We start from the raw sequence: 57,671 nt of genomic DNA, 5'->3' as shown, positions 1-57,671 counted from the left end.
AGTTCGTCGACGCGATCGGGCCGACCTTCGCCGATGTGATCGTGATCGTCAACCACTTCGACCTCGCCGAGCTCACCGAGAAGCTGGAGCGCGCCCTGGGCTGAGCCCGGCCTTCTGCTGTGCGCCGCGGGGTGCCCCGCTGCGGGGTGCGGTGCCGCGGGGTTTAGTGCTGCTCTGCGGGGTGCGGCGCCGCGGGGTGCCGTGCCTCGGCGTCTCGCCCGGTGAGGTGACGCGAATCGGCCAACGTGCCAGCGCCGCGGCGCGCGAGGTTGGCCGATTCACGTCAGGTCGCAGGGTCGCGTGGCAAAGCGACGCGGTTCGGCCAAAGCGACGTGGCGCGCCGCGTCAGTATGGCCGAACCCCGTCGGGTCGCTGATCCAGGCGACCGACGGGTGCTCAGCTAACCGCGCCCGCGCCCGCGATCAGCGCAGCAGCTCGCGCACCCCCGCGTCGAGGGCAGCGACCACGGAGTCGGCCGCGGCGCGACGCTCGGCCGCATCACCCGTCGTGCTCCACGCGTCGATGTAGACCTTGAGCTTGGGTTCGGTGCCGCTCGGACGCACGATGACTCGCGACCCGTCGTGTGATTCGTCGCCGGCCAGCCAGAAGCGGAGGATGTCGCCGGGCGGGAACTGCTCGAAACCGTGGGCGAAGTCGTCGAGCCGGTCGACCGGATACCCGCCGATCGTCGTCGGGGGCGTGGCTCGGAGCGCAGAGGTGATGCGGGGGATCTCGGCGAGGTCGCTGACGCGCAACGACACCTGGGACGACGCGAATGCGCCGAAGGTGGCGTCGAAGGCGCGGAGATGCTCCGCGAGGCTCGACCCGGAGGCGTGCAGCTCGGTCGCGAGGGCGAGGATGTCGAGCGCCGCCGAAATGCCGTCTTTGTCGCGGACCTTCGCCGGATCGACGAGGTAGCCGAGGGCCTCTTCGTAACCGTAGATGAGCCCGTCGACGCGCGAGACCCATTTGAAGCCCGTCAGGGTATCGACTGACTCGAGGCCGTATGCGGCGGCTACTGTACGAAGAGCGGGGGAGGAGACGATCGACGCGGCCAGCGCACCGGACGAATCACCTGCTGACTTGGCGCGTTCGGCCGCACGCCACCCCAGGATCGCTCCGACCTCGTTGCCGGTGAGACGACGCCAGCCGTCGCCGGACGGGTCAGGGATGGCGACGGCAAGCCGGTCGGCGTCGGGGTCGTTGGCGAGGATCAGGTCGGCCCCGACACGATCGGCGATGGCGTACGAGAGGTCGAGGGCACCGGGCTCTTCGGGGTTCGGGAAGGCGACCGTGGGGAAGGCCGCATCGGGTGCAACCTGCTCAGCGACGGGAATGGGCTCGGGGAAGCCCGCGGTGGCGATCGTGCGGCGAGCCACCTCCCACCCCACGCCGTGCATGGCGGTGTAGACGACTCGAGGCGCCGCAGCAGCCACGGTAAGCGAAGCCGAGCGCCCGGCGACGGCTGCGGTGAGCCTGACGTAGTCGGCGACGATGTCGTCGCCCGCGATTGCGTAGTCGTCAGAACGAGGCAGGTCGAGCACGGAGCCGGTGGCCGCCCGCTCGATCGCGGAGGCGATCTCGGCGTCGACTGGGCTGACGATCTGCGAGCCCTGATCGGCTCCGCCGAGGTAGACCTTGTAGCCGTTGTCGCGCGGCGGGTTGTGGCTGGCGGTGACCATCACGCCGGCCGAGACGTCGAGGTGGCGAACGGCGAAGGCCAGCACGGGGGTGGGGAGTGCCCGCGGGAGGAGGATCGCGCGCACGCCGGCGGCGGTCATGATCTCGGCGGTGTCGCGGGCGAAGACGTCGCTGTTGGTGCGGCCGTCGTAGCCGATCACGATGCTGGGGGAGGCAGAAGCGGGATCCGACGCTGCCCGGTCGACGAGGAAGGCCGCAAACCCGGCGGCGGCCTGAGCGACGAGCACGCGGTTCATCCGCTTGGAGCCGGCTCCGAGTTCGCCTCGCAGGCCTGCCGTGCCGAACTCGAGCCGACCATCGAATCTGTCGGCCAGGTCGGCGTGGGCTTCCGCAGCCACTTCGGCGTTGTCGCCGTCGAATCGAGCGAGCAACTCAGACAGCTCGGCGCGCGTCTCGGCGTCGGGGTCTTGTGCCAACCAGGCTGCTGCGGTGGCGCGAAGAGTATTCGCGTCGCTCACAGGGCCGCCACCACCCGCGCAAGCAGCTGGCTGATCGCACCCTCGGCGTCTTTGCCGGCCTGAAGCACCTCTTCATGGGCGAGCGGCGTCTTCTGGATGCCGGCCGCGAGGTTGGTGATCAGCGAGAATCCGAGGATCTCCATGCCGGCCTGACGTGCCGCGATGGCCTCGAGGCTCGTGGACATGCCGACGATGTGGCCGCCAATTGCCTTGGCCATCTGCACCTCGGCCGGCGTCTCGTAGTGCGGGCCTCGGAACTGCGTGTAGACGCCTTCGTCGAGGCTGGGGTCGACGGAGCGTGCCACGTCTCGGAGTCGCTTCGAATAGAGGTCGGTGAGGTCAATGAACGTGGCGCCCTCAAGCGGCGAGTCGGCCGTGAGGTTGATGTGGTCGCTGATGAGCACGGGCTGCCCGGGCTTCCAGGTCTCGCGGATGCCCCCGGCCCCATTGGTCAGAACCATGATCTTCGCGCCTGTCGCGGCGGCGGTGCGCACGCTGTGGACGACGCGTCGCACGCCGTGGCCTTCGTAGTAGTGCGTGCGCGCACCGATGATCAGCGCGTGACGGCCGTCGGCCAAGCGGATGCTGCGCAGCGACCCGGAGTGGCCGACGACGGCCGAGGCACCGAATCCGGTGATCTCGGTCGCGGGAATTTCGGCCACGGTCTCGCCGATCAGCTCGGCGGCGCGACCCCAGCCGCTCCCGAGCGTGAGTGCGATGTCGTGACTCGCCACGCCCGTGGCCTCCGCGATCTCGGCGGCGGCCGTGGCTGCGACCTCGAACGGGTCGGTCGACGGATCGTCGAGGGGGTTCGCGGGGATGCCGAGTGAGGGGCTGGAGGTCGAAGACATGCGAACAACTCTAGGGGCGACGGAGGGCGGTCGGGGGCACTCTCCACAGGGTGGCGCGAGAGCGCAGGATCCGGGCGGCCTCTGCCGGATCCTGCGTCTTCGTCTCCACAGGCAAGGATCCGGCCCCACCTCTGCACAGATGGCCGTCGCCCGCGCCCCGGCCGCTGCCGACCCGCCACCCTCGTGGGATGGACACGCTAGAGAATTCCCTCCGCCGGGTCGGCGGTGTGAGCCAGGGGCGCACTCTGCTCGCCGAGGGGGTGACCGCGAGGCAGCTTCGAGTCGCTGTGAAAGAGGGGCGAGTGCTCCGTGCTCGACGCGGTGTGTACGCCTTATCCGGCATACATCCTGATCGTCTCATCGCGGCTCGGCTAGGGGCGCGTCTCGGCGGGCTTAGTGCGGCATCGAGTTTCGGCCTCTGGGACGGCTGGGATTCGCGGCTGCATCTTGTCGTGCCTCCGAATGCAGGCGGTGTTCCGCAACCAGAGAAGGGGAAAAATCACAGACGGATAGATGGGCGGGAGGTTGTTATCCACTGGAGCGACGACCGTCGAGGGAGCTCTCTGTGGCGGGTCTCCGTGGGGCGGTGCTTGGCGCAGATCCTTCGATGGCACGACATCGAAACTGCGGTGGCTAGCATCGAAAGCGCCTTGACGGCGAAGATGCTGACTGTGGATCACCTGCCTCGGCTGGCTGCCGGGCTCACACCGCCTGTCGCGAGGATGGTTCTCGGCCTGAGGCCGGGTGCCCAATCAGGGCTCGAGACGATCGTCAGACTGCGTTCGGAGTCCCTGGGCTTCGTGGTGGAAGCACAGGCCTCGGTGACGCGTGTCGGCCACGTCGACCTTCGCATCGTCGGAACCCGCGTGGTCATCGAACTCGACGGGTACGCCTATCACTCCGGCCACGCCGAGTTCACCGAAGACCGTCGTCGAGACGCCGAAGCGGCCTCGCAGGGGCTAGTCGTGCTCCGCTTCACAGCCGACCACATTCGTCACCGCTGGGCGTGGGCCGAGCGCGTGGTAGTCGACACCGTGGCTAGCGTCGGTTGAGAAGGATTTTGGAGGGGGCGGTCCTTTGCAAAGGAACGAATGCGGGCCTCGTTCCCGCCCGAACTGTCGCTGCTAACCGTATTTCCTTTGCAGAGGAACGGGCATCCTTTCGAAAGGAGCCAAGCAGGCAGCGAGCCAAGCAGGCAGCGAGCCAAGCAGGCAGCGAGCCCAGCAGGCAGCGAGCCCAGCTAGTCGCCGATCGACAGCAGCACGTGCCCCGCCGACACGGTGGTGCCGACAGCCGCATCGATGCCCGAGATGACGCCATCGCGGTGGGCCGCGACGGGCTGCTCCATCTTCATGGCCTCGAGCACGAGCACGAGGTCGCCCTTGACGACGGACTGGCCTTCGGTGACAGCGAGCTTCACGACGGTGGCCTGCATCGGAGCCACGACGGCGTTGCCGGTGGCAGCCGAGCCGGCGCCGCGGCCGGCACTGCGACCCGAGCGCGATCCACGCGGGGCCGGAGCGGAGGCACCGGTGCTGCCGGCACCGGAGCGCGAGCCGAGAGTCGCCGGGAGCGTCACCTCGATGCGCTTGCCACCGACCTCGACCACGACGGTGGAGCGGGCCGGGGCGACGGAGGGCGCGGAGGCCTCACCCGACCACGGCTCGATCGTGTTGTCGAATTCGGTTTCGATCCAGCGGGTGTAGATCGAGAACGGGGTGCCGGGCTCGGGCGCGAACGCGGGGTCGTCCACGATCACGCGGTGGAACGGAAGCACGGTGGGGAGACCGGCGACCTCGAACTCTGCGAGTGCGCGGCGCGAGCGCTCGAGAGCGTCTTCGCGCGACGAACCCGTGACGATGAGTTTGGCGAGCAGCGAGTCGAACGATCCGGAGATCTCGTCGCCCGCCTGCACGCCGGAGTCGACGCGAACGCCGGGGCCGCTGGGTGCCTTGAAGACGTGCACCGGGCCGGGTGCGGGCATGAAGCCGCGACCGGCGTCTTCGCCGTTGATGCGGAATTCGAAGGAGTGGCCGCGCGGCTCGGGGTCGGCGTAGTCGAGCGTGCCGCCCTCGGCGAGACGGAACTGCTCGCGCACCAGGTCGATGCCGGTGACCTCCTCCGAGACGGGGTGCTCGACCTGAAGGCGCGTGTTCACCTCAAGGAACGAGACGGTGCCGTCTTGGCCGATCAAGAACTCGCAGGTACCGGCGCCGACGTAGCCGACCTCGCGCAGGATCGCCTTCGAGGCGGTGTAGAGCGCGGTGAGCTGGTCAGGGGAGAGGAACGGTGCGGGTGCCTCTTCGACGAGCTTCTGGTGACGACGCTGGAGCGAGCAGTCGCGGGTCGAGACGACGACGACGTTGCCCTCGGCATCGGCGAGGCACTGGGTTTCGACGTGGCGGGGCTTGTCGAGGTACTTCTCGACGAAGCACTCGCCGCGACCGAAGGCGGCGACGGCCTCGCGCACGGCCGAGTCGTACAGCTCGGGGATCTCTTCGCGGGTGCGAGCGACCTTGAGGCCGCGACCGCCGCCGCCGAAGGCCGCCTTGATCGCGACGGGAAGGCCGTGGGTGTCGACGAAGTCGAGCACCTCGTCGGAGCCGGTGACGGGGTTGAGTGTGCCGGGGGCGAGCGGCGCGCCGACCTTCTCGGCGATGTGACGCGCCGAGACCTTGTCGCCGAGTTTCTCGATCGCGTCGGGCGACGGGCCGATCCACACGAGGCCGGCGTCGGTGACAGCTCGGGCGAAGTCGGCGTTCTCGGCCAGGAACCCATAGCCCGGGTGGACGGCGTCGGCCCCCGAGCGGCGGGCGATCGACAGGATCTTGTCGATGACCAGGTACGTGTCGGCACTCGTGGTGCCGTCGAGCGAGTAGGCCTCGTCGGCGAGGCGGGCGTGGAGGGCGTCTCGGTCTTGGTCGGCGTAGACCGCGACGGACGCGATGGAGCTGTCTCGCGCGGCGCGGATGACCCGGACTGCGATCTCTCCACGGTTGGCAATGAGCACCTTGGTAATTCGCGGCATAAATCCCAAGCCTACGGCCCCGGGAGGTCGCTCCTTTGGTCGCCCCGCACAAAAAGCTCGATTGCGAACGGGCCGGATCCTACAATTTTGCGACGACCGGAGACCTCAGGATCCGGCGGCGGCGCCGCTCAGGCCACCCTGAACGGCGTTCCACAGCTCGGGCCACTCGATGCCGAAGTGGTCGCGGAGGAGCTTTCGCAGCACCGGGATCGACAGGCCGACGACCGCGCTCGGCGTGCCCTCGATGTCGGTGATGAACGCCGAGGCCAGGCCGTCGATCGTGAATGCGCCGGCGACCTCGAGCGGCTCTCCGGACGCGATGTAGTGAGCGATCTCGGAGTCGGAGAGGTCGTCGGCGAAGGTGAGGTGGGCTGCGGCGGCGGCGGAGTGGCCGGCGTGCGGGCGCCCGCCGCGGTGGTCGATGAGGTGATGCCCGGAGTGGAGAGTGCCCCGGCCGACGCGGGCCATCTGGCGCCAGCGATCGGTTGCGACGAGGGGGTCGTGCGGCTTGCCGTAGACGGCGCCCTCGATCTCGAACGCCGAGTCGCCGCCGAGGATGAATCCGTCGATATCGGCGCCGTCGACCTGCGCCCCGATCACCGCCTCCGCTTTCGCGCGGGCCAGGAGCGTGACGGTCTCGACGGCGGTCAGCGGCCGGCCGAGGGTGGCCTCCTCGTGCGCCACCGCCTCGTCTTCGTCGACGCCGGGCGAGATGAGGAGGGGTTCGATTCCGGCAGCCCGCAGCAGGGCGAGGCGGGCGGGCGAGGTGCTGGCGAGATAGAGGCGCACGGGCATGCGTCAAGAGTGTCAGACCCATACGTCAGACTTGCTCCATGGGTGAAATGCTTGGAAAAGACGTCGAGCTCGACGTGACCGGAATCGCACACGGCGGAATCTCCGTCGCGCGCCTCGACGGTCGGGTCGTCTTCGTGACCGATGCGATCCCGGGCGAGCGGGTGCGTGCGCGCATCACCGAAGACCGCAAGAAGTCGTTCTGGCGAGCCGACACCGTCGAGGTGCTCGACGCGTCGCCGCACCGCCAGGAGCACGTTTGGGGCGCCGCCTCGGTCGATCGCGACCCGTCGCAGCGTGCAGGCGGGGCCGAGTTCGGGCACATCGCCCTCGCCCACCAGCGCGAACTCAAGCGACAGGTGCTGACCGACGCTCTCTCGCGCATGGCGGGCATCGACTCCGACGTCGTCGTCGAGGGCGTTCCGGGCGACGATGAGGTCGGTGGAACGCGCTGGCGCACCCGCGTGCGGCTCCACGTCGACGAGTCCGGCCGCCCCGGGCCGTACGCGCAGCGCTCCCACACCGTCATCGCCGTCGACGACCTGCCGCTCGCCACCGCGGCCGTCGAAGAGGCCGCGCCCCTCGAGCAGCGCTTTGTGGGAGAGGAGCACGTCGATGTGCTCTCGCCGAGCGAGGGCGGGGCCCGTCTGATCATCGGAAAGCAGGCGCGCACCACCGTGGTGGAGCGCGTCGGCGAGCGCGAGTTCCGGCTCGACGACGGCGGGTTCTGGCAGGTGCACCACGGGGCCGCCCAGACCCTTACCGCGGCGGTACAAGATCTGATCGACCCGGCCCTGATGGATCCTCGGGCGATGAACCTCGACCTCTACGGCGGGGTCGGCCTTCTCGCCGCGGCCGTCGGCGATCGATTCGGCCAGGCTCTTCGCATCACCAGCGTCGAGAGCGACTCGCGAGCCACCGACCATGCGGCAGAAAATCTGCATGAGTGGATCGGTGCATCGGCCGTCACCGGTCGGGTGGAGCGCTGGATCCGGGAGCTCACCTCGACCGCGAACCAGGGCGACCGCGAGCGGTTGCGTCAGGCGACCGTCGTGCTCGACCCGCCCCGATCGGGGGCTGGGAAGGACGTCGTGGGCCGGATAACCTCAGCGAGTCCCGCTCAGGTCGTCTACGTCGCCTGTGACCCCGTCGCCCTGGCGCGAGACATCGCCCTCTTCCAGGAGGGCGGTTACCACCTCGACGGCATTCGTGCCTTCGACCTGTTCCCCCACACGCACCACCTTGAAACCGTGGTGCGCCTGACCCGGTGAGTGACACCCAGCCCGATAGAATCCGAGTGTGACGCTCGGTATCAGGGACCGAGCGCCCATCGAACGAAGGATTCTCGTGCCCGAAATCTTGCCCGAACCGACTGCATCCGGTACTCCGAAAACCACGGCCCCGGTGCGCGTCGCCATCGTCGACGACCACGAGTCGGTCCGGCTGGGTATCCAGGCGGCCTGCCAGAACGAGGGCTTCGACGTCATCCTCACCGCCGCGGGCGTGCAGGAATTCGTCGACAACCTCGCGGGCCGCGAGGTCGACGTCGTGGTGCTCGACCTCTCGCTCGGCGACGGCTCGACCGTGACCGAGAACGTCAAGCGCGTGCAGGCCACCGGCTCCGCCGTCCTCGTGCACAGCATCGCCGACCGTGTAGCGTCCGTCCGTGAGGCGCTGGCCGCCGGGGCGGCCGGCGTCATTCCGAAGTCGTCCGCGACGAAGACCGTGATGGCCGCGGTCGCGACCGTTGCTCGCGGTGACGTGTTGAACAACCTCGAGTGGGCCAGCGCAATCGACGCCGACCGCGACTTCGCCAAGGCGCAGCTCGGGCGACGCGAACGCGAGATCCTTCACCTGTACGCGTCGGGTCTGCCGCTCAAGCTCGCCGCTCAGCAGCTCGGCATCGGCTACTCGACCGCCCGTGAATACCTCGACCGGATCCGTGTGAAGTACGTCGAGGTCGGGCGCCCCGCGCCGACCAAGGTCGACCTGCTTCGCCGCGCGGTCGAGGACGGCATTCTGCCAGGCCTCGATGCGGATGGCGGAGATGGCCGCTGACGGAGCCTCCTCCGCACCGACCTTCCGGCCGAGGTCAACTCGCAACCCGATCAGCGGTCCGCTGCTCGACAAAATCTTCGCGCGCCTCCTCGCCGCTCTCGGCCTCGTTTACGGGGCCCTCGCAATTCCCTATCTGCTCGATCAGCAGTCGAGTATGCAGCCCGCCTGGGCATGGATCATCTCGATCGCCCTCCTCGGTGGAATCGTCGCCGTCGGAGTCACGAGCGTCTCGATGCGGGGCCTCGAGACAGCCGCCGCGTTCCTGGCCATCTCGTTTCTGGTCGCGCTGCTTACCTGGCCGCTGGCGGTTGACGATCCGGCTCGGGTGCTCGACGAATCGCCGTGGCTCTACTACCTCATCACGGTCGCGACGGCGGCTGCCGCCATCGCGTTCACCCCCTGGGTGGCGACGGTCTATCTGCTGCTCACACCGCTCGTCTATGGGCTGGTCGAGCTCACGCCGTCGGGCGGGGGCCTCACGCCGTTCTGGGCGGCCATCGATTCGATCTACTCGATCATTCTCGGCGGCGCCGTGCTCATTCTCATCACGCTTCTGCGGCAGGCCTCCGTCGCGGTCGACCGAGCGCAGAACATGGCCGTCAGCCGCTATTCGGGGGCCATTCGCGAGCACGCGATCGAGCTCGAGCGCGTCCAGGTCGACGCGATTGTGCACGACAGCGTGCTCACGACATTCATCTCGGCGGCACGGTCATTCTCGCCCGATGAGAAGGCCCTGGCCACGACGATGGCTCGCAACGCCATGTCGCACCTCACGACGGCCGCGAGCGTGACACCCTTCGATGAGTCGTCGACGAGCCTCACCTCGATGCGGGAGCGCCTCGAAGTGCTCGTCTCGAACCTCGGGGCCGAGGTCGAGGTCCGGTCGAAGGCGCTCGACGACCACGCCATTCCGGCGGCGGCCGCCGAGGCCATGTACTCGGCGGCGGTCCAGGCGGTGGTCAACAGCGTGCAGCACGCGGGCACGGTCGGCGTCTCTCGGTGGGTCTCCCTGCTCTGGACGGCCGAGCGCGTCTGCGTCGAGGTCGGCGACACCGGGTCCGGCTTCAACCCCGCCGCTGTTCCCGGTGAGCGCCTCGGGGTGCGCGTCTCGATCACCGAGCGGCTGGCGAACGCCGGCGGGTCGGCCGTCATTCAGACCGCCGCGGGCGAGGGAACGATCATCCGCCTCTCCTGGCCCCGCTCCGACGATTCCGAGCAGTCGGCCGCTTCGCCCTCCGCACCCGCACCACTCAGCCCCGAGGAGCCCTCGTGAACGTCAAACTGCCCCGCTGGCTCCCCATCGGCCTCGCTGCCGTCTTCTCCGTCTATCACCTCCTTCTGGCGACGGTCTCGCTCGGTATTCCGAGAAACGCCGCGCCCGTCATCGTCTGCATGGCCCTCTACGCCGTCGCCACGGCGCTTGCGCTCATTCCGGTCAAGAAGCAGGGGCTCACGATGCCCGTGTGGATGGCCAGCGTCTGCCTCGCCGTCGCGGTGATCGTGCCCCTGGTCGTCGCTTCGCAACTCGATCCGAACCACCCGGGTGGCACCGGCTACGCCACCTGGTACGTGGCTGCAGTGGGCACGCTCATGGTTATCGTCTCCACCCGGCGCCGGCACGGTTTCGCATGGGCGGGAGTCGCTTTCCTCGCGGTTCACACTGTCGTGTGGAGCGGCAACCTCTCCGATCTCGCCGCATTCGGCGTCGTCGGCAGTGTCAGCTGGGTGGGCATCTCGCACGCGCTGCAGGCCACCCTCGCTCGTGCGGGTCGCGACACCCGCGAGTTCATCCGCGCCGAGCAGGAGGCCGCCGACTGGCAGGCCGCTCAAGAGGCGCACGTCAACGAGCGACAGTTCCGCCTCCTGCAGACCGGCCGGACCGCCAGGCCCATGCTCCAGCGCATCGTGGCCACCGGCGGCGACCTGACGCCCGAGGAGCGCCAGGAGTGCCTGAACCTCGAGGGCGCAATTCGCGACGAGATCCGCGGGCGCAGGCTCCTCTCCGACGATGTCCGCCACGAGGTCATGGCGGCCCGGCGCCGAGGCACGATCGTCAGCCTGCTCGACGAGGGCGGCATCGACGACGTCGAAGACGGCGAGCTGGCGCGCGTCCATGCGGAGCTCGCGTCAGCGATTCGAGACGCGGCGGCCGACCGCCTGATCATCCGCACCGTGGCTCCAGGGAGTGAGTACGCGGTCACGGTGGTCGGGCTGAGCTCCGAAGACCTCGAATCGAGCGCTCTCGGCTCCTCGAACGCCGGCGATGACGACGACGACGATGACGACGAAGACGAAGTGAGCCTGTGGCTGCAGATCCGCCGGTCGTCGGTCGAGGTGGAGCGCGCCGACGCGTAGAAGGCTGACGCGGCGGGAGCGGCCGAGGCTGCAGCGGAAAAGCAGAAGGGCCGGATACCCAGTCCGGCCCTTCCTGTATTCCCGAATTCAGAGCGACAACCCGAATGGCGCCCTGACTCGCCCCCGAACGAAGATCGGCCCGCTTACCCTAGTGAGCCGATGTCCGGTGGTGTCTCTCAAAGGAGACACCTTGGCACTAGTAATACTGCGCCCTGCGTCTCCTGAGCAAAAGTCGTCATTTAGGGGGACAGCAGGCGGGCCCTCGACGGGATAAACACACCGACATGCCCCCCATTCGGGGGAAGTTGTGACGTCTCACACCCGATACACGAGCATTTCGGGGGACGGACGGGGCCCGTCGGGGTGCACGCTGGGTCAGGCGCTGTGCCGGTTCCACTGCCCGGCGCCGACGCGGAGCGGCGCCCGCAGGGGCCGCTGGCTCTCGGCCCAGGCACTCGACGCCCGAGGCAGACGCCGGGCCGAGCTCTCGTCGCGCGCGGCGGCCTCAAGAGCCGCCAGCACGGCGGTGACCGCGGCCAACTCTTCTGCAGAGGGGTTGCCGGATACGACCTGGATCGTAGGATCCTGCGGTCCGTCTGCCAGCGAACCGTTCACAGCGGGATGTTCCCGTGCTTCTTGGTCGGCTGAGAAGCCCGCTTCGTGCGCAGCGCCCGAAGCGCCTTGATCACTGCGGTGCGGGTCGACGACGGCTCGATGATGCCGTCGAGCTCGCCGCGCTCAGCCGCGAGGAACGGCGACGCCACGTTGTACGTGTAGTCGTTCGCGAGCTTCGTGCGCACGGCCGAGACGTCTTCACCGGCCTCGGTCGCCCGCTTGATCTCGGAGCGGTAGAGGATGTTGACGGCGCCCTGACCGCCCATGACGGCGATCTCGGCCGTCGGCCAGGCGAGGTTGATGTCGGCGCCGAGCTGCTTCGACCCCATGACGATGTACGCCCCGCCGTACGCCTTGCGCGTGATGACGGTGACGAGGGGCACGGTGGCCTCGGCATAGGCATAGAGGAGCTTGGCGCCGCGGCGGATGATGCCGGTCCACTCCTGGTCGGTGCCCGGCAGGAACCCGGGGGTGTCGACGAGGGTGAGGATCGGGATCGAGAACGCATCGCAGAACCGCACGAAGCGGGCCGCCTTCTCGCCGGCGTCGATGTTGAGTGTGCCGGCCATGACGTTCGGCTGGTTGGCGATGATGCCGACGGAGCGACCTTCGACGCGGCCCAGGCCGACAACGATGTTCGGTGCGAACAGCGGCTGGACCTCGAGGAACTCGCCATCGTCGACGACGTGCTCGATGACAGTGAGGATGTCGTACGGCTGGTTCGCGGAGTCGGGAATCAGGGTGTCGAGTGCGGCGTCGGAGTCGGTGGTCTCCATCTCGGGAGCGACCTCGTAGACCGGAGGGTCGGTGAGGTTGTTGTCGGGCAGGAAGCCGAGCAGCGTCGCCACGTAGTCGAGCGCGTCGTCTTCGTCGGCGGCGAGGTAGTGCGAGACGCCCGAGATCGTGTTGTGCGTGAGGGCGCCGCCGAGCTCTTCGAAGCCGACGTCTTCTCCGGTGACGGTCTTGATCACGTCGGGGCCGGTGACGAACATCTGGCTGGTCTTGTCGACCATGACGACGAAGTCGGTGAGAGCGGGGGAGTACACGGCACCACCCGCGGCCGGGCCCATGATGATCGAGATCTGGGGGATCACGCCGGAGGCGGCCGTGTTGAGCTTGAAGATCTCGCCGTACTTGCCGAGTGCGACCACGCCCTCCTGGATGCGGGCTCCGCCGGAATCGAGGATGCCGATGATCGGCACGCCGGTCTTGAGGGCGAGCTCCATCACCTTGATGATCTTCTCGCCGGCGACCTCGCCGAGCGATCCGCCGAAGGTCGTGAAGTCTTGGGAGTAGATCGCTACCTGACGGCCATTGATCGTGCCGGTGCCGGTGACGACAGAGTCGCCGTAGGGCCGCTTCGCATCCATGCCGAAGGCCGTGGTGCGGTGCCGCACGAACTCGTCGAGCTCGACGAACGAGCCGGAGTCGAGGAGCCCGTCGATGCGCTCGCGGGCGGTCTTCTTACCGCGGGCGTGCTGCTTCTCGATCGCGGTCTCTTCGGGCGCCGTCACTGCCTCGTGGAAGCGCTTCTTGAGATCGGCGACCTTGCCGGCGGTGGTGGCGTGGTTGGTCTGCGGGGTCTCTGGGGTCACGGCGACAACTCTATCTTCCAGTCGCGACTCGGGCTGGAGCGCCGGGCCTGCACCCCCGGAGCTCCCGGCGCGCTCCTTGGAGCGCCGGGCGCATGCGCCCCGGAGTGCCCTCATCCAGGTGGTGCTGAGAGGATTCGCCCTATGAGCGACTCTGAGCAGTTCCCGATCACGAGCGGGCTGATATCCGAATTCGACTACCGCCAGACGACCGGGTCGACCAACGTCGACCTCGTCGAGGTGGCATCCGAGCGAGGTGACTTCGCGGTCGTCGCGTCGCTCGACCAGACCGCCGGGCGCGGCCGGCTCGATCGTCAGTGGTCGTCGCCCGCGGGTGAGTCGCTGGCCGCGAGCGTGCTGCTGCGCACCCGCACCGCGTCGGGCCATCCGCTTCCGATCGACTCGTGGGGGTGGTACCCGCTGATCGGCGGGGCCGCCCTGCGGCAGGCGGTCGCCGACCTTCTCCCCGAGGCTCACGTCACGCTCAAATGGCCGAACGACGTGCAGGTGTCGGGGCGCAAGATCTCCGGGATCCTGGCCGACCTCGTCACGGTCGACGGTGTGTTCGACTCGGTCGTACTCGGCACCGGCATCAACCTGACCATTCCCGCCGATTGCCTCCCGACCCCGACGTCGACGTCGCTCGTCGTGGAGGGGGCGAACGGCAGCGCTCTGCACCTCGCCGACGCGGTGTTCGGCGCCTACCTCATCCACCTCCGGCGTCTCGTCGGGCTACTCGCCGAAGGAGAGCCCGACGGCATCGAGGCGGTGCGGCAGGAGGTCACCGCGGCCTGCGACACGCTCGGGCGCCCCGTCCGGGTCGAACTGCCCGACGGGATCCTTCTCGAGGGCGTCGCCGAGGGGCTCGACGGTGCCGGCCGACTCGTCGTCCTTTCGAATGATTCGCACGATCCTCTGACGATCGCCGCCGGCGACGTGACCCACCTGCGGTATGAATGACGCATGACCTCCCCTGACCAGCGCCCGGCCGAGCCCTTCGGCGAGCCCGCGCGCGAGGAGGTCATAGCGAGGCTGCGACCGCACGCTCGCGTACTGTTCTGGCCGTCGCTCGTGCTGATCGTCGTGTCGGGGCTCGGCGGCTGGTTCAACGGTCGCCTGCCGGAGCGCTGGCAGAACGACGCCGTACTGATCGCGGCGCTCGCGCTCATCCTGCTTCTCTTCGTCATCCCTCTGCTCGCCTGGCTCGGTCGGCACTACACGATCACGACGAGGCGCATCATCATCCGGCGCGGGCTCTTCGTGCGCACCCGCCAGGAGCTCATGCACACCCGCGGCTACGACCTCACGGTTCGCAAGAACAGCGCGCAGAGCCTGTTCGGATCGGGCGATGTGCTGATCAACTCTGGGCTCGACCGGCCCGTCGTGCTCTGGGACGTCCCCACGGCCGACCTCGTGCAGTCGACCCTGCACGATCTAATGGAAGAAAACATCTCGGCGGTGGCGAGGCTGCGGCAGCAAGAGCAGTCGCACGCACCCGACGGATCGACCCTGTGGAACGGCGACGAGCGTCACGGCTGACTTCCGTTAGGGTCGTGCACGTGAAGATCTCAGTCATCGGTTGCGGTTATCTCGGGGCAGTCCACGCGGCCTGCATGGCCGAGCTCGGTCACGACGTCGTCGGCATCGACGTCGACGAACACAAAGTCGCCGAGCTCCAAGCCGGTCGGGCCCCGTTCTTCGAGCCGGGCCTTCCTGAAGTCCTCGGCCGGGCACTCGCCTCCGGGCGCCTGCGGTTCACTACCGACATGTCGGCCGCGGCCGAGGCGACCGTCCACTTCGTCGCCGTCGGCACGCCTCAGACCAAGGGCAGCTACAACGCCGACCTCACCTACGTCAACGCCGCCGTCGATGGTCTGCTGCCGTTCCTTTCGGCGGGCGACCTGGTGGTCGGCAAATCGACGGTGCCTGTCGGAACGGCCGCTCGTCTCGCAGCCGTCGTCGAGGCTGCAGCCGTCGAGGCTGCGGGTGCTCCTCAGGGCGAACGGTCCAGCGCGACTCTCGCCTGGAACCCCGAGTTCTTGCGCGAAGGCTTCGCCGTTCAAGACACCGTCGCCCCCGACCGCTTCGTCTACGGCGTGCCCGCGGGCGAGGCGGGCGAGAAGGCCACCGCCGTGCTCGACGAGGTCTACGCCACGGCGCTCGCCACCGGCACCCCGCGCATCGTCACCGACTACGCCACGGCCGAGCTGGTCAAGGTGTCGGCGAACGCGTTCCTCGCGACCAAGATCTCGTTCATCAACGCCATGGCCGAGGTTGCCGAGGCCACCGGTGCCGACGTGACGCAACTCGCCGACGCGATCGGCCACGATGCCCGCATCGGCCGCAAGTTCTTGAACGCGGGGCTCGGCTTCGGCGGTGGCTGCCTGCCCAAAGACATCCGGGCTTTCCGCGCGCGCGGAGACGAGCTCGGTCTGCACGACACCCTGTCGTTCCTCGGAGAGGTCGATGCCATCAACCTGCGCCGTCGTGAGCGCGTGGTGACGCTGACTCGCGAGCTCGTCGGTGACCTCGCCGGCGCCAGAATCGGTGTGCTCGGGCTCGCGTTCAAGCCGAACTCCGACGACGTGCGCGACTCGCCGGCCCTCGACGTGGTGAAGAAACTCGTCGACGCTGGCGCCATCGTCACGGCGTACGACCCCGAGGCGAACGACACCGCCCTCCGCAGCCTGCCGACGCTGACGGTCGCCTCGACGGCCGCCGAAGCCATCGCGAGTGTCGACGCAGTGCTCGTGCTGACCGAGTGGACCGAGTTCCGCGAGCTCGACCCGAGCATCGTCGCCGGCGCAGTGGCCAAGAAGAACGTGGTCGACGGCCGCAACTGCCTCGATCCCGTCGCCTGGCGCGCGGCCGGCTTCGAGGTCCGCGGTCTGGGGCGCCCCTGATGGCGCTCCGCGTCGGAGTGATCGGCGGAGGCCAGCTGGCGCGCATGATGGTGCCACCGGCGGTGCACCTGGGCCTCGAGATCTCGGTTCTCGCCGAGACCGAGGGGTCGAGCGCCCGCCTTGCGGCGACGCAGGTCGGCGACTACCACGACGTCGAGACCGTGCTGGCGTTCGCTCGCGGTGTCGATGCGATCACGTTCGATCATGAGCATGTGCCGCAGACCGTTCTGCGCGCTCTCGTCGATGCCGGCGTCGAGGTCCATCCGTCACCCGAGGCCCTCTTCGTCGCGCAAGACAAACTCGTCATGCGCGAGCGGCTGAGCGCCCTCGGTCTTCCCGTACCCGACTGGGCTCGACTCGAGACCGCTGCCGACCTCGATGCCTTTCTCGCCGAGCACGGCGGCCGCGTGGTCGTCAAGACGGCTCGCGGCGGCTACGACGGCAAGGGCGTTCGCGTCGTGTCGTCGTCGCAGGAGGTCGCCGACTGGTTCGACGGTCTCACCGACCCCGCGACCGGTGGGGCCCTCCTCGCCGAAGAGCTCGTCGAGTTTCGCCGTGAGCTCGCGCAGTCGGTGGCGCGGCGCCCGAGCGGTGAGATCGTCGCCTGGCCAGTGGTCGAGTCGATCCAGCGGGACGGCGTCTGCGCCGAGGTGCTCGCACCAGCACCGCGGTCGGCCGGTCGCATCGCCGACATCGCCGAAGACATCGCCCGGAGGGTCGCGACCGAGCTCGGAGTGACGGGCGTTCTCGCTGTCGAATTGTTCGAGACGATCGACGACCGGATCCTGATCAATGAGCTCGCGATGCGCCCGCACAACACCGGCCACTGGTCGATCGACGGGTCGACGACGAGCCAGTTCGAGCAGCACCTCCGAGCAGTGCTCGACCTGCCGCTCGGCGACACCGGCACCCACGCCGATTGGAGCGTCATGGTCAATGTGCTCGGCGGGCCGTCCGACGGCACGATGGCCGACCGGTTGCCAGCGCTGATGGCCGATCAGCCGGGCGCGAAGGTGCACGACTACGGCAAAGAGCCCCGGCCGGGCCGCAAGGTGGGGCACGTCACCGTGCTGGGCGACGACCTCGACGATGTGGTGTACCGGGCACGTGCTGCAGCGCAGTTTTTCGCAGGCTGAGGCGTGATTTCGGCTAAACCCTCACGAACGGCGTAGACATGCCGCCTAGGGTGAGGGTTTGTGCCGGCCCTGCGGGTGTGTGCCGGCGGGGCGGGCCTGTGCCGGTCGCGCGGGTCTGTGCCGGACGTGAAGTCTGTGCCGATCGTGAGGGTCTGTGATCCTGGCTAGGCTCGTAGCGTGACCGACACCAGCTCTGCACCCACCGCCAACTCCGCCACACCGCTCGTCGCCCTCGTCATGGGCTCCGACTCCGATTGGGCGACGATGAAATCGGCGGCCGACATCCTGACCGAGTTCGGCATCGCGCACGAGGTCGAGGTCGTCTCCGCTCACCGCACGCCCGACAAGATGATCGCGTTCGGCAGAGCGGCGGCCGGCCGGGGCGTCCGCGTCATCATCGCCGGTGCCGGAGGGGCAGCGCACCTGCCCGGAATGCTCGCGTCGGTGACCACGCTCCCCGTGATCGGCGTGCCCGTCGCACTCGCGAAGCTCGACGGACTCGACTCGCTACTGTCGATTGTGCAGATGCCCGCCGGTATTCCGGTTGCCACGGTGTCGATCGGTGGGGCAGCAAACGCCGGGCTGCTGGCAGCAAGGATCCTCGGGTCGTCCGACCCGGCGGTCTCAGCACACCTCGCCGACTACGCGAGCAGTCTCGCCGAGCTCGTCGAGGAGAAGAACGCGAAGCTCAAGCTCTCGCTGTAAGCGACAGCGACAGCGACAGCGACAGCGACATCAACAGCACTAGCGACAGCGGTACGCGGCAACCCCGCGCACCTTCTACAGGTCGGCGTGCAGCTGCCAGACCTTCTCGGCCGAGTCGCGCCAGCTGAAGGCACGCGCGCGGTCGAGCCCGGCCACTCCGAGTCGGGTGGCCAGCTCGAGGTCGTTGACGACCTGGAACATCGCCTGCGCGAGCCGCTCCGGGTAGCCCGTGGCGTCGTCGCGGGGCACGGTGATGCCGGCCCCCGCTGCGACCTCGACGAGCGCGGGGGCGTCGGAGTGCACCACGGGGGTGCCGAAGCTGAACGCCTCGATCACCGGCAGCCCGAAGCCCTCGGCGACCGACGGGAACACGAAGACGCTGGCGCGCTGCAAGAGCACCGACAGGGCTTCGTCAGAGACCCGGCCGAGGATCCGCACGCGCCCCTCGGGCAGACCGAGCCGGGCAACCACGTCGTCGATGTGCACGTCGCCCCAGCCCTCGGGGCCGACGATCAGCAGCGGCACATCGGGGGCGTCGGGGTGAGCCATCGCCTGAAGGAGAGGCTCGAGGCCCTTGCGGGGTTCGAGGGTGCCGACGCTGAGCACGTAGCGTTCGGGCAGGTCGAGCTCGTCGGCGATGCGGGCGGCGATCGCCTCGTCGGGGGCATCGAGTTCGGTCGAGACGGCGCCGCCGATCACTCGGATCCGGTCGCCGAAGGGGAAGATCTCGTTGAGCTCGGCGGCGACGGCGTGGGTCGGCACGACGACCGCGTCGGCGAACCGGTAGGCGCGCTTGGTCATGGCCCGATGCCAGCGGACGCCCTGGGCGGTGAGGGTCGACGGGTGGGTCCACGGCACGGTGTCGTGGATCGTCACGGCGGTCTGGGTGGCCGCGTCGAGCGAGCGGTCGTGCTTGTAGAGCGGGGTCATCAGGCTGGTGCCGTGCACCATGCCGCGGCCCGGAAAGCCGATCACACCGGTCTGCCAGGCGACCGAGAGCTCGCGGCGGCCGAGCACGGAGCGGTAGAGACCGGCCAGCCCGGGAAGCTTGTCTTCGAGGCGGTCGTACGCCTCCTGCGGGTGAGCGGCGACGACGCCCTCGACGTCGCAGCCCCGCGGGGCGACCTGGATCAGCTGGCGCGTGAGCTCTTCGGTGTAGCGGCCGATGCCGCCGGGAACCGGGGCGAGGATCTGATCGACCACGACGCGAAGTGTCAGCATGCTTCGATCACTCCTCCGCAGGTACGCGCAGTCGAAGCGCAGTCGGTCGGGAAGACAGTATCAGTGTCCGGGGTCACCGCCTGAGAGACCGCCCGGACGGCGAGGCAGCGGGCCGTCACCGGTTGAGGACGCCCCTCAGGAACCGCGACGCTCGTGGCGACTTGGCGCCGATCCAAAGCGCGAGACGTCGTCCGCGCGAGGGCCGGAGCGGGTAGCCGAGGATCCCGGAGGCGAGCCCCGCATCGACGAGCCACGTCCAGCGCAGCCGGAGGTGCGCAGGGTCGATCTCGCGCTCCGCCACCTCGATCACGGCTCGAGCGGCCGCCTCGTTGTCGTCGATCACGATCCACCGGTCGGCGAATCGTTGCGCGATGCGCTCCACCGCTTCGATGCGGTGGTAGTCGACCCGCTGCGACCAGGTGCTGTTCCGGGCCGGGCCGTCATCGATAAGGATCCAGCGGGGCGCGAGTTCATTGAGCCGGACGAGGCGCGCCAGATCGTAGATCGGGCCGAGCGCTAGGGCGACGTCGTACAGCGAGTCGACGCGGCTCTGCGCCGTGATGAGGGCGGACGGAACGAGCTCCCGCGCCTGCGCCAGCACCTCTTTCGGCGTGATGAGCGTCACGACGACCCCGCGCCCGAGGCGGTGCACGAAGTCTTCGATGTCGCGCAGAACGGCGTCGGTGCTCTCTTGCACGAGGTCGATGGCCAACCGGATCACGTCGTCACCGCGGTCGAACGCGTCGGCGAAGGTGTCGACGGGGTCGCGACCGCGCTGGTAGAAGTAGCCGAGCGCACCGACGTAGAAGGGGTAGCGCTCGATGAGCAGCTTCTCGTGCCCGAACCGCAGGCGCGGTCCGCGGTCGCCCGAGAAGCTCGTCGATCCCGTGTGGAACACGAGGGCCCGATTGGCGAGAACCGAGGCGTAACCGCGCTGGTTGACGCGGAGGCAGAAGTCGTTCTCCTCGCCGTAGCCGGGCGCGAAGGCTTCGTCGAAGAGTCCGTACCGGTCGATCAGATCGCGGCGGATGAGGAAGCAGAAGCCCATTGCGACCGGGGCGATCGTATAGCGGGGGAGCAGGTCGACGACTGCGGCGTGCACCCGAGCCGAGTGGTCGATCGTGCGGGGCTGGCGCGGCAGCCGTCGGCGGTCGGGGATCGAGGCCAGCGTGGCGTTGTTGCTCCGGGCCGTGATCACACCGTGTGAGGGCGAGAGGGTGAGCACCTCGGCCATCTCGTCGAGGAATCCCGCCGTGACGATCGTGTCGCTGTTGAGCAGCAGCACGTCGTTGCCGGTGGTGTCGTACTCGAGCACGACGCGGTTGCAGTTGCCGACGAAGCCGAGGTTCACGTCGTTGCTGAGGTAGGTCACTTCGGGGTGGCCCTTGATGAGCCGGAGCACCAGCGCCTCGACCTCCTCGTGCCGCGGCCCGCGGTCGTTGCTCAGGATGATGCGGTCGAAATCGAGATCGACGTGGTCGAGCACCGACTCGACGCACTGCTGGATCCCCTTGAGGTCGTCGTACAGCGGCACGACGACGGTGACCGGCCTGCGTGTTCCCCCCACGGCGCTCATCGCCCGGTGATCCTTCGAGCGACGACCCGCGGACTCCGAAGGACCCGCCCGATCAAGCCGCTCCGCGTGACCAGGCGGTGCTTGACGAGGCCGGCGAAAGCACGGGCCGACGTGCCGCCGATCGACGAGTAGGCGGCGGGGAGCTCGAACCAGTAGCGGGCGATAGCGGGGAGCCGGTAGGCGGGTGCCCCGACGAGCGATTCGAGGCGGTCGATGGCGGCGTCGAGGCCGGTGTCGCCGGATCCTACGTGCTCGATGCTCTGACGCGCCGCCTCACCGTGCGCTCGGATCGACTCCGGCGTCGTGGCGTAGCTCTCGAGGGTGTCCGCGAGCCCCGTGGTCGACTCGAGGTCGAACAGCTGGCCGTTGACACCCGGCTCGATCAGCTCGGCGCTGCCGCCGGTGTTCGAGGCGACGACGGGCTTGCCGAGGGTGAGGTATTCGAGGGTGGTGCGGCCGAACGCCTCGATGGTGGAGGCGGTGAGGCACACGTCGGCCCGGGCCACGAAGGCGAAGGGGTTGTCCTGTTCGCCAGCGAAGACGATGCGGTCGTCGACACCGAGCGCACGGGCGCGGTCGCGGAGCTCGAGGTCATAGCCGGGGTGCTTCCACGATCCGACCAAGCAGAGCGATGCCGACACGCCGCGGCGCGCCAGCTCGCCGAGAGCGTCGATGGCCCGGAACTGACCCTTGCTCTCTTCGACGCGACCGACGAGAACGAGGCGGAGACCCGGATCCTTCTGGGGGAACGGCTCCACCGCGGGAGTCTCGCTCGCGAGAGCGGTGAGGCGGTCGGCGTCGACGCTCGGATACACGACAGAGAGGAGCGCAGGATCCATGTGGCCGGCCAGGTGCGCCTCGACGGCTCGCGAGTTCGTGAACACCGCCTCCGACAGCAGCCCGATGTCGCTGAGGGTGGCGTCGCGCCCCTCCTGAAACTGCAGACCGTGATCGAGATCGCCGTACTCGCGCACGAACCAGGCGTGGGGGATGCCGAGGGTCTTCGCCGCGAAGGCGGCCCAGGGCGCGACGATCGTGTTCGTGACGACGAGGTCGGGCTTGGCCTTCTCCATCTCGCGGATCATCGCGGTGACGGCTGCGTAGTCGGCGGTGGCGAACGAGGCGACCTCGGCAGCGGGCGCCGGCTGACCGCTCGGCAGAGCCCAGCCCCGGAACCGGTAGGCGGTGAACGGGAGGTTCTTGGCGCGCAGAGCCTTGATGAACTGGCCCTCGGGCGCCTTGGTCAAGAAGTGCGGATCGAGATCGGGGCGGCGTGACTGCCAGTGCTCGACGAGATGCAGGAGCGAGCGTTCGGCCCCGCCCAGGTTCACAGGCGCAGTGCTGTGATTGCTGAAGAAGACTCGCACTGCGTCAGGCTACTCGGTGTCTGTGCTTTATCATGAATCGGTAAGGACACAATGGCCCCCGGGTGAACTCGAAACCGCCAGGGGGTGAGATCCAAGGCTCGGCCGGATGTCGCGACGTCAAAGTCGCTACGGGGGGCAGTCTTGACAAGCTTCGACCTCAACGGGGTCGGCATCCGGAGCCACTAAGACCTATGACCTATTTGAACGACCTCATCTCGTCGCGCGAACTTCTCGTCAACCTGACGGCGCGTGAGGTAAAGGGTAAATATCGGCGCACTGTCTTCGGGCAGCTGTGGTCGTTGATCAATCCCCTTGCGACGATGGTGATCTACACGATCGTCTACTCCTTCATCTTCAAAGCCCGAATCGAAGTCGGTAACCCGAGCGGCCTCAACGTCTACCCGTTGTGGCTCATGTGCGGTCTGCTGCCCTGGATGTTCTTCCGCCACGTTCTCAACGCGGGGATGACATCGATCGTCTCCAACGGCTCGCTGATCAAGAAGGTGTACTTTCCCCGGATGAACCTGCCGCTCGCCGCGGTGGGCTCGTTCGGTTTCACGTTCCTCATCGAGATGGGCGTGCTCCTCATCGCGCTCGCGGCGTTCGGCTCGTTCATCTGGCCCTGGTTGCCGCTCGTGGCCGTCTCGATCGTGCTTCTCGCGATGTTCGCCACCGGTCTCGGCCTCATGCTGGCCATCGTCAACGTGCACTTCCGCGACATGCAGCACCTCGTCAGCATCGCGCTACAGATGTGGATGTATCTGACGCCGATCATCTATCCGCTGACTCTGGTCGAAGAGGCCGCCCAGAAGGTCAATAAGCCATGGATTCTCGACCTCTACAAGGTCAACCCCATGGAGCGGTTCACCACGGTGTTCCGCAACTTCCTGTACGACAACACCTGGCCTGACTGGACAGACATGCTCTATATCGTGGTGGCCGCTTTCGCGTCGCTCGCTCTTGGTTACTTCATCTTCTCGCGCAACGAGAAGCGTCTGGCGGAAATGCTATGAGCGACGCTGCTGTCACCGTCGAGCATGTGTCGAAGAAGTTCCGGATGTATCAGGAGCGCAACGATTCGCTGAAGAGCGCGGTGATGAACCGGAAGAAGTCGGTGCACGAAGACTTCTGGGCGCTCAAAGACGTCTCGTTCGAGGTGCCCCACGGTCAGACCTTCGGCCTGATCGGCAAGAACGGGTCGGGCAAGTCGACCCTCCTCAAATGCCTCGCCAAGATCCTCTGGCCCGAGTCGGGCGAGATCACCGCCCGCGGCAAGCAGGCGTCGCTACTCGAAGTCGGCTCGGGATTCCACCCGGAGCTCACGGGCCGCGAGAACGTCTTCTTGAACGGCTCCATCCTCGGCATGTCGCGCAAAGAGGTCACGCGCAAGTTCGACGACATCGTCTCGTTCTCGGGCGTCGGGCACTTCATCGACCAGCCCGTCAAGAACTATTCGTCGGGCATGTATGTGCGCCTGGGCTTCTCCGTCGCCATCGCCGTGACACCCGACATCCTCGTCGTCGACGAGGTGCTGTCGGTCGGAGACGCGACGTTCCAGAAGCGCTGCCGAGACAAGTTCGCCGAGATGAAGGCCGATGGCCGCACGGTCATCCTCGTGTCGCACTCGATGGGCACCGTTCGCGACATGTGCGATCAGGTGGCGTGGCTCGACCGGGGAGAACTCCAGGTCGTAGGGCCCGCCAAGCGCGTCATCGACGCCTACACCTCGACCGTTTGACCCGGGGAGGGCTTTGTGCTCGCTCCCGGACGCTAAGGAGATTCGTGTGACCGAGTCGAAGAATTCCGGAGAGCCGACGCTCGCCCTGGTCGTTGCTTTCGGGGGACCGGACGAAGACGTCTCGGCGTTCCTGGCCTCTCTCGTCGACTCGGATGTGGCGGCCGGCGAAACCGAGCTCGTCTTTGTCGGAACCACGTCGGCCGACTCCACCTGGCCGATCGTCGAGGAGTGGGCTCGCACGCGACGCACACCGATCGGGCTCTATCGCGTCGACTCCGAGTCGGCCAGCGAGGCTCGCAACCTCGGCCTGGAGCGCACGACGGCGACGTGGGTCTCGTTCCCGTCTCCCCGCGACGTGCTGGGCGAGGACTACCTGGCAGCCGTCCACAAATTCGTCACCGTTCACGACGACCCGTCGCTGGGCTTGGTCACGGCGCACGTGTTGGAGAACGTCGACGGCACGGTCGTCGACAGCCACCCGTCCCGCGCTCGCTACGAGCGAGGCTCGCGAGTAGCCGACCTGCGGTGGGAGCCGGTGGTGAACATGTCGGTCACGGCCGCGTTCTTCCGCCGAGCCGCGCTGGTCAGTGGCGGCAACGCCTTCGACACGCGCGTGGGCGACTCGTTCGTCGAAGCCGAGTTCGCCACCCGATTCCTGGCTACCCACGGCTTCCGTCGAGTCGGGCTCATGGCCTCGGCCAAGTACATCGCCCGGCAGTTCACCGACGCGTCACCGCTGATCCAGAATCGCTATGCCGAGCGCAGGGCGTACACGGACACGCTGCGGTACGGGCACCTGGCACTCCTCACCGATTTCGACGACGTGACCGAGCGGTGGCTCGAAAACGTCGTGCTTCACGATCTCGCGGGCTACTTTCGGCGAGAGCGCTTCATCCGATCACCCACGGCGCAGGCGTCACCCGCCGATTTCGACGAGTTCCATGCACTCGCCGGGGAGATCCTGCGTCGCCTCGGCGACGACGCCATCCGCTCCTACTCGCTGGAGCGCCTCGACGTCAGCGTTCGCCAGGCTCTCCGGAGCGGGTATGCCGACGAACCGCTGAAGCCCGATGTGGCTGTCCTGGGCCGTGTCGACGAGATCCTCCAGCTGGTCGAGCTCTCGTGGTGGTTCACGGGTGAGATGCCGGCCGAGGCGTTCCTCGTGGATGGCGAGCAGGCAGAACCGGTCTTCGAGACGATTCAAGACTTCGAATTCTTCGGCCGCACGCTCGTCCGATCTCGACGCGTCTGGCTTCCGCGGGGCCAAGCCACTCGGGTGTTCCTCGACGGCAGGCCCGTCCCCGTCGGACGCAGTCGAAACCTCGTGCCGGGTGAGATCCTCACCAGCGCCAGCATCGAGCCCCAGATCCTCGCTCAGCGGCGTCGCCTAGTTGACCCTCTCGCCATCTCGGAACGCGCGGCGCCCCACCTCAAGCGGGTCGTGAAAGAGCGAATCAGCGGCGCACGGGACTGGGTCACCTCGCGTGAGCCGAAGGCCGCGGCCGTCTCGCTCGCGATCCGCTCTCGACGTTCTCGAGAGCGATTCGCGCACGCCTGGGTTTTCATGGACCGAGACACGGATGCGAACGACAACGGCGAACACATGTACCGCCATGTGTGGAAGAACCACCCCGAGGTCAACTCGTGGTTCGTCCTCAGGCGCGACTCCAAAGACTGGGCACGGCTCGAGGCCGAGGGATTCCGGCTCGTTGACTACGGATCGTTCGAGTGGCGTCTGCTCATCCTGCAGGCCGACCATCTCGCGTCGTCGCACATCGCCGACTACGTCGTGAAGCCGTTACCGCAGTCGGTCTTCGGTGCCCCCCGCTTCTATTTCACCTTTCTCCAGCACGGAGTCATCAACTACGACCTCTCTCGCTGGCTGAACAGCAAGAGGCCCGACCTGTTCGTGGTGTCGACCCCGCAGGAGAAGGCGGCGATCGGGGGCCACGGCCCGTATTTCTTCACCCAGAAAGAGGTGGTCCTCACCGGACTGCCTCGCTTCGACTCGCTTCTGAGCAAGCGCGCCTCACTGTCGGACGACGAGAGGGATCTCATCGTCATCATGCCGACGTGGCGGCAGTATCTCGTCGGCCCGCCTATCCCCGGTTCGGGCCGCTGGGCGCGCAACCCCGACTTCGCCGCGAGCACGTTCGCGAAGAAGTACACCGAGCTGCTGACGTCGAAAAGGATCCGCGACCTCGCCGCTCGCACCGGCAAGAAGATCGCTTTCATGCCGCATCCGCTCCTCGGCGAATATCTCGACGAGTTCGTGCTTCCGAGCGACGTCGTCGTGCTCGACTTCGCCGTCGACGGCGTGCAGGATGTTCTCGCGCGAGCGGCGGCGTTCGTCACCGACTACTCATCTCTCGGCTTCGAGGCAGGTCTTCTCGACATTCCCCTGGTCTACTTTCACTTCGACTTCTCGCAGTTCTTCAGCGGGTCGCACAGTGGGCGCCAGGGGTACTTCAACTACGAGCGAGACGGCTTCGGCCCCGTCGTCGAGACGGTCGACGGCATGTATTCGGCGCTCTCCGGCATCGCCGACCGGCAGTACCGATCGGAAGACACCTACGTCGCGCGTACTGCCGCGACCTTCCCTGTGCGCGACGGGCAGTCCGCGGAGCGCGTCCTCGGGGCGATGAAGGCTCTCGAGGGAAGCCCGCGCATCGTCGAGCCCGCTGTCTGAGAAGACGATCTGGCCGGCGTCGGTCGAGCGACGTGACTCCGTCGCATCGACCGGCAGCCGGCGGATGACTCGAGGGTGACTACTGGGCCAGGGTCGCCGAGGGCTCGTGCTCGGGCTCGGCGGCGCCTGTCTTGTCTTCGAGCACGATTCGGTCGAGATCGGCCATGAAGTCGGTGAAGAACGGCCGTCCAAAGTGCCAGGGAGTACGTCCGTACTGGTGCTCGGCGTCTCCGTAGTACGACTTGTCTCTGTTGTCGATCGTCAGAGGCGCGAACTTCTCCTGGATGTAGCTGTACAACTCGTCGTATTTGCCGTTCTCCTGGAGCAGACGGCGGTAGAGGTTGTCACGGGACGTGTCACCGTGCGACTTAATGAAGTTAAAATCGACGCCACCCTCGCGGTAGTACGAGCTGTAGTGGAAGGCATTCATGACGATGCGCGTGTCAGGAAGGCGCTCTTTTGTCCAGGCGAAGAACGCATCCATGGCATCGTTCAGAATCGGCATGTACTTCTTGCTGTCACTCATCATGTGGAGAGTCGTGAAGCCTTTGCCCGCTTTAAAGTAATCCGTCTTGCGGAAGTTGTTCGAGTTGTTGGTGATGTAGGAGTCGAGGAGCTGCGCGATCCCGTAGCGAACGTCGGAGTAGAGATCGAAGAGGAGGTAATCGGGCTTATAAGCCTCGATTTCATCACGGTCCGTCTTCTCCAGGTCTCGATTCATCGTGTTGGTGGCGTGCTCGTTCATGCTCGAGCTAGGAACGATCGCCCGCGCCATTGCCGGTACCACCGGGGCCGACATGAAGCTCACGAGACTGGTTTGCCACGAGAGAGCCCCCACTTCATAGAGCTTCTTGTATTCGGGGTTGTTGCGGGTGATGAAGGCTTCGCGCGTTACACACGAGCCGATTATTGCGAGTTTGATCTTGGTCACTTCGGGCCTTTCGTCTTTACAGCTCTGTTCAATCCTGCTCGGAAGAGTCGTCTTCCGGATCCTCTGTCATGTGCCAGTAGCTCGACTTTTCGACGGTCGAGGCGTCCGGTTTGTAGAACGGTTTCGAGAGCGAGAGGTGCGCTCGCTCCCACGCCACGTTGCGGCGGACGACTTTTGCCGGGGTTCCCACAGCAACACAGTTGTTGGGGAGCGCGCGAGTCACTAGCGAGCCGTATCCGATGACGGTGCCGTCACCGATCGAGGCACCGCCGAGCACCGCGGCTCCCATCCCCAGCCAGACGTGGTTGCCGATGGAGATCGATCGAGACACGTTGACACGATCACCGGTCTCGACGTCGAAGATCGCGTGGCCGTCATCGGCTCGAATCTGAGTCTGGCTGGCGAGCATGACGTCGTTGCCGATCGACACGCTCGTGCCCTCGGTCGCACTGATCACGCAGGTGTTGGTCGACGAGACGTTGTCGCCGATGGTGACCGTCGAATCCTGGCCGATTCGGATCGTTGCGTTGAGGGGAGGTGCACCCTGGCCCGCTCCGATGGTGAGCGACCCGTTGTCGCAGTCCATATCGACGACGAATCGGCCCAGCCGGGCCGTCGAGTCGATCGCGATTCGGTTGTTCTCTCCGCGAATCGTGATTTTGACTTCGCGTGCGTGCTCGCCGGTGTACTCGATCCGATTGCCGCGGTCGTCTTCGAACGCTTTGAGTTCCCGAATGATCACGGATCGAGCCTACCTATCTCTCTGCACATTGCTGCATTGCCGCCGACGGTGTCACCGAGGGCCGCGCTGGTCGAGCTCGAGCATCCGATCGACGACACGTCCCGCGTTGTTCCCGTCTCGGAAGACCAGCTGGGTGGTCATCCGGGTCTCGTACAGGGGTATAGGGTCACTCGATTCACTGTCGAGCGAAGTCGCGGCATCCACGACCTGGTCGACCGTCGACGCCACTGGCCCGAAGCCGTCGTCGAGATACGAGAAGTAGCCGCGACGGGCGTGGCTGCCGTCGAAGAAGGCATCAGCGTCGAAATGGAAGTAGATCATCGGAATGGAGAGGAGGGCTGCGTCGAAAGCGAGAGACGAGTAGTCGGTCACGAATACAGCTGTCCGAGCCAGGACGTCTTGGATGTCGCTCGTTGCATAGTCGAGGACTGTCACGTCAGGGCCGAGGCCGAACGAGTCGAGATACGGCCGGATGTTGGGATGAGGCATGAACGCGAGCTCGAGCCCCCGGCTTCGGAGCTCGCTTTTGAGGCGAGGGTCGCCGAGGAGCTCGGCATAGTGGGTGGCGTAGCTGCTCGACGAGAAGTTCTCCAACCGAGAGCGCTCGTTCGAGCCCGCGCGCTGATCCCCGAGGAGATCTTTGCGCCATGTCGGGGCGACGAGAAAGAGACGTCGGTCGTTGGGCGGGACGGCACTTCGCTTGGACAGAAGAGCGTCGTGTCGAGGTAATCCCGTCAGACGCACCTCGCGCGTGGAGAACCGGTACGGGCCGTGGCCAGCGATCGCGGCATGCTCGGCGGAAGTGGTCACCACGAAGAGATCGGGGTTCTTCGTGTTCAGCCAGCGCGACATGTCGTAGTTGATCACGCCGTGCTGGAGGAACGTGAAGCGGTAGTGCGGACGCCCGTACCGTCGTTCGTCGAGGGGATCGACGACATAGCTGTCGATGTGGGACGACGCGAGGTGATCAGCCCGCAGCAGCAGGATCCGCCAGTCGTCGGACTGGTACTCCACGAGGCGGAAGCCTTCAGCGGCCAGTCGAGACCAATCCCGTGAATCGCGCCTCAAGACGAACCAGGCGTTGATCTCGGGGTGCTCTTGGCGAACGTACCGGTACAGATGCTCCGCGTTGTCACCCGCGTCGGTATCCCTGTCCATGAAGACCCACGCGTGGTCGAACAGTGCTCGTCGTTTCGACGAGCGTGCCTCGAGCGCCAACCGGTGGTCCTGGACCGACGCTCGCGAAAGCGTCCGTCGAACCGATCGCGCGACCCCACGAACAGTCGACGACAGGTGCCTTGAGATCGTCGTCTCAAGGTCGACAAACGGTTCCACGCCGACGGGTCGCTGCCGAAGGATTGCGGGTCGGAGCCGGGCTTCGGTGAGGACGGACTCGGGGGCGAGATCGTCGTCGGCCTGGAAGTCGAGAAAGCGTCCGGCGGCGGCGAGCCGGAGCCCGCCGCCCCGGGCGACCCAGAGCACTCGCTTGCGCAGCAGCACGCGGCCGTAGAACGTGAAGTCCTGCACCGTCTCGTGCTCGGCGACTATCTCTGCTCCGTCGGCGGAGATCCGCTCGTGCGGGAGCTCTCCGACGAACCAATAGCTGAGACAGATCAGCTGCTTCGTCTCGTCGACGGGGCCGAAGACGACGTGGTGGGGGTGCTCGAGCCAGCCCGTGTAGCCGGCCAGGAGCGCCCGCCGATAGAGGTCGTCGACGCCCATGACGGCGAAGGAGGCGATGGACTCCGCGCTGAGGCGCTGCACGATCTCTCGCATCAGCCCGTGGAATTCGTCGAACACCTCCGGGGGAGCGGCGGCGCTTCGGGAAGCGGTGTCTTGCTCGTTACGGAGATACCAGAAGAGGTCGTAGAGAACCATGTTCTCCAGCCACCGGGGAATCGGACCCTGCTCCGCCGCCTCGGTCAGGAGTTCCAGGTGACCGTGCCGCAGGACGCTCGTGTACTTCTCCGGCTTGTCGAAGTGCGTCTGCATGAGCGAAGTGCCGTCATTGCGGGTGCGGTAGTGGTATTTGGCCGATGCCGCGAGACCCACCTTGGGCGACGTCGACGCCAGGAGGTACCTCGCGACGAAGTGCGCGTCCTCGAAGACCGGTTTGATGCGGAGATCGAACGCGATCCCGTTCTCGTCGAGAACGTGTCGGAGGAAGAAGGCGGAGTTGACGCTCATCTGGACGAGTGGTTCGCGCCGGATGTCGGCCACTCGCGAGCCACGGCTGAATTTCAAGCGGAGGCTGTGGTTGTCGGTGAGCCGGCCGGAATCGTCCATTCGCAGCTGGTGGGCGACGACCAGAGCGAGGTCACCGTCATCGTGCGCGGCGAGCATCTTCGCTATCTCGGCGAGATAGGTGTCGCCCAATTCGTCGTCCGCGTCGACGAAGGTGACCCAGCGACCGGTCGCGACTGCGAGACCCGCATTACGGGCGGCCGACACCCACGCATTCTCCTGCTCGACCACGATGCGAGATCCGCCCGGTCTCTCGGCCCACCGCGTCACGATCGCCAGGCTGTCGTCGGTCGAGCCGTCATCGACGAAGACGACCTGCACGGAGGCGATGTCCACGGTCTGCCGTGAGAGCGACGCGAGCAGACGAGGAAGATATCTCGCGACGTTGTAGACCGGCACGATGATGGTCATGCCGGAGGGAGGTGCGGTGTCTGATCCGAATCGGCGGATGTGGGGCTGGGTCACTGGGCGTCTCGATCGATTTGCTGAAGAAGGTCGGTGAGGCACGTCTCGTGCAGGGCGAGGTCGAACTCCCAGGGTGAGTGGAAGGCTTCCTCCGAGAACCTCGTGCCGTGGGCGATGTCCGCTTTCGACCAGAAGTAGTCGACCTGATCGGCCAAAGCAGTCGCGAAGAGGAACTCGTTGCGCGCGGTGTAAGAGTCCTGCGAGAGCACGAGAACGTTCGTGAGATGCTCCGCGTAGAGCATGCTGAACATGCCCGACCCGGCGAACCCGGCGACCACGTCGGCGTTCCCGAAGAGGCTCGCCTGCTCGCTGACCGAGAGGGTCTCCGGGTTCACGACCACGAAGCCGTTGCGTTCGAAGAGGGCTTCGACCTCGGCCGCGTTCCGACAGGCTCTGTTGGTGCTCGAGAGGGTCCGTGAGACAAAGATTCTCTGCGGGGCGTTCTCATCCGTGACGACGAGCTCCCGTCTCAGGCGGTTCCAGGTCTCGCGAATCGCCGGGTGGAAGTGGTGGGTGGCGAAGTTCTGCCAGAGGAGCGAGGCGGAGACGAACGAGTCGACGACCACATCGGAGTCGACCCACTCGATGTCTGCCTCGTCGATGCCGAACGCGGTGAAAAGGGTGCGTTCGACGACCGGGTCGTGGTCGGCGGCGGGTACTCGGCAGATCGCCCGGAGACGAGGATCCCTCCTCCGGGCTTCGTCCCATCCCCAGAGCTTGGCAACGGACTCCGTCATGATGTGCCCGAAGTGCCCCGGTACGGAAGGGCTCAGATCGTAGAAAGCACCCGGCAGAGAGACGGCGTCGTGAGCCGGTGACTGCCGAGTCGCGAATTCTTTGGTGACGTTGACGAGCGCGCCATTGACGTCACTGCCCGACCAGGGAAACCGGAAAGACGAGGGGAGGGCTGTGTTGTCGATGGTCGCCAGCATGGTGTCGCCGAGGCTGACCTCGGTGTCATACCGGCGAAGGGTCCGATTGGAGTACGCGAACGTCGTGTCGGGCATCGTCTGCCCGGTGCCGTGCTGGACGACGATCGTTGACGACGTGTGCTCGCCGTGCGGGAGCTTCGTGATGATCGTGGGGGCTTTGGAACTGAGGCGGAGGGGGAGAAGTGCGTTCGCTCGAGCCTCGCGGACTTTGAAGAGGTGCTCGCCTTTTTTGGTCAGGACGACATAGCCCGATCGAATCGTCCTGCTCCCGAGCGCGTCGCCGAGCATGCGCAATTCGCGAACGGGGCGATGCCGTCCGACGAGCGCATCGAGGGAGGCCACCCAGTCGGGCTCGCTGACCTCCACGGGGGAGACATACGAGCCCCCTTCGATCACGTGCAGGAAAGTCCATTCCCAGAGCAGGATTCGCTCGAGTGATGTCGCCACTCGCAGATCGAGAATGCACTGCACGGCACCGATTGCGGCAAGGCGCTGCGACAGCTCTTCTGCCGCGGAGGCGGGCTCGTCGAGGGGCTTCGCGCCGTCCTCATCCTGCAGGAGCGAAAGGCGATCTCCGAGCAGCGCCCTGAGCGCGGACAGCAACTGCGGTGCGGTGTCTGCAGTTGCGACCGCGACGACGGCGCCCTCTCCTGACAGTTCACGAAAGTCGACGAGCTCCGTTGACGAGCCCCCTGAGGCGATATCAGGAGATCGCCGACGATCGAAGATCATGTGGACATCATATGGCCGCAACGGTGCCGACCATTTGGATCTCTCACTAGTGCACCATGTTTCATATAAGCAATGTGAGGAGCGCCGCAGTCTCCCTTGTGCTATTTACGTGGAACGCGAAGCACCGCGGTGATGAGATTGTGATCAGACGGAACGAGCGACAGCGATTTACCGGCGGCGGTCTTCGGGTTCCAGACGTTCGTGAAGGACTGACTGCCCCGCATTCCCTGCGTGAGGATGTAATCGATTCGTTGGCCGTCGCCGTTACGGTCTGAGATCTGCTTCGAAGGTGACTGCGAGTTGTTGTACGTCGACTTGTAGGTGCCGTAACGATGGAGCGACGCTGACGAGTCGTAGAAGCCACCGCGGATCAGGGTGGGCTGAGCGCCGTCGATACGGCCCTCCGGGTACCTGTTGTCGTTGAAGTCGCCACCGAGGATCACGGGGAGATGGGTCGTGTTCTTGGCATTGAGCGCCTTTAGCAACTGTGCGGAGTTCTTGCCGAGAAGCGTCTTGCGTTCGTTCTTGCTCGACGTCGTGGGAATGCTGAAGTGGGCCGCGACGACGAAGAACTGCGTTTTCGGATCGGATTTCGATTGCAGCTTCGCCCACGGGGTGTTCGTGGAGTGCGTATCAGCCTTGCTGTAGTCGCGGATACCCGAGAGCCAGCCCTTCGACACGAGAGTGAATTTCGAGGGGTTGTAGTAGAGCCGGTTGCCCTGGTTCGAGGTACTCGGGGCCGGGTCGCTGTCGGTGAGCTTCAGGGCGGAGAGGCGCGAATCGAGATCGAGGTAGACCTGGCGCTGCGGGTTCGAGGGATTGCTGTCGGAGTCCCCGCTGGCCTCGACCGCTGCCAACACGTCGGGAGCCTGCGCACTGATGTTCTGCGCGATGACTCGCCCACGAGTCGGCCACTTCGCCGTGCCCGATTTCTCGCAGCCCGAGCACTCCACGTTGTAACTGGCGAATTTCACGCCGAGCCCGGAGGAGTCCGGCTTGGTCGGAGCGGGCCAGGCGACGACCTGAGCCGAGTCGCGCAGGTGGGCGGACGGCTTGATGGTGCTGCGTGCCTGCACCTGGGCGTAGATCGGATTGCCGTAGGGCGTCGAGGTGAGCTGACTCGCCTTGCCGGTGATCTTCCGGGCCTTGGTGACGGGATTGAACGCCGAGAACCAGGCTGTGGTGCTCGGTACCCAGTAGTCGGGCCTCCGGCTCCTGTCCGGCCCGGCCGACGACGTGACGCGATAGTCGGTGGCGTAGGGCGCGGCTCCCCATTTGATGGTGATGCCGCCCGTCGCGGCCTTGGCCGAGACGGAGGAGAACAGGCCGGTGTAGCCGGGTTTGAGGGTCAGAGTGACCCGAGCCGAGTAGGCGCCCGATTTGCCCGCCTTGATCGCCCGAACGACCGCGTAGTAGGTCTTGCCGGGGCTGAGCGGCCCCACCGAGACCTTGGCGGCGGTCGACTTCTTCGACTTCGCCGACGAGAAGGAGGTCGATGTCGACCACTTCGTCGAGTAGGTCGCCCCGGGGACGGCCTTCCAGTACAGCGCGACGGTCCGGTTCGCCCAGGACTGGCTGTTCACGTGGGCGCCCGTGACACGAGCCGGCGCCGAGGCCGCCTGCGCGGGCGCGACGGCCGCGACGACGAGTGCCGCGGCAAGGGCTACTGCGACCGAGCCGCGACGAAGAGCGAGAGACATCTATGAACCCGATTTCAGTAGATGAGAAGAATGATCGCGGTCAGCTTAGGCACCCGCGCGGGGGTACACCAGAACCTCGAAAGGGGTACACCGAAGCCGAACGGGGTGCTATGCAGCACAATCGAGAGTGAACCGTGATTCTGAACCACAGGAGATCCTCATTCCCCCCGCACCTCTGCTCTCCGTCGTCATCCCCGCCCGCGATGTCGCGCCGTGGATCGACGAATTGCTCGACAGCGTGCTCGGGGCAGGAGTCGACTCGCTCGAGGTGATCGTGGTCGACGACCGGTCGACCGACGAGACGGGCGACCGGATCGCGGCCGCCGCCGAGCGCGACGCGCGCGTTCGACACCATCGTGCTTCCGGCATCGGTGCCGCAGCGGCTCGCAACGAGGGCGCGCTCCTCGCGACGGGTCGGTACCTCGTCTTCGCCGACGCCGACGACCTCATTCCTCAGGGGGCCTACTCGGCCCTGGTCGACAGCCTGGAGAGCAGCGGCTCCGACTTCGCGATCGGCGACCACCTCAAGTTCTCACCCGGCTCCACCTGGAGTCCCACTGCTCGGTGGCATCCGTTCGACACCGACCTGCAGGGTGTCACCCCGTCGAGTGTGCCCACTCTCGTGAGCGGCCGCGCCGCGTGGAACCGGGTCTTCCGCCGCTCGTTCTGGGAGGGCAATGCGCTCGCGTTCCCCGAGATACCGCGGAACGACGACATGGTGCCGATGACGAGGTCGTTCGTTCTGGCCACGTCGATGGATGTCGTCGCGTCGTGCGTCTACCTGTACCGTGACCGGCCCGGAACGACGTCGATGACGGCCGGAACCCCCGCCGACGTCGCCGCGCGTCTCTACTTCGAGCAGGAAGCGATCTGCGCCGAGATCGTCGACGACTTCTCTGACCCGGCCGTGACCGCCTCGTATTCGCGCCTCGTTTTCGATGCCGACGGCTGGGTCCACCTCTCGACCTACCTCCGTCAGCTCGAGGAGGGAGCGGGTCTGAGCCCCGAGGTCGCCGAGGCGCTGGCCCAGATGCTCGCTGTGGTTCCGCGCGACGCGTTCGAGAGCGCGACGGCCGATCGGCGTGCCCTTTTCGCCCTGGTCGAGGCGGGGGAGATCGGGCGTGCGCGATCCTTTGCCCGCTCCTCGGCCCGTGCGCGTGACGAGCGTTTCCACGACTCCGCGGCTCTGGAAGAGTGGAGCCGCACGCTCGTGGCGCTGGCGCACGGGCCGGCCACGTCAATCGACCTGGAACGCCTCGCGGTCGACGGGCCCCTCACCGCTCTGGCGAATGACGCGGCGCTGTCGGCCGTGGAAGACCTCGTGCCGGCGGTCAGCGTTTTGGCGGGTACGACGGCGATTTCGACGCTCGAGCCGGGCGGCGTCGAGTCGGAGATCCTCCGCTGGATGCTCGAGGCCGTCCGGGCCGGTGACGCCGATGCCGTGCGACGCGTGTCGCTCGTGCGTCGAGCGGCGCCTCTCGTCGTGGAGCGTGTTGAGGTGCAGCCGGATCGGCTGCTGCTCGCAGGGCCCGCCCCGTGGTCCGAGGCACTCGTTGGCGCCGTGCTCGTGCTGCGGCCCGACGCTGGTGACGATATCCCTCTCGCCCTCGCGCTGGAGGAGGGCCGCTGGTCGGCCGATGTCCTCGCTCAGGAGCTGCCGACGCCCGGGCGCTACCGGGTGCTCGGGCGGTTTACCGCTGGCGCCTCGGTGGGTGGCCAGGAGCTCGCGGTCGTCACGGCTCGCATGCCGTTGCCGCCGGTTCCCGAGGGGTCGGCCCTACAGCCGCAGAGCGACCGCAAGAACGGCTGGGTGTTTTTGCTGGACTACCGAGACGCATCGCGCGGCGGGGTGCTGTCGGGTCTCCGGGCGAAGGCGCGGGCTCGGCTGCGTCGCTGAGCAGCGGGGTAGCAGCACGTGAGCAGCGCGTGAGCAGCGCGGCCGCTGAGCGGCCGTCGCTCAGGCGGAGTCGGTCGCGCGCAGCCGGTCGAGCAGATCCGCGTAGCGCGTCGAGATCGTGAAGGGCGAGAGCCGGTGTGAGAAGTCGCCGGTCGCAGCACTGTCGACGGCGTACGTCGCCTCGTCGTCGAGCAGACCCGCGATCGAGGTGACCGGGTCTTCGGTCTCGAACCATCGGATCCACGTCTCGCTGCCGAAGGCCGCCCGAAGGTGGGGCTCGTCGGGCAGCACGACTGGCAGATCGAATGTCGCGGCCAGGTGCAGAGTGCCCGAGTTCAGGATCCGACGGTACGGCAGCACGAGCACGTCGGCTGCTCGAAGCCACTTCTCGACGTCGGCATCGGCCACGTGTCCCGGGTGCCACACCACTCGCACTCCGGCGGGCAGACTCGCGTCCAGCGTCAGCCGATCGGCCTCCGTCACGCTGCCGGCGAGCAGCAGCACCGGCCGGACGGCCGTCGCCTCTAGGCGCCCAAGAGCCGCGAATAGGGTGTCGAGGCCCTTGTAGGGCCGCATCTGCCCGAAGAAGAGCACTCCGCGCTCGTCGGCGCCTAGCCCGATGCTCGCCCGGGCGTCGTTCCGCGACAGCTGCGACGGGTAGACGCCCTGGTAGCTCGGATGCGGAATCACCACCACCTTGGCGGGATCGAGCGTGTACGAGGGGGCGGCGGCCTCGACGGCGTCGGCCGTCATGACGTGGACGACGTCGGCGCGGTCGGCCAGGTATCGGCACAGCGCGAGCTCGAGTTCGTCGTGTCGGACGTCATGGGGCACGACGTTGTGGAGCGTCCAGACGACCCTGGCACCGCGAGCGGCCGCCGCATCGACGGCGGTTCGGAAGCGATCCAGACGCTCAGAGGCCTCCTCGACCGTCTCGGCCCTTTGCACGACCGGTGTGGTCCAGTGCAGGTGCACCACGTCGCCAGATGTAAGGCTCGCGGCCGTCCGCTCGAGCCCTTCGAGTCGGGTCTCGTCGATCAGGGCGTACCCGCGACCTCTCGCCGCGAGCCCGAGCAGGTTGATGTACGGGTTGTCGCGGTAGGCGGGAAAGACGAGAACGCGAGCAACGGTTTTCATCGGACGGCGGCCTTCATCGATCGAGCCCGTCGTCCGCCCCGAGGGCCTCGAAGATCAGCCGCTCTCGGTCGTCCAATGCCTGCGCCGACACTCGCGCCCCGGCGCCGATCTGCAGGCGGAACGCCGGCGCGACGAGCGGGTCCGACGCCAGGGCCGGGTCGACGAGCACGTTGACCGCCCCCGGCTGCGGCACGAACCGGTCGTCGCGCAGCAGAACCACCGCCACGTCGTCGAGCGAGGCCGACGAGCGGTACCAGGCGTCGGGGGCGTCGAGCACGACCTCCTGGCCGAGGTCGCGGAGTCGGGACGCGAGGGCGTCGGCCTCGGCGAACGTCGAGGCCTCGTGCTTCAGCGACCAGCGGAGCGAAGGGCGACCGGCCCAGGATCCTTCGCTCACGTCCCGTGGCGGCCGCACAATCAGCGGGCGCGACGACCGAACCAGCACGTCGTGCCCCTTCGGCTCGCCCGCCTCGATGCCGGCGAGCAGCAGACCGGCGGCCGCGTAGCGCGACGCCTCAATGCGTGGATACCGGCCCTGCCAGCGCTCGTCGAAGTGTCGGCGGTTCGCGATCTGCGCGTCGGAACGCCCGGGCGCGACGCTCTCGTGGTGCACGACGATCGACTCGGGCACGACCGAGAACCGACCGCCCGGCCGCTCGTCGAGGGCGCGCAGGCACAGGTCGACGTCTTCGAGTCCGTTGGCGAAGATCGGGTCGAAGCCCCGCCAGCGGATCAGGTCGCCGGCGCGGAAGATCGCCGCCGCCGCCGTGATCGCCGAGAACGAGCGCTGGTCGGCCCGCGCGGCATCCGACCGGGGGTGAGCGGCCAGAAAGTGCCACGGCAGCACCTTGTCGCCGCCGAAGACGGTGCCGGCCGCCTGCACGGTGCCGTTCGGGTAGAGCAGGAGGGGCTGCGCCCCCAGAACCGCAGGATCCGACAGCTCGTCGACCAGAGGCGCGAGCCACCCCGGATGCACCTCGGTGTCGTTGTTGAGCATGACCACGTGGGCACCGGTCGACGCGGCGAGGCCGAGGTTGCTGCCGAGCGCGAAGTTCCGGTTGCGATCCTGGCGGAGGATGCGCACGCGGGGCTCGGCGGCGAACCAGGCGGCGAGGGTCGCGGAGACGTTCCGCTGGGAGGCGTTGTCGATCACGACGACCTCGACCCGGAGCGGGGCACCGTGGTCGGACGCGCTGTCGATGTCGGAGGCGCCTTCCCGGTTGGAGGCGCCGTGGCGGTCGGCGTCGGCGAGGACCGCGTCGATCGCGCGACGCGTCATCCGCCACTCGCGGTAGACGGGGATCACGATCGACACCAGGTCGGCCGGGCGGTCGGGCGCCGCATCGGCGAGGGCCGCCCAGTCGATCACGTTCGGTGCGAGCGCGACCTCCTGCCACGACGCGCCCTCGCGCGACGAGAGACGGGATGGATCGAAGGTGTTGTCGTAGTCGACGCTGAGGTGATCGACGTAGCGCGGCACTCCGAAGTCGCGAGAGAGGCGGAGCACGTAGTCGTAGTCGATCCAGCGCTTCAGGGTGGTGTCGAAGCCGCCGAGCGATCGCGCGGCCGACGCCTCGACGACGAGCGCGTTCAGATCGATGAAGTTGCCCGCGACCAGGTCGTTCCAGTCGCCCTCCTCGCCACGGAAGGTCTCTTTCGACTCGTCGGCGGCATCGCCCGTGTTGTTGAGACCGATCATGCGGAGGCCGGTGTGGACGGCGCTCGCACCCTCTTGGAGCAGGGCCGCCAGCGCCAGCTCGAGGTGCGTGGAACGCCAGGCGTTGTCGGAGTCGAGAAACGCGATGTGCGTGCCCGTCGCGGCGGCGAGCCCGGTGTTGCGGGCGGCCGAAGCTCCCGAGGGCGCCTGCGCGACGGGGGTCATGCGTGGGTCACGGGCCGACAGTCGTTCGACGACTGCGGGGGTCTCGTCGGTCGAGCCGTCGTCGACGACGATGAGCTGCCAGTTGTCGTACGTCTGGTCGGACACCGACAGCATGGCGCGCTCGAGCTGCGCCGCCCGGTTGTGGGTCGGGAGAACGATCGAGACGAGCGGCCGCTCGACCTGCAGGCGAGCGAGCCCCGCCGCGTAGCGCGCGCGCGCCTCGGCCGTGTCGGCGCCGCCCCACTCGGGACGGTAGCGCCGCCGCGTGCGGTGCTGCGAATCGGCGAAGTCGCGGGCGACGGCGAGGGAGCGAGCGCGCTCCCGGCCCCAGGTGGGGCGCTCGCCGCGGCGACCGGGAGACACCGGCATCAGCGTGGTCGAGTCGGCGTGCCGCACGAAGTGCCGAAGAGCGCCGAGCGTCGTCGTGACGGCGGCGCGGTCGGTCTCGTCGAGCTCCGCCACATAGCGGGCCGCGTCGAACACCGGCGAAGTCGCGACGAGATCGGTCGACTCCTGGTGCAGGAAGTCGTACCAGCTGAAGCGCGAATCGGGCTGCTCGTCGTTCAGCCACTCCGGTTCGATCAGCGGCGACAGCGACAGACCTCGGCTGCCGTCGTTGAGCATGTAGAACTCGATCGCGGCGATATCGGACTCGAATCGACGCCCGACCATCGTCTCGAAGTACTCGCGGTCGAGGATTCCGAACTCGACGATCCGCCGTGCCCAGCGCAGCTGGCGATCCTCGACGGTCAGGGGCGGTGGGGCAGGCCTGAGCCGTCGAGCCATCTGTCGCAGAACGACAGCGCCCGATCGACGCGGTCGACTCTCGGGGCCACTCATCGCTTGCGCCCGGGGAGCTTCGGCACCAGCCGCGCTACTGCCTCCCCGGTACGGAACGTGCGGCTGGCCCGCAGATCGCGCAGCTCGGCGCGCAGACGCTCGACCTCGGCACCCGACTCGGGGCCGCCGTCGTCGATCGCGGCGTCGACGAGAGCGAGATCCCGCCAGCGAGCGTCGAGGGCCGCGACCCGCTCGGCGAGAGGCGACGCGAGCACCGAGCGGAGAGCCGAAGCCGCAGCGGCCCAATCGCCGTCGACGACGGTGGCCGCTGCATGCTGCCGCAGCACGGGCGTCGCGTCGCGCGAGCGCGAGACGAACGCGGCGTCGGTCCACGGTGACGGGGTGACGGCCGTCGGATCCTCGTCTGTAGTGTGAGAGAGCGAAGGATCCGGCACACCGACACCCGATACGGCCACGAGGTGCAGCGAACGCCGATGTGCGCGCACGAGCGATCGGGGCGTCACCCGCTCGGCGAGCAGTACCGTCACCGCCACGAGGTCGTCGTCGTGCGCGTCGGCCGCGACCCTTACATCGGCGGTCACCGCTGCACCCGACGAGACCGCGGCGACATCGTCGACGAGGATCTCGCGCGCCCAGTCGGAGGCCGGAAAGGCCGCGAGGAACGCGTCGATTGCCGCGGGCACGGCGACCCCGGCGCGCAGGTCGAGCACGATCCGCTGCGGGCCCACCGGCACGACCAGGTCAGCAAAACGATCTGCGGGGGCGACCGAATGGCGCAGGAACGACTGCACGGCCGACCCGTAATACGGATAGCGGCGGTCGAGCTCGCGCTGGTGCGCCGTGCGCAGGGTGTTGCGGCGTGCACCGACGAAGCTCTTCGACCCCTCGTGGAAGACCAGGGCCCGGTTCGCCATCGTCGACATGAAACCGGCCTCGCCGAGGCGCAGGCAGTAGTCGTTCTCTTCGCCGTAGCCCGGCGAGAAGACCTCGTCGAACAGGCCGAAGCGCACGATCAGATCACGCCGGGTGAGGAAGCAAAAACCCATCGCGACGGGCGGCTCGTACCAGCGCGGCAGGTACGGCAGCAGCGCTTCGTGCACTTCGCGGGTGCGGTCGAACGTGCGCTCCCGCTTCGGGTCGGTAAGCCGGAACGGCAGGCTCGCGATCGTCGCGTTGTTACTCCGGGCCGTGACCACGCCGTGCCGCGGATCGGCGTACAGCACAGCGAGCATCTCGTCGAGAAACCCGGGTGTCGGCACCGCGTCGCTGTTCATCAGCAATACGTCGGCATCGGTGTCGTCGAGCTCGGTGACAGCGCGGTTGCAGGTGCCGACGAATCCGAGGTTCTCGGGGTTTCGCTCGTACCGCACCCCGGCCACGCCGTCGATGCGCTCGAGCAGAGCCCTCTCGATCGCGTCGACATCGGGGCCGCAGTCGTTGACGAGCATGATCCGATGCGTCGACAGATCTACGGTCGTCACCAGCGCATCGAGACACTCCAGCACCGACGGCAGGTCGCCGTACACCGGCACCACGATCAGAACGCTCATCGGGCGCCTCCCAGCAGGGTCGCGAGGCGGGCCACGACCTGGTCGAGGGTGCCGCCCAGGGCACCCGGTTCGAGGTCGCGGAAGCCGGCGGGGCCGTCGGCGGCAGCCCGCCGGATGGCACGAGCCACCGCCTGGCCGAGCGCCTCGGGGTCGGCCGCGACGGCGTCGATTCCCGGGTGGACGCCGGCGCGGGTGCCGGCGAACTCGTTCGTCACGACGTGCGCACCCGAGATCGCCCCGTCGAACGGCGGGTGGCTCGGATGCGGGCTGAGCTGCAACGACAGCACCACGTTGCGGCTCGCGATGAAACGGAAGTAGTCGTCCCACGGGAGGGTTCCGACGCTCTCGAGCTTGGCGTCACCGCCGAGCTCGACGTCGCGGTGCAGCTCTCCGGCGCTGGCGAACTCGACGGTGATGCCGGATCCTTCGAGCTCTCGAACGGCGATGCGAAGCGCGGCGATGCCGACGCGAAACAGGTTGCGATGCTTGTTCGGCCGGCCGTAGAAGAGCACGCGCACGACGTCGTCATGGGAACGCTCGGCGGCCACGCGGCGGAGCAGATCGAGGTCGAGGTGCGGGGCGAAGACGAGGTCGTCGGGAATCTCGAGACCCTCTTCTTGCCAAAGATATGTCTGCAAGGGGGAGGAGTTGACGACGATGCGGAACCCCGCGTGATACGTGGCACGGGCCAGAGCGAACTCGGTCGACCACGGGCTGAAGCCGGGCTCGTAATCCTGCACCAGGTAGACGACACGCTGCGGGTCGATTCGACCGGCCGTGACCGCCACCGAGATGGCATGCGCGGTCTTCCAGTGGGTGGCGAGCCAGAGGTCGGAGTCGCTGAAGTCGGCCTTCGAGATCTCTTCACGGGCGACGACGGTGATGCGCTTGCCGGGGAAGCGCTCGCGGAGCACCTCTGTTGCGGCCGCGGACGAGTTGCCGGGGGTGGTCCAGCCGACCATCACGACGCGCACCGGCAGCCCGAGCGCCTCGGCGAGGGCGACGCCGAACGAGACGGCCGTCTGAATGCCGGCGAAGGTGGCGCCGTCGCGGACCTCGCCGATCACGATGTTGAGGGCGGGGCTCGTGCTCGCGCTCTTGCTGCTGCTTGCGTTGCCGTTGCCGGTGCTGTGGATGCCGGCTAGGGCGAGGCTCGTCTCCGAGAGACCGTGGAAGGGCCGCGCCTCCGGGGGAGCGGCGGCGATCTCACGTCGCTCGACGGCGCGATTCGGGCTGGAGGTGGGGGCGAGGCGCTCGCGGGCGACATTCCGGTAGTCGGAGTCGGCCAGGTAGGAGCGGTTGACGCGTGCCAGGTCAGAGACGAGTCGCCCGATTTTCGTGAGATTCATACGGTTTCGAGCCTAGGGCTTTCTGGCCGCGCTGCCCCGATCGCTCGCCGCCGTGGCCGGGCGAAAGTGCCGAATTCGGCACCTGCTCGTCGGCCGGGCGGCGGTACGACCCCACCTGGCGGCTCGGTCGGCGACGGCCGGCGGCGCGGGGCCCGAGTGCCGCCTAATGCGGCACCGCCCGGGCCGTGGCAGGCATTAGGCGGCACTCGGCACTTGGCGCGGCACGGTCGCGTGCGCTGGCGAGAAGCCCGGGGTCGCGAGTGCCGCCAATTGCGGCTCAGGCCGGAATTTGGCCAGCATTAGGCGGCACTCGGCACTCAGCAAACCGACCGCGACACCATCGGAAGGCGGTGTCGCGATCAGATAGCGGAGCGCACCGCGCGGCGTTGAAAGTGCTCCGGCTTCTCGTGGCGCGTAAGCGCAGAAAACACCGCCCAGAATGATGCGTGCGGCGTCTCCTGCACTTTTCCGCCCTCGGGGGCCGAGCCAGGCGGCTAGGTGCGGTCGTTCCTTTTGTGGTCTTTGATGGTCATTACCCCGAACGCAACTGCGAGAAAAATGGCCGGCCACACGACGAGTTGCAATATTCCGCCCTCGTAGTGACTAATTCGTGCCACAAGCCAGACTCCAACAGCGGTGAGGATGATAGATCCTGGGATCGCGATGTATTTGCCCTTTACGCCACGCATCGTGTACTCCAGGCACCGTTGAGAAGAGTCCGCATGTTCGGCTTTGAGCCCTTACAGAGACCGTGATTCAGAACATAGGTTCGAGCCACGGCAACAGCCGCGCCGATGGCCGTACACCCCTGGAGGCCCGACGAGAGCCTCGAGGACGTGACGGGAACGGAGACACGCGACCCCGAGGGCAGCGAGTAAGTCGTGTATTCCGAACTCCCAACCGTCTGCGTCTGGTTCGGGAGATCGCTTGCCTGGAGATCCGCCCTAATGGCGTCGATAGACGCCTCCGAGATGCTATCGCTGGCGATCGGCCCGTTGATGGGTGAGGCCTGCGCGCCCACCGGAAACAAAGGTGTTGTGGCAAGGACGAGGGTTGCCCCGACCGCGAGTCCGAGGGTCGCTAGGCGGGCTCGTGAGAAACGAGACTCTGACTGCGTGAACTGCGTTGTACCACTCTTCATGATTCCTCCCATTGGATCGCCTACGTGACGTTCTATGTCCAATATACGCATATCTAACTGCTGGATGGAACACGGATTTCCGAGGGGGCGCCCCTTCACCGCAAAACGGCCACGACACCACCGAAAGGCGGTGTCGTGGCCGAAGAGTGGCGTGCAGAGCGAAAGCCAGCTAGGCGAAGACCCCCTCGGCCGACGCCTGGGCGAGAGCCTCCTGCCAGGGGCGCATGGGAGCGAGGCCGGCAGCAGCCCACGCGTCGTGCCCGAGCACGCTGAAAGCGGGGCGCGGGGCAGGGCGCACGAATGCGGCACTGTCAGTCGGAAGAACGCGCTCAGGATCCAACCCGGCCTCGCTGAACACGGCGCGCGCGAAGTCGAACCACGACGCCCGGCCCGAGTTCGTGCCGTGGTAGATGCCGGCAGGGGCATCGGCGTCGACGAGCGCGACTAGCTGGGCCGCGAGATCGGACGTCCAGGTGGGCTGACCGACCTGGTCGTTCACCACGGTGACCGTGTCGTGCGACGCAGCGAGCCGAAGCATGGTCGCTGCGAAGTTCGGACCGTGCTGGCCGTACAGCCAGGCGGTACGGACGACGTAGGCACCCGCGGGGTTGGCCGCGAGGGCAGCGATCTCGCCGGCCGCCTTGGTGCGGCCGTAGGCGTTCAGCGGGTCGAGCGGGGTCGTCTCGGCGTAGGGCTCGGTGGCCTGGCCGTCGAAGACGTAGTCGGTCGACACCGTCACGAGCTTCGCGCCGTGCGTCGCGGTCGCCTCGGCGAGCAGCTCGACGGCCGTGCCGTTGACGAGGAGCGCCTCGTCTTCGTGCGTCTCGGCGTCGTCGACCTTTGTGTAGGCGGCGGCGTTGAAGACCACGTCGTGGCCCTCGACGGCGTCGAGCACCGCGGCGCGGTCGGTCACGTCGAGGTCAGCGCGGCCGAGCACGGTCACGTCGCGGCCGAAGAGCGCCTCGACGAGGTCGGTACCGAGCATGCCCCGGGCGCCCGTCACGAGGTAGCGGAGGTTCTGGGTCGAGCTCACGCGAGGGCCGCGCGCTCTTTCAGCGGCTCCCACCAGGTGCGGTTGTCGCGGTACCACTGCACCACGTCGTTGAGCCCCTGCTCGAACGGCACCTGCGGCTCGTAGCCGAGCTCGCGCTGGATCTTCGAGATGTCGACCGAGTAGCGCAGGTCGTGGCCCAGGCGGTCCTGAACGCGGTCGACGTACGACCAGTCTTTGCCGGTCGCGTCGAGCAGCAGCTGCGTGAGCTCTTTGTTGGTGAGCTCGGTGCCGCCGCCGATGTTGTAGATCTCGCCGGCCTCGCCCTTGACGAGCACGAGGGCGATGCCCCGGCAGTGGTCGTCGACGTGCAGCCAGTCGCGGATGTTGTTGCCCTCGCCGTAGAGCGGCACGTGCTTGTCGTCGATGAGGTTCGTGACGAACAGCGGGATGACCTTCTCGGGGAAGTGGTACGGCCCGTAGTTGTTCGAGCAGCGAGTGATCGAGACGTTGAGGCCGTGCGTGCGGTGGTAGCTGCGCGCGAGGAGGTCGGAGCCGGCCTTCGACGCCGAGTAGGGCGAGTTCGGCTCGAGCGGGCGGTCTTCGGCCCACGAGCCCTCGGCGATCGATCCGTAGACCTCGTCGGTCGACACGTGCACGAAGCGCTTGAGGTCGTTGCGGAGAGCCGCGTCGAGCAGCTGCTGGGTGCCGAGCACGTTGGTCTCGACGAAGATCGAGGCGTCGCGCACCGAGCGGTCGACATGCGACTCGGCCGCGAAGTGGACGACCGCGTCGACGTCGGGGAAGAGCGTGTCGAGCAGCGCGCCGTCGCGGATGTCGCCTTCGACGAAGCGGTAGCGGGGCGAGTCGGCGACGGGAGCCAGGTTCTCGAGGTTGCCCGAGTAGGTCAGGGCGTCGAGAACGACAACCTCGGCGCCCTCCAGGCCCGGATAGGCGTCTTGCAGGGTGCGCCGGACGAAGTTGGAGCCGATGAAGCCGGCTCCGCCGGTGACGAGGATGCGCATAAGGATGTCTTTCGGTCGCGAGCGTCGATCGAATCCATAGTAGGGGGCAGGATCCGGCCCCACCCTGACCGAAGTCCGCCGGTCCGGGCAAGATGGGGCCATGCGAACAACGACGTTTTCCGACCTGACCGCCCCCGCCTCCAACGTGATCCTCGGACTCATGCGGATCGACCCGCTCTCCGACGCCGAGATCCAGACCCTCGTCGGCACGGCACGCGATGCCGGCATCACCTTCTTCGACCACGCCGACGTCTACGGCGGCACCCCGCACTTCTGCGAGAAGCGCTTCGGCGACGCGATCAGGTTCTCACCGAGCGAGCGGGAGAACGTGATCCTCCAGTCGAAGGTCGGCATCCGCGACGGCTTCTGGGATTTCTCGCACGACCACATCGTCGAGTCGGTCAACGAGTCGCTCAAGGCCCTCCGGGTCGACCACCTCGACATCCTGCTGCTGCACCGCCCCGACGCCCTCGTCGAGCCCGACGAGGTCGCCCGCGCCTTCGACGAGCTGAAGGCGGCCGGCAAGGTGACGAGCTTCGGCATCTCGAACCACACGCCGCTGCAGGTCGACCTGCTCAAGAAGTCGGTCACCCAGCCGCTCATCGTCAACCAGGTGCAGCTCAGCATCACGCACGCCAACCTCATCACCGCGGGCGTCAGCGCCAACATGAAGGGCCTCGACCAGTCGATCGACCGCGATAACGGGATCCTCGACTACTCGCGGATCAACGACATCACCCTTCAGGCGTGGTCGCCGTTCCAGAAGGGGTTCTTCGACGGGGTGTTCCTCGGCGACCGTGAGACCTACGCCGACCTGAACGACGTCATCGACGAGCTGGCGGCAAAGTACTCGGTCGCACCCGAGGCCATCGCGGTCGCGTGGATCACTCGTCACCCGGCCCACATGCAGGTGGTGCTCGGCACGACGAACCCCCAGCGCGTCAAGGATTCCGCTGCCGGAAGCGAGCTGCCGCTGACCCGCGCGGAGTGGTACCGGCTGTTCACCGCGGCGGGGCACCTGCTGCCCTAGACGGAGGACCGCCGCAGGTCACCTGCTGCCGTGAGACGTCACCGGCTAGGCTTCCCGGGTGCAGATCCGTGAATTGAGTATTCCAGACAGCTACGAGATCACCCCGAAGCAGTTCGGCGACGACCGGGGCGTGTTCCTCGAGTGGTACCGCTTCGACAAGCTCGCCGAGGTGATCGGTCACCCGGTCGAGCTCCGGCAGGCCAATACATCGGTGTCGAAGCGGGGCGTCGTGCGCGGCATCCACTTCGCCGACGTTCCGCTGGGCCAGGCGAAGTACGTGACGGCGACGCACGGTGCCGTGCTCGACTACGTCATCGACATCCGGGTCGGCTCGCCGACGTTCGGCCAGTGGGACAGCGTGCTGCTCGACGACAAGGACCGCCGCGCCATCTACATCTCGGAGGGGCTCGGCCACTGCTTCGTCGCCCTTACCGACGACGCCACCGTCAGCTACCTGGTGACCGACACGTTCAACGCCGAGCGCGAGCACGGGATAAACCCCCTCGACTCCGACATCGCGCTGGTGTTCCCGGACGAGGCTGGCGAGGCTCTCCTCTCGCCCAAAGACACCGACGCGCCGTCACTCGCCGAGGCCGCCGCCGCGGGCACCCTGCCGACCTGGGCCGACATGCGCGCCTATTACTCGTCGCTCAGCGCGGCGTTCACCGCGAAGAAGGGCTGACCCGTGAAGGGAATCATCCTCGCCGGAGGCTCCGGCACCCGTCTCTGGCCGATCACCAAGGGCATCTCGAAGCAGCTGATGCCGATCTACGACAAGCCGATGGTCTACTACCCCCTGTCGACCCTGATGATGGCCGGCATTCGCGAAGTGCTCATCATCACCACCCCGGAATACAACGACCAGTTCCGCGCTCTCGTGGGCGACGGATCCTCGTTGGGCATGGAGATCTCGTACGCCGTCCAGCCGTCGCCTGACGGCTTGGCGCAGGCGTTCATCATCGGTGAGGAGTTCATCGGCGACGACAGCGTCGCGCTGGTGCTCGGCGACAACATCTTCCACGGCGTCGGCCTCGGCACGAACCTCAAGAGGAACACCGAGGTCTCGGGGGCGACGATCTTCGCGTACCACGTCTCCGACCCCAAGGCCTATGGCGTCGTCGAGTTCGACGACGACTTCAAGGCCGTCTCGATCGAAGAGAAGCCGACCGCTCCGAAGAGCAACTACGCGGTGCCCGGCCTCTACTTCTACGACAACAAGATCGTCGAGATCGCGAAGACGATCGAGCCGAGCGCCCGAGGCGAGCTCGAGATCTCGACAGTCAACGAGCGCTACCTCGAGGCCGGCGAACTGCAGGTGCAGGTGCTCGACCGCGGAACGGCGTGGCTCGACACCGGCACGTTCGAGTCGATGATGCAGGCGTCCGAGTACGTCCGAGTGATCGAAGACCGCCAGGGCCACAAGATCGGCTGCATCGAAGAGATCGCCTGGCGCAACGGATGGATCGACGACGGAGCTCTCGCGAGCCTGGCCGCGCCCCTCGCCAAGAGCGGCTACGGCGTGTACCTGCAGAAGCTGCTGAACGGCTAGTCGCCAGCGGCTAACTCGAGGCGGGCCCGCTGAGGCGACCCCGCGACAGCTCCGGCCGGTCGAGGGGGTCGCCCAGAAGGGCAACGCCGCGGTCGTTCTGCTCGTGGTAGAAATCGTCTTTCAGTGGGCGCAGCCCGTGGTACTGGTTGAGCTCTTCCGAGACGAGCTCGATGACGGTGTCGCCCTTGACGACGCGCCAGCCGGCCCGATGTGCCACGAACGACATCCACTGGTCTTCCAAGAAGGCGAACTTGCGCGGCAACCGCAAGAAGAACCGGTCGTCGGCCACGAGGTCGACGTCGTAGACGGTGCCGCCCGTGCCCGCGTGGTCGGCGTGTGACCCGGGCTCGATCTCGGCCCGGCGCCAGTACGAGCCGTGCTGGCTGAACCCCCACCACGCGACGACCGACTGCGGCCGATAGTCGCGCAGCAGGTCGGCGACGAACGTGTCTCGGATGTTCTGGTCGTCGTCGAGCATGATGACGGGCCCGCGATAGCCGCCGTTTCGCAGCAGACGCGCTACGACGAATCGGGCGAGGCCGCCGATGTTGCGCTCGCTGTTGACGAGCTCGACGCTCGACAGGGCGCCGCGCGGGGTTCCGTCGAGGCAAGCGAGGTAGTGTGCAGCGTCGTCCGCGTTGTTGTTCCACAGAATCAAGCGGATCGGCCGCGGCGACTCCTGGCGAGCGAGCAGGTCGAGCACGACCGGCAGGCGATCGGGTCGGTTCCACAAGCACATGACGAGCGGAACGGCTTCAGGATCCGACCCGGGTCGCCCGGTCACCCGTGCCGCCCGCACCCCGGAGGCCAGAAGTCGCATCAAGCCGACGTGCCACTCCCGGTCGCGGCCCCGCTCGCGCTGGGCGCGGGCACGCCGGATCACTCCGTCGTAGTGGCGCTCGGCGCGGAGAGCCCGGACGACGCGCCGCAGCCGCTCGCGAGGGGTGGGCGCGGGGGAGTCGTCGGGGTGGTTCACCGCCCCAGTGTAAGAGGCAGTCGACTGGGAATGCCGTTGCGGGTTAGTGGCCCTGCACGCTCGTCGCCTAAACTCGGACGGTCGTCCGGAGAATCGCCTACCCGCGGGAGAACGTGTGCTGAACAAGCTGAAGAAGATCGCCAAAGACCTCCTGGCGATTCGATCGATCCGCCGTGTGTACGAGAACACGAACCGCGCGTTCCTCGAAACATTCGGGTCGAGCCGGATCCTGTCGCACTTCTTCTTCCTGGTGTCGTTCATCACCTTCAACCGCGAGCAGGCGGCGACACTTCAGGGTCGTCGCGACTACTACCGCAACAAGAAGCGCGACCGCCTCACCCGCGTCGAGCTGCGTCGCAACGTGCATCGCATCGAGAAGGGCCTCATCATGCGGCCCCGTCGCGACATCTTCGCCCGGGACTACGTCGGCGAGACCATCGAGTTCTATGCTGCCGCGGCCAGCCAGTGCAAGCGGTCGCCCGGCACGAGCGAGATCGCCGAGATGGACTGGGCGCACAACGTGCTCGAAGAGTACTTCCGCGTCAGTGCCACGGGCAAAGACAAGGTCGTCGACGAGGCTCGCCGCACCTTCGAGTCGATCGACTACGTGCCCTCGACGACCGGCAACGTGCCCCGCGCCAAGCAGCTGACCTCGAACGTCTCGTACGACGAGCTCGTCGACCTCGCCAATCAGCGTCGATCGGTGCGCTTCTTCGACGACAAGCCGGTACCGCGCGATCTCGTCGACAAGGCCCTGATGGTCGCTCGCCAGGCACCGACCGCCTGCAACCGCCTGCCGTACGAGTTCCGCGTCTTCGACGACCCGGCCATGGTCAAGAAGGTCTCGAACATCCCGTTCGGCACGGCCGGTTACGCCGACAACATCCAGACCGTGATCGTTGTCGTCGGCAAGCTCGAGAGCTACTTCAGCCCGCGAGACCGCCACGCCATCTACGTCGACGCCTCGCTCGCGAGCATGTCATTCATGTTCGGCCTCGAGACACTCGGCCTCTCGTCGAGCGTCATCAACTGGCCCGACTTCGAGCCTCTCGAGCGCAAGATGCAGAAGACACTCGGCCTCTCCGGCTCCGACCGCGTGATCATGCTGATCGCCGTCGGCTACGCTCACCCCGACGGCCTCGTGCCGTTCTCGCAGAAGAAAGAACTCGACACCTTCCGCAGCTACAACAACCTCGCCCGGTGAGCGGAGACGCTCCCCTCGAGACCGAGGTGGCTGCGGCGACGACGATGCCGACGAAGAAGCAGCGGCGACGGAAGCTGCTGAGCCGCATCGTCACGATCGTGGTTGTGGCGATCGTCGCCGTCCTCTTCGCTCGATCGCTGTCGAAGAACTGGACCGCCGTCCAGGAGGCCAACCTCCACCCGTCGTGGTTGCACCTCCTGGCGATTCTCTGCTTCGCCTTCGCGGTGCCGGTCTCGGGCCTCCTCTGGGGAATGATCCTCAACCGTCTGTCCGACGAGGGGTCGCACGTGGGCGCCCGGCAGGCGATGGCGGTTCACTCGCTCTCCTGGCTGCTGAAGTACGTTCCCGGTCAGATCGGCTCGGTGCTGAGCAAGGTCGTCTGGGGGCAGAAGAACGGGTTTCCACGCACCCTGATCCTGATCACGTTCATCTACGAGAACGTCTTCCTGCAGATCGCGTCGATCGTGCCGAGCGCCATCATCCTGATCCTCGTGGTCGGGCCGACCCTCGTCGAGGGCAACGCGCTCACGGTCGTCGCCGTCGTCGTCGTGATGGTCCCGCTCGTCGCGATCCTCGTACCGCAGGTCTTCCACCGCATCATGTCGATCGCGAGTAAGCGCTTTCTCAAGGCGCCGCTGCCCGAGCAGTACTTCCTGCACCCGGTCGCCAGCCTCGGCTTCTCGGCCGCCTACGTCACGCCGCGCGTGATCAACGGCGTCGGGTTCATTCTGTGCGCTGCGACGGTCACGACCGTGACGCCCGGCATGTGGGTGCCCCTCGCCGCAGCGTATGCCCTGGCAGGCGCCATCGGGATCCTCGTGATCTTCGTTCCGTCGGGTATCGGCGTGCGCGAGGCCGTGCTCTTCGTCTGCCTCGTCGGCATCGGGATCGCCCCCGGCCAGGCCGTCGTCATCTCTGTTCTCTCGCGTCTGCTCTCCACCGTGGGCGACGCCGTCATCGCCCTCCAGTACGGCGCCCTGCGTCTGTCGCTCCCGAAAGGTTCTCCCGCATGAGCTCGACCCCGCACGTGACCATCATCGGCTCCGCTCTGTCGGGCAACAAAGGCGCTGCCGCCATGCTGGAGTCGTCGATCGCGACGCTCGAAGAGCGCCTGCCCGGCGTGCACTTCACCCTGCTGAGCATGTATCCGCGCGAAGACCGCGAGCAGAACAGCTACCCGAACCTCGAGATCATCGATGCCCGGCCGCGCACGCTCGGCGTCAACATCAACTCGGCCGCTCTCGCCTACCGCCTGCTGCCGCCGCTCCGTGGCCTGCTGAAGTCGCGCTCGAAGGCCGTCGCCGCCCTCGCCGACTCGCAGGTGCTGCTCGACCAGGGTGGCATCACGTTTACCGACGGCCGCGAGAAGTTCCTGATCTACAACGTCGCGTCGATCCTGCCCGCTCTCAACATCGGCACCCCGGTGTTTAAGTGCGCGCAGGCCGTGGGGCCGTTCCGGAACCGGATCAACCGCCTCGTCGCCCGCACCTTCCTGCCGAAGGCCGCGACCGTCGTCACCCGCGGCCGCATCACCCAGAGCTATGCCGACAAGCTGCGTCTCACCAACACCTTTGCCGGCGCCGACTATGCGTTCTCACTGGAGTTGAGCGGTACCGAAGAGGCTGCGGCGGGCAAGGCCGTCGACCTCTCGATCTTCGACGACGAGGTCGTCGGCCTCAGCCCGAGCGTCGTGCTGCAGAAGAAGGTCGACGCGCGCGAGGGTGGCTACATCGGCCAGATGGTCACCTTCATCGACCAGGTCACGGCGTCGGGCAAGAAGCTCCTGCTCGTGCCCCACAGCGTCCGCACCGGTACCGATGCCACGCACAACAACGACCTGCCGCTGTGTCGCGAGATCTACTCGCGCGTCGCCGACAAGGCCGCCGTGACTTTCATCGACCGCGAGCTCTCGTCGCAGGAGCTCCGCTACCTGATCGGGCGCTGCTCGTTCTTCGTCGCGAGCCGCTTCCACGCGATGGTGTCGTCTCTCGCGATGGCCGTGCCCACGCTCGTGATCGGCTGGGGCCACAAGTACGAAGAAGTGCTCGAGATGTTCGAGCTGCAGGAGTGGGCGTTCGGGCACGACAAGCTGACGCCGTCGCACCTGTGGAGCCGCTACGAGGCGTTGCTCGCCGCGCAGTCGGAGGTCAAGGCCAAGCTCGACGAGCACCTGCCCGAGGTGAAGAAGCGGTCGCTGAAGCAGGCCGACCTGATCGCCGAGCTGGTGAAGAAGGGGCTGTAGCCCCTAGTTCCGCTTCACTCCACCCGCTTTCCCGTTCCCGATACGAGACTCGGTTTTCGATGCCCGACACACGCACTCTCGATCGCACATCGCCTGAGACGACAGATCGTCGGGCACCCCGGGGTCTCCGGGGGCTGCCGCTCGCGGTTTGGGCCGCAGTGGCCTTCTTCGCCGCGACGATGACCTTCTGGTCGATCGCCGACCCGACCTACCGCTCGGCCGACGAGCCGGATCACGTGTCGGCGGCGATCTACTGGGAGACCTACCACTCGTGGCCGGGCTTCAAAGAGATGCCGCGCATGGCTTCGGTCGATGCCTCCGTGAAGATCAGCGGTGTGCGCTCGACGACGAAGCCGGTCGAGCAGCGTCCGGCCCTCTCGGCGACCGAAGCCACGCCTCGGCCGGATCGCCAGTCGTTCAGCGAGCTGGGCTCGGGCACCGACACCCTGGTCAACAAGGCCGGCCAGCACCCGCCGGGGTACTCGGCGCTCCTCGGCACCGTCGCCGACGTGCTTCCCGCCACCATCCCGTGGGATCTCGAAGTGTGGATCTTCCGCATGATCTCGGTGCTGCTGCTGACGCCGCTTCCACTGGCCGCAGCCCTGATCGCGCGACGTCTCGGCGCGAACCGCGTCGTGATCTCGGCGGCAGCCCTTTCGGTGCTCGCCATTCCGCAGCTCGCCGTCGTCGGCGGAGCGGTCAACAACGACAACCTGCTGAACGCGGCCGGGGCGTGGATCGCACTGGGTACGGTCCACGTGCTGACCGGAGACCTGCGAAGGCGAACGGCACTCTGGGTCGGACTCGTCTCGGCCGTAGCCCTGCTGACCAAGGCATGGTCGCTTCCGCTCGTCGCCGTCGTCGTGCTCGCCTATCTCGTCGCCGCCGTGCGCGAACGGTCGCTGCTCCGCGTCATCACTCCGGCGCTGATCTTCGTCGTGGCGGCCCTGGCCGGCGGCTGGTGGTGGATCCACAACGTCGTCGTCTACGGCAAAGTGCAGCCCGCCGGTCACTTCGACCCCCTGAAGACCGGGCCCCTGGCCATGGCCGACACCCTGCACCTGATGAAGGACCAGTTCGAGAGCGTCTTCCCGACGAGGTTCTGGGCGCTCCTGTCGATCAAGAGCGGCGCGCTGGCCTACCCCACCTGGATCCCCGCCGTGCTCTCGGTCGTCCTCGTCGCGATCCTCCTCGCCGGCCTCGCGCTATCGCCCCGTCTCGGAGTGAAGCGGGCCACGGTCGTGGTCATGGTCCTGCCCACGCTGCTCACCCTGGCGATCCTGCTCGAGTCGGTCTATTCGCTCACCCGCAAGACCGGGGTCGCGGCGGGAGTGCAGGGGCGCTACCTGTATTCGTCGATCGTTCCGCTGCTGGTCGTCGCGGTCATCGGGCTCGCCGCGCTGCTCGGTCTCGTCTTTCGGGGCCGTGCTGGTGACGATGACCAGGCGGGGGCGGCGCGATTCACAGCTGCGCACCTGGTCGCGCTTCTCGTCGGCGTGTTCGGCGTCGTCTACACGGTCGTCAGCATGGGGCGGGCGATCTCGTGGCACTTCGGCGAGGAGCACTGGTCGAACCCGCTCGACTCACTCGGCGATCTCGCCGCGTGGTCCCCGCTCCCGTACGCGCTGTCTGTCGTGGTGATGATCGCGTTCGTGGTGGCGGCGCTCTTCGCGCTCGTGGCCGCTGCTACGTCGGTGCGGGCGACGCCGGCTCGAGCCACGCCGGTGCCTGTCGACGCCTGAGCGAGGGAACGCGCGCCGGCGACGCAGGAGTTCGGGCGCGGGGCGCCGGTAATGCAGGCTCGGGGAGCGCCAAGCCCCCTCAATTCAGGATCCGGCGGCGCCGGATCCTGAACTACGTTCCTGGCCGCCCTGCGCGCTGTTGGCTGACCTGCCCCCGGCGAGACACCAGTAGTTGCGGGTCGTGGAGGCCACAATCCGCAACTACTGGAGTCTCAACGCCACGAAGCGGGGGAGCGCGAAAACCTCAGGCAGAGGCCTTCGCGCGCCGCACCGTCTCTTGCAGGAACTCGGTCAGCGAGGGGATCAGCGACGCTGTGTAGGCCGCCGACAGGTGGTTGTAGTCGCGGTACACGCGCACGCCGTCGATCTCGACCTGGCACTTCGTCTGGTCGCAAAGGCGGTCGGTCGTTGTGAACACGGGATCGACCCCGTTCGCGACCTGAGCCTCGATCGAGAGGTTCTGCAGCGTGTCGATCATGTCGAGCGCTTTTGATCGCGGTGAGGCGCAGGAGGCTGCCGTTCCGCCCGGGGCTGCGAGGCACTCGTTGGGGTTGTAGTGCAGGCGCGGGTTGTCGCGGATCACGGCGATGCGGTCGGTGAGCTTCTTCGTCTGGGTCAGCCAGGTGTTGTAGCCGGCCAGCCACTCGGCCCCCTGCGCCGACTGCGAGAGGGCGCTGCCGTCGGGGGCGACGATGCGGCCGAGGTAGCCTTCGGCCTGCGACACGATCACGGCGGTGGGGTGGATCTCGGTGAGGAGCTTGGTGGTCTCGGCGCGCCAGGTGGCACAGCCGGCTTTGACGTGGCCGCTCGTCATGATGGTCTGCACCGGGATCGTCGGGCAGGCGGAATCCCAGCGGACGACGAGCCTGACGTCGGCCTCCTTCGCAGCAGCTCCGAGAGCGGCCTCCCAGTGACGGGTGTGCGAGTCACCGACGACGACGATCGTGTTCGCGCTGTCGACGGCGCCGTGCACGCACTCCGAGATGCCCGACGGCGACTTCTGGGTCGCGTCGCAGGCGAGGGGCGGAAGGGCCGGGCCCTGGGCGGTGGAGCGCTCGGCCGCGATGCTCGCCGTTCGCCCCTGCCAGTAGGTGCCGCTCGCGATCAGGCCGACGACCAGCGTCATGACACCGGCGGCGAGAATGGATCGCTTGACCGAGCTCGTCAGGGAGGGGGCGAATCGGATCGGGTTCTCGAACGCGAAGTAGGCGACGGCGGCGATGACCAGCGCGATGGCGCCCGCGAAGATCGGCACCCACGGCGACTCCGACTTGAACGCCTTGGGCAGGAGCACGATGAGCGGCCAGTGCCAGAGGTACCAGGAGTACGAGACCGTGCCGATCCATACCAGGGGGCGGAGCTCAAGGATCCGGGTGGGCAGCGTCCGGGGGCTGTCTGCCGGGCCCATGCCGCCGAGGATCACGGCCAGCGTTGCGGCCACCGGCAGCAGAGCGGCCGAGCCGGGCCAGGGCGTCGACGATGGCAGGAGGACCACGATCGCGATGATGCCGACGATGCCGGCCGCGGTGAGGGCGGTCCGGGCCGCGGTGGAGCCGATCAGGTCACGGGGAAGCAGGGCGAGGAGCGCCGCGACCGCGAACTCCCACGCGCGTGTCGGCAGCAGGTAGAAGGCGTTCTGCGGGTCGGTCTTCGTGAGAACGATCGACAGGGTGACCGATGCGACGGCGATCACGCCGAAGATGATCGCGAGCACGACTCGGGGGCGGGCTTTCGCCTTAAGGGCGAGCCAGACGACGAGGGCGATCAGCACGGGCCAGACGACGTAGAACTGCTCCTCGACGCCGAGCGACCAGGTGTGGAGGTACGGCTGCGGCAGGTTGAGGTCTTGCGCGAAGTAGCCGTCGGGTTGGCGCGCGAAGAAGAAGTTCGACACGAAGAGGAGGGCTGCGACCGCCTGCTTGCCGATCTTCGACCAGTCTTCGGGAGAGAGGACGAGTAGCACGATCGGCAGGGTCAGCAAGATCATGAGCGTCGAGGCCGGGACCAGCCGACGCAGACGCTTGGCCCAGAATTGGCCGAAGTGGATGCGGCCGGTGGTCTCGCGGTCGCGGATGAGCTGCCCGGTGATCAAGAAGCCCGAGATGACGAAGAAGATGTCGACGCCGACGAAGCCACCCGAGAAGCCGGTGACACCCGCGTGGTAGGCCACGACCGGCACGATCGCGAGGGCGCGGAGCCCGGTGATGTCGAGGCGGTGGCCTTGGGTCGGTGGTGCCGCGGCACTCCGTCGTCCCGTTGTCACCGACGATTCCCCTCGTTAGCCGGCACTGCTTCGCGGACCAGCCCCGACTCTTCCGGCAGGACACGTTGGCTCACGGCCCGGAAGCACCAGATCACTGCCACGAGCCCGACGACGGCCGTGAGCGCTACGACGAGGGCGATCCAGTGCGGGCCCACCGCTGACGAGTAGGCCCAGGTGTACGCCCCGTCCGAGTCGAAGGCGAGGTGCAGCTGCTCATAGGCACCGCGATACTCGAGCGAGAGCCCGTAGACGGTGACGGCGGGTGCACCGATCACGACCGCGCGGGCGGCCAGGAGCATGGTCTTGGGTTCGACGACGGCACGTGACCAGGCGATCGCGCTGATCACGATCAGCGCGACTA

45 protein-coding genes (2 of these 45 only partly in view) are annotated in these 57,671 nt (G+C 67.3%); 22 read left to right on the top strand and 23 right to left on the bottom strand.

Annotated elements, in window-relative coordinates; genetic code table 11:
- Positions 1-104 carry the 3' end of a PTS sugar transporter subunit IIB gene (locus tag ITJ49_RS07015; protein ID WP_123942037.1) on the top strand. 169 nt of this gene lie to the left of the window's left edge, so 104 of the gene's 273 nt are visible here — the last part of the coding sequence; its start codon lies off the left edge, out of view; its stop codon occupies positions 102-104.
- Between the two features lie 318 nt (positions 105-422).
- Here ITJ49_RS07015 and ITJ49_RS07010 read toward each other — a convergent pair whose 3' ends face one another.
- Together ITJ49_RS07010 and ITJ49_RS07005 are read right to left on the bottom strand one after the other, a co-directional pair.
- The gene (locus ITJ49_RS07010; protein WP_194603271.1) at positions 423-2,159 is read right to left on the bottom strand and encodes a phospho-sugar mutase; all 1,737 of its coding nucleotides are present in this window, start codon (positions 2,157-2,159) and stop codon (positions 423-425) included.
- Entirely contained in the window at positions 2,156-3,010 is an 855-nt protein-coding gene (locus tag ITJ49_RS07005; RefSeq protein WP_194603268.1) for a purine-nucleoside phosphorylase, read from the bottom strand. The genes ITJ49_RS07010 and ITJ49_RS07005 overlap by 4 nt, the downstream gene beginning before the upstream one ends.
- A gap of 800 nt (positions 3,011-3,810) precedes the next feature.
- Here ITJ49_RS07005 and ITJ49_RS07000 point away from each other — a divergent pair.
- Positions 3,811-4,062: a DUF559 domain-containing protein gene (locus tag ITJ49_RS07000; RefSeq protein ID WP_194603265.1), complete on the top strand. Its 252-nt coding sequence runs from the start codon at positions 3,811-3,813 to the stop codon at positions 4,060-4,062.
- Between the two features lie 188 nt (positions 4,063-4,250).
- Here ITJ49_RS07000 and ITJ49_RS06995 read toward each other — a convergent pair whose 3' ends face one another.
- A complete protein-coding gene (locus ITJ49_RS06995; RefSeq protein ID WP_194603262.1) occupies positions 4,251-6,038 on the bottom strand; it encodes a biotin carboxylase N-terminal domain-containing protein in 1,788 nt (595 codons plus the stop codon).
- A 105-nt stretch (positions 6,039-6,143) separates the two neighbouring features.
- Positions 6,144-6,833 carry a nucleoside triphosphate pyrophosphatase gene (locus tag ITJ49_RS06990; RefSeq protein ID WP_194603259.1) on the bottom strand — a complete coding sequence of 230 codons (690 nt, stop codon included), beginning with the start codon at positions 6,831-6,833 and terminating at the stop codon, positions 6,144-6,146.
- A gap of 38 nt (positions 6,834-6,871) precedes the next feature.
- On the opposite strand from ITJ49_RS06990, the gene ITJ49_RS06985 reads away from it, so the two are divergent.
- The 4 genes from ITJ49_RS06985 (at position 6,872) to ITJ49_RS06970 (ending at position 11,243) form a co-directional block, all read left to right on the top strand.
- The gene (locus ITJ49_RS06985; RefSeq protein ID WP_194603255.1) at positions 6,872-8,101 is read left to right on the top strand and encodes a class I SAM-dependent RNA methyltransferase; all 1,230 of its coding nucleotides are present in this window, start codon (positions 6,872-6,874) and stop codon (positions 8,099-8,101) included.
- An 85-nt stretch (positions 8,102-8,186) separates the two neighbouring features.
- Positions 8,187-8,888 (top strand): response regulator transcription factor, encoded by a 702-nt coding sequence (locus tag ITJ49_RS06980; protein ID WP_055962098.1) that lies wholly within the window; start codon positions 8,187-8,189, stop codon positions 8,886-8,888.
- The gene (locus ITJ49_RS06975) at positions 8,878-10,161 is read left to right on the top strand and encodes a sensor histidine kinase (RefSeq protein ID WP_194603251.1); all 1,284 of its coding nucleotides are present in this window, start codon (positions 8,878-8,880) and stop codon (positions 10,159-10,161) included. The genes ITJ49_RS06980 and ITJ49_RS06975 overlap by 11 nt, the downstream gene beginning before the upstream one ends.
- Positions 10,158-11,243 carry a hypothetical protein gene (locus ITJ49_RS06970; RefSeq protein WP_194603249.1) on the top strand — a complete coding sequence of 362 codons (1,086 nt, stop codon included), beginning with the start codon at positions 10,158-10,160 and terminating at the stop codon, positions 11,241-11,243. Before ITJ49_RS06975 ends, ITJ49_RS06970 begins: the two co-directional genes overlap by 4 nt.
- Positions 11,244-11,618: 375 nt before the next feature.
- On the opposite strand, the gene ITJ49_RS06965 is transcribed toward ITJ49_RS06970, so the two are convergent.
- Positions 11,619-11,858, bottom strand: a complete 240-nt coding sequence (locus tag ITJ49_RS06965; protein ID WP_194603246.1) for an acyl-CoA carboxylase epsilon subunit — start codon at positions 11,856-11,858, stop codon at positions 11,619-11,621.
- Positions 11,855-13,453: an acyl-CoA carboxylase subunit beta gene (locus ITJ49_RS06960; protein WP_370544405.1), complete on the bottom strand. Its 1,599-nt coding sequence runs from the start codon at positions 13,451-13,453 to the stop codon at positions 11,855-11,857. Before ITJ49_RS06960 ends, ITJ49_RS06965 begins: the two co-directional genes overlap by 4 nt.
- Before the next feature lie 141 nt (positions 13,454-13,594).
- On the opposite strand from ITJ49_RS06960, the gene ITJ49_RS06955 reads away from it, so the two are divergent.
- The 5 genes from ITJ49_RS06955 to purE all read left to right on the top strand — a co-directional run bounded on the left by ITJ49_RS06955 (position 13,595) and on the right by purE (position 18,194).
- Complete coding sequence (locus ITJ49_RS06955; protein WP_194603239.1) at positions 13,595-14,410, top strand: biotin--[acetyl-CoA-carboxylase] ligase; 816 nt, start codon at positions 13,595-13,597, stop codon at positions 14,408-14,410.
- A gap of 3 nt (positions 14,411-14,413) precedes the next feature.
- Positions 14,414-14,989, top strand: coding sequence for a PH domain-containing protein (locus ITJ49_RS06950; RefSeq protein ID WP_228514185.1), 576 nt, complete (start codon positions 14,414-14,416; stop codon positions 14,987-14,989).
- Between the two features lie 20 nt (positions 14,990-15,009).
- Positions 15,010-16,353, top strand: coding sequence for a UDP-glucose/GDP-mannose dehydrogenase family protein (locus ITJ49_RS06945; RefSeq protein WP_194603236.1), 1,344 nt, complete (start codon positions 15,010-15,012; stop codon positions 16,351-16,353).
- Positions 16,353-17,489 (top strand): 5-(carboxyamino)imidazole ribonucleotide synthase, encoded by a 1,137-nt coding sequence (locus tag ITJ49_RS06940; protein WP_194603232.1) that lies wholly within the window; start codon positions 16,353-16,355, stop codon positions 17,487-17,489. Before ITJ49_RS06945 ends, ITJ49_RS06940 begins: the two co-directional genes overlap by 1 nt.
- 237 nt (positions 17,490-17,726) lie before the next feature.
- Complete coding sequence (gene purE / locus ITJ49_RS06935) at positions 17,727-18,194, top strand: 5-(carboxyamino)imidazole ribonucleotide mutase (protein WP_194603988.1); 468 nt, start codon at positions 17,727-17,729, stop codon at positions 18,192-18,194.
- Positions 18,195-18,269: 75 nt separating this feature from the next.
- On the opposite strand, the gene ITJ49_RS06930 is transcribed toward purE, so the two are convergent.
- From ITJ49_RS06930 to ITJ49_RS06920, 3 genes are all read right to left on the bottom strand, one after another.
- Positions 18,270-19,415, bottom strand: coding sequence for a glycosyltransferase family 1 protein (locus tag ITJ49_RS06930; RefSeq protein WP_194603229.1), 1,146 nt, complete (start codon positions 19,413-19,415; stop codon positions 18,270-18,272).
- Between the two features lie 115 nt (positions 19,416-19,530).
- Positions 19,531-20,991: a glycosyltransferase family 2 protein gene (locus tag ITJ49_RS06925; RefSeq protein ID WP_194603225.1), complete on the bottom strand. Its 1,461-nt coding sequence runs from the start codon at positions 20,989-20,991 to the stop codon at positions 19,531-19,533.
- Positions 20,988-22,358, bottom strand: a complete 1,371-nt coding sequence (locus ITJ49_RS06920) for a glycosyltransferase (RefSeq protein ID WP_194603222.1) — start codon at positions 22,356-22,358, stop codon at positions 20,988-20,990. The genes ITJ49_RS06925 and ITJ49_RS06920 overlap by 4 nt, the downstream gene beginning before the upstream one ends.
- Positions 22,359-22,549: 191 nt before the next feature.
- Here ITJ49_RS06920 and ITJ49_RS06915 point away from each other — a divergent pair, with 191 nt between their 5' ends.
- From ITJ49_RS06915 to ITJ49_RS18180, 3 genes are read left to right on the top strand one after another with little or no spacing between them, the layout of a single operon-like run.
- Positions 22,550-23,371, top strand: a complete 822-nt coding sequence (locus ITJ49_RS06915; RefSeq protein ID WP_055959440.1) for an ABC transporter permease — start codon at positions 22,550-22,552, stop codon at positions 23,369-23,371.
- Positions 23,368-24,096 carry an ABC transporter ATP-binding protein gene (locus ITJ49_RS06910; RefSeq protein WP_194603219.1) on the top strand — a complete coding sequence of 243 codons (729 nt, stop codon included), beginning with the start codon at positions 23,368-23,370 and terminating at the stop codon, positions 24,094-24,096. The genes ITJ49_RS06915 and ITJ49_RS06910 overlap by 4 nt, the downstream gene beginning before the upstream one ends.
- A gap of 46 nt (positions 24,097-24,142) precedes the next feature.
- Complete coding sequence (locus ITJ49_RS18180; protein ID WP_194603216.1) at positions 24,143-26,785, top strand: CDP-glycerol glycerophosphotransferase family protein; 2,643 nt, start codon at positions 24,143-24,145, stop codon at positions 26,783-26,785.
- 79 nt (positions 26,786-26,864) lie between these two features.
- On the opposite strand, the gene ITJ49_RS06900 is transcribed toward ITJ49_RS18180, so the two are convergent.
- The 5 genes from ITJ49_RS06900 to ITJ49_RS06880 form a co-directional block, all read right to left on the bottom strand.
- Complete coding sequence (locus ITJ49_RS06900; protein WP_194603213.1) at positions 26,865-27,716, bottom strand: DUF6270 domain-containing protein; 852 nt, start codon at positions 27,714-27,716, stop codon at positions 26,865-26,867.
- A gap of 28 nt (positions 27,717-27,744) precedes the next feature.
- Positions 27,745-28,458: an acyltransferase gene (locus ITJ49_RS18175; RefSeq protein WP_370544404.1), complete on the bottom strand. Its 714-nt coding sequence runs from the start codon at positions 28,456-28,458 to the stop codon at positions 27,745-27,747.
- Positions 28,459-28,509: 51 nt separating this feature from the next.
- Positions 28,510-31,167 carry a CDP-glycerol glycerophosphotransferase family protein gene (locus tag ITJ49_RS06890; protein WP_194603210.1) on the bottom strand — a complete coding sequence of 886 codons (2,658 nt, stop codon included), beginning with the start codon at positions 31,165-31,167 and terminating at the stop codon, positions 28,510-28,512.
- The gene (locus tag ITJ49_RS06885; protein ID WP_194603207.1) at positions 31,164-32,831 is read right to left on the bottom strand and encodes a DUF563 domain-containing protein; all 1,668 of its coding nucleotides are present in this window, start codon (positions 32,829-32,831) and stop codon (positions 31,164-31,166) included. The genes ITJ49_RS06890 and ITJ49_RS06885 overlap by 4 nt, the downstream gene beginning before the upstream one ends.
- Before the next feature lie 101 nt (positions 32,832-32,932).
- Positions 32,933-34,531 carry an endonuclease/exonuclease/phosphatase family protein gene (locus ITJ49_RS06880; RefSeq protein WP_194603204.1) on the bottom strand — a complete coding sequence of 533 codons (1,599 nt, stop codon included), beginning with the start codon at positions 34,529-34,531 and terminating at the stop codon, positions 32,933-32,935.
- Between the two features lie 127 nt (positions 34,532-34,658).
- Between ITJ49_RS06880 and ITJ49_RS06875 the strand changes: the two genes are divergently transcribed.
- Positions 34,659-36,428: a glycosyltransferase family 2 protein gene (locus ITJ49_RS06875; RefSeq protein ID WP_194603201.1), complete on the top strand. Its 1,770-nt coding sequence runs from the start codon at positions 34,659-34,661 to the stop codon at positions 36,426-36,428.
- 60 nt (positions 36,429-36,488) lie between these two features.
- On the opposite strand, the gene ITJ49_RS06870 is transcribed toward ITJ49_RS06875, so the two are convergent.
- The 6 genes from ITJ49_RS06870 to rfbB all read right to left on the bottom strand — a co-directional run bounded on the left by ITJ49_RS06870 (position 36,489) and on the right by rfbB (position 46,304).
- Positions 36,489-37,565, bottom strand: a complete 1,077-nt coding sequence (locus ITJ49_RS06870) for a glycosyltransferase (protein ID WP_194603198.1) — start codon at positions 37,563-37,565, stop codon at positions 36,489-36,491.
- 13 nt (positions 37,566-37,578) lie between these two features.
- On the bottom strand, positions 37,579-40,233 hold the full coding sequence (locus tag ITJ49_RS06865) for a glycosyltransferase (protein WP_194603195.1): 2,655 nt from the start codon (positions 40,231-40,233) through the stop codon (positions 37,579-37,581).
- A 50-nt stretch (positions 40,234-40,283) separates the two neighbouring features.
- Entirely contained in the window at positions 40,284-41,798 is a 1,515-nt protein-coding gene (locus ITJ49_RS06860; protein ID WP_194603192.1) for a glycosyltransferase family 2 protein, read from the bottom strand.
- Positions 41,795-43,147, bottom strand: coding sequence for a hypothetical protein (locus tag ITJ49_RS06855; RefSeq protein ID WP_194603189.1), 1,353 nt, complete (start codon positions 43,145-43,147; stop codon positions 41,795-41,797). Before ITJ49_RS06855 ends, ITJ49_RS06860 begins: the two co-directional genes overlap by 4 nt.
- Positions 43,148-44,457: 1,310 nt before the next feature.
- On the bottom strand, positions 44,458-45,321 hold the full coding sequence (gene rfbD / locus ITJ49_RS06850) for a dTDP-4-dehydrorhamnose reductase (protein WP_194603186.1): 864 nt from the start codon (positions 45,319-45,321) through the stop codon (positions 44,458-44,460).
- Positions 45,318-46,304, bottom strand: coding sequence for a dTDP-glucose 4,6-dehydratase (rfbB, locus tag ITJ49_RS06845; RefSeq protein ID WP_055959418.1), 987 nt, complete (start codon positions 46,302-46,304; stop codon positions 45,318-45,320). Before rfbB ends, rfbD begins: the two co-directional genes overlap by 4 nt.
- 100 nt (positions 46,305-46,404) lie before the next feature.
- Here rfbB and ITJ49_RS06840 point away from each other — a divergent pair, with 100 nt between their 5' ends.
- The 3 genes from ITJ49_RS06840 to rfbA are packed head-to-tail and all read left to right on the top strand — an operon-like array spanning position 46,405 to position 48,883.
- A complete protein-coding gene (locus ITJ49_RS06840) occupies positions 46,405-47,334 on the top strand; it encodes an aldo/keto reductase family oxidoreductase (protein ID WP_194603183.1) in 930 nt (309 codons plus the stop codon).
- A gap of 58 nt (positions 47,335-47,392) precedes the next feature.
- Positions 47,393-48,016 carry a dTDP-4-dehydrorhamnose 3,5-epimerase gene (locus tag ITJ49_RS06835; protein WP_194603180.1) on the top strand — a complete coding sequence of 208 codons (624 nt, stop codon included), beginning with the start codon at positions 47,393-47,395 and terminating at the stop codon, positions 48,014-48,016.
- A gap of 3 nt (positions 48,017-48,019) precedes the next feature.
- Positions 48,020-48,883 (top strand): glucose-1-phosphate thymidylyltransferase RfbA, encoded by an 864-nt coding sequence (gene rfbA / locus ITJ49_RS06830; protein ID WP_194603177.1) that lies wholly within the window; start codon positions 48,020-48,022, stop codon positions 48,881-48,883.
- Positions 48,884-48,893: 10 nt separating this feature from the next.
- Here rfbA and ITJ49_RS06825 read toward each other — a convergent pair whose 3' ends face one another.
- Complete coding sequence (locus tag ITJ49_RS06825; RefSeq protein ID WP_194603174.1) at positions 48,894-49,859, bottom strand: hypothetical protein; 966 nt, start codon at positions 49,857-49,859, stop codon at positions 48,894-48,896.
- 115 nt (positions 49,860-49,974) lie between these two features.
- On the opposite strand from ITJ49_RS06825, the gene ITJ49_RS06820 reads away from it, so the two are divergent.
- Genes ITJ49_RS06820 through ITJ49_RS06805 form a run of 4 tightly spaced genes read left to right on the top strand, consistent with a single transcriptional unit; the run spans position 49,975 to position 55,047 of the window.
- On the top strand, positions 49,975-51,063 hold the full coding sequence (locus tag ITJ49_RS06820) for a nitroreductase family protein (protein ID WP_194603171.1): 1,089 nt from the start codon (positions 49,975-49,977) through the stop codon (positions 51,061-51,063).
- A complete protein-coding gene (locus ITJ49_RS06815; RefSeq protein ID WP_194603168.1) occupies positions 51,060-52,076 on the top strand; it encodes a lysylphosphatidylglycerol synthase domain-containing protein in 1,017 nt (338 codons plus the stop codon). Before ITJ49_RS06820 ends, ITJ49_RS06815 begins: the two co-directional genes overlap by 4 nt.
- Positions 52,073-53,305 carry a polysaccharide pyruvyl transferase family protein gene (locus ITJ49_RS06810; RefSeq protein WP_194603164.1) on the top strand — a complete coding sequence of 411 codons (1,233 nt, stop codon included), beginning with the start codon at positions 52,073-52,075 and terminating at the stop codon, positions 53,303-53,305. Before ITJ49_RS06815 ends, ITJ49_RS06810 begins: the two co-directional genes overlap by 4 nt.
- A 59-nt stretch (positions 53,306-53,364) precedes the next feature.
- Positions 53,365-55,047, top strand: a complete 1,683-nt coding sequence (locus ITJ49_RS06805) for a hypothetical protein (RefSeq protein WP_194603161.1) — start codon at positions 53,365-53,367, stop codon at positions 55,045-55,047.
- 244 nt (positions 55,048-55,291) lie between these two features.
- Here the strand turns inward: ITJ49_RS06805 and ITJ49_RS18170 are convergent, their stop codons facing one another.
- Both ITJ49_RS18170 and ITJ49_RS06795 read right to left on the bottom strand, forming a co-directional pair.
- Positions 55,292-57,310 (bottom strand): acyltransferase family protein, encoded by a 2,019-nt coding sequence (locus ITJ49_RS18170; protein WP_194603158.1) that lies wholly within the window; start codon positions 57,308-57,310, stop codon positions 55,292-55,294.
- Positions 57,307-57,671, bottom strand: partial view of a DUF2142 domain-containing protein gene (locus tag ITJ49_RS06795; RefSeq protein ID WP_194603155.1) — the end only. 1,225 nt of this gene lie beyond the right edge of the window; only the last 365 of its 1,590 coding nucleotides appear in the window; its start codon lies beyond the right edge, outside the window; the stop codon is at positions 57,307-57,309. The genes ITJ49_RS18170 and ITJ49_RS06795 overlap by 4 nt, the downstream gene beginning before the upstream one ends.

The sequence above is a fragment of the Frondihabitans sp. VKM Ac-2883 genome, assembly GCF_015350875.1.
Classification (GTDB): domain Bacteria; phylum Actinomycetota; class Actinomycetes; order Actinomycetales; family Microbacteriaceae; genus Frondihabitans.
The sequence above is the reverse complement of the archived record's forward strand: the minus strand, read 5'-3'. Positions and strand labels throughout refer to the sequence as shown.

What these genes read in the sequence shown, in the direction of transcription:
- ITJ49_RS07005 (WP_194603268.1), bottom strand. Translation starts at nt 3,010, where the DNA reads ATGTCTTCGACCTCCAGCCCCTCACTCGGCATCCCCGCGAACCCCCTC.
- ITJ49_RS06995 (WP_194603262.1), bottom strand. Translation starts at nt 6,038, where the DNA reads ATGCCGCGAATTACCAAGGTGCTCATTGCCAACCGTGGAGAGATCGCA.
- ITJ49_RS06990 (WP_194603259.1), bottom strand. Translation starts at nt 6,833, where the DNA reads ATGCCCGTGCGCCTCTATCTCGCCAGCACCTCGCCCGCCCGCCTCGCC.
- ITJ49_RS06985 (WP_194603255.1), top strand. Translation starts at nt 6,872, where the DNA reads ATGGGTGAAATGCTTGGAAAAGACGTCGAGCTCGACGTGACCGGAATC.
- ITJ49_RS06975 (WP_194603251.1), top strand. Translation starts at nt 8,878, where the DNA reads ATGGCCGCTGACGGAGCCTCCTCCGCACCGACCTTCCGGCCGAGGTCA.
- ITJ49_RS06955 (WP_194603239.1), top strand. Translation starts at nt 13,595, where the DNA reads ATGAGCGACTCTGAGCAGTTCCCGATCACGAGCGGGCTGATATCCGAA.
- ITJ49_RS06950 (WP_228514185.1), top strand. Translation starts at nt 14,414, where the DNA reads ATGACCTCCCCTGACCAGCGCCCGGCCGAGCCCTTCGGCGAGCCCGCG.
- ITJ49_RS06940 (WP_194603232.1), top strand. Translation starts at nt 16,353, where the DNA reads ATGGCGCTCCGCGTCGGAGTGATCGGCGGAGGCCAGCTGGCGCGCATG.
- purE (WP_194603988.1), top strand. Translation starts at nt 17,727, where the DNA reads ATGGGCTCCGACTCCGATTGGGCGACGATGAAATCGGCGGCCGACATC.
- ITJ49_RS06930 (WP_194603229.1), bottom strand. Translation starts at nt 19,415, where the DNA reads ATGCTGACACTTCGCGTCGTGGTCGATCAGATCCTCGCCCCGGTTCCC.
- ITJ49_RS06925 (WP_194603225.1), bottom strand. Translation starts at nt 20,991, where the DNA reads ATGAGCGCCGTGGGGGGAACACGCAGGCCGGTCACCGTCGTCGTGCCG.
- ITJ49_RS06915 (WP_055959440.1), top strand. Translation starts at nt 22,550, where the DNA reads ATGACCTATTTGAACGACCTCATCTCGTCGCGCGAACTTCTCGTCAAC.
- ITJ49_RS06910 (WP_194603219.1), top strand. Translation starts at nt 23,368, where the DNA reads ATGAGCGACGCTGCTGTCACCGTCGAGCATGTGTCGAAGAAGTTCCGG.
- ITJ49_RS06885 (WP_194603207.1), bottom strand. Translation starts at nt 32,831, where the DNA reads ATGATCTTCGATCGTCGGCGATCTCCTGATATCGCCTCAGGGGGCTCG.
- ITJ49_RS06880 (WP_194603204.1), bottom strand. Translation starts at nt 34,531, where the DNA reads ATGTCTCTCGCTCTTCGTCGCGGCTCGGTCGCAGTAGCCCTTGCCGCG.
- ITJ49_RS06870 (WP_194603198.1), bottom strand. Translation starts at nt 37,565, where the DNA reads ATGAAAACCGTTGCTCGCGTTCTCGTCTTTCCCGCCTACCGCGACAAC.
- ITJ49_RS06865 (WP_194603195.1), bottom strand. Translation starts at nt 40,233, where the DNA reads ATGGCTCGACGGCTCAGGCCTGCCCCACCGCCCCTGACCGTCGAGGAT.
- ITJ49_RS06860 (WP_194603192.1), bottom strand. Translation starts at nt 41,798, where the DNA reads ATGAGCGTTCTGATCGTGGTGCCGGTGTACGGCGACCTGCCGTCGGTG.
- ITJ49_RS06855 (WP_194603189.1), bottom strand. Translation starts at nt 43,147, where the DNA reads ATGAATCTCACGAAAATCGGGCGACTCGTCTCTGACCTGGCACGCGTC.
- rfbB (WP_055959418.1), bottom strand. Translation starts at nt 46,304, where the DNA reads ATGCGCATCCTCGTCACCGGCGGAGCCGGCTTCATCGGCTCCAACTTC.
- ITJ49_RS06840 (WP_194603183.1), top strand. Translation starts at nt 46,405, where the DNA reads ATGCGAACAACGACGTTTTCCGACCTGACCGCCCCCGCCTCCAACGTG.
- ITJ49_RS06810 (WP_194603164.1), top strand. Translation starts at nt 52,073, where the DNA reads ATGAGCTCGACCCCGCACGTGACCATCATCGGCTCCGCTCTGTCGGGC.
- ITJ49_RS06805 (WP_194603161.1), top strand. Translation starts at nt 53,365, where the DNA reads ATGCCCGACACACGCACTCTCGATCGCACATCGCCTGAGACGACAGAT.